This is a genomic window from Halorubrum sodomense (assembly GCF_900111935.1).
Taxonomy (GTDB): domain Archaea; phylum Halobacteriota; class Halobacteria; order Halobacteriales; family Haloferacaceae; genus Halorubrum; species Halorubrum sodomense.
In genome coordinates, this window is the sequence record NZ_FOYN01000001.1 from 443,074 (window position 1) to 496,886 (window position 53,813).

General features: G+C 69.6%; 56 protein-coding genes and 1 pseudogene (2 of these 57 only partly in view). 37 read left to right on the plus strand and 20 right to left on the minus strand.

Translation table 11 applies throughout. The features are described from left to right. The 5 genes from BM286_RS02290 to BM286_RS02305 form a co-directional block, all read left to right on the plus strand. A protein-coding gene (locus tag BM286_RS02290; protein WP_092919974.1) for an ABC transporter ATP-binding protein crosses the window boundary here: on the plus strand, positions 1–216 show its 3' end. It extends 813 nt beyond the left edge of the window; the window shows 216 of its 1,029 coding nt (coding positions 814–1,029); its start codon lies off the left edge, out of view; it ends in the stop codon at positions 214–216. A gap of 543 nt (positions 217–759) precedes the next feature. Beyond that, positions 760–948 carry a hypothetical protein gene (locus BM286_RS02295; protein WP_092919975.1) on the plus strand — a complete coding sequence of 63 codons (189 nt, stop codon included), beginning with the start codon at positions 760–762 and terminating at the stop codon, positions 946–948. A 95-nt stretch (positions 949–1,043) separates the two neighbouring features. Next, a complete protein-coding gene (locus tag BM286_RS15095) occupies positions 1,044–2,375 on the plus strand; it encodes a hypothetical protein (protein WP_143103848.1) in 1,332 nt (443 codons plus the stop codon). Between the two features lie 64 nt (positions 2,376–2,439). Then, complete coding sequence (gene hmgB, locus BM286_RS02300; protein WP_092919976.1) at positions 2,440–3,783, plus strand: hydroxymethylglutaryl-CoA synthase; 1,344 nt, start codon at positions 2,440–2,442, stop codon at positions 3,781–3,783. Positions 3,784–3,939: 156 nt separating this feature from the next. Beyond that, positions 3,940–4,395 carry a 30S ribosomal protein S19e gene (locus BM286_RS02305; RefSeq protein ID WP_092919977.1) on the plus strand — a complete coding sequence of 152 codons (456 nt, stop codon included), beginning with the start codon at positions 3,940–3,942 and terminating at the stop codon, positions 4,393–4,395. A gap of 306 nt (positions 4,396–4,701) precedes the next feature. Here the strand turns inward: BM286_RS02305 and ppc are convergent, their stop codons facing one another. After that, a complete protein-coding gene (gene ppc / locus BM286_RS02310) occupies positions 4,702–7,404 on the minus strand; it encodes a phosphoenolpyruvate carboxylase (RefSeq protein WP_092919978.1) in 2,703 nt (900 codons plus the stop codon). Positions 7,405–7,629: 225 nt separating this feature from the next. On the opposite strand from ppc, the gene BM286_RS02315 reads away from it, so the two are divergent. Together BM286_RS02315 and BM286_RS02320 are read left to right on the plus strand one after the other, a co-directional pair. After that, a complete protein-coding gene (locus BM286_RS02315) occupies positions 7,630–8,469 on the plus strand; it encodes a cytochrome B (protein WP_092919979.1) in 840 nt (279 codons plus the stop codon). Positions 8,470–8,547: 78 nt separating this feature from the next. After that, on the plus strand, positions 8,548–8,895 hold the full coding sequence (locus BM286_RS02320; RefSeq protein WP_092919980.1) for a hypothetical protein: 348 nt from the start codon (positions 8,548–8,550) through the stop codon (positions 8,893–8,895). A 27-nt stretch (positions 8,896–8,922) separates the two neighbouring features. On the opposite strand, the gene BM286_RS02325 is transcribed toward BM286_RS02320, so the two are convergent. From BM286_RS02325 to BM286_RS02340, 4 genes are all read right to left on the minus strand, one after another. Beyond that, positions 8,923–9,477: a hypothetical protein gene (locus BM286_RS02325; protein WP_092919981.1), complete on the minus strand. Its 555-nt coding sequence runs from the start codon at positions 9,475–9,477 to the stop codon at positions 8,923–8,925. Continuing rightward, positions 9,474–10,487, minus strand: coding sequence for a DUF7490 domain-containing protein (locus BM286_RS02330; protein WP_092919982.1), 1,014 nt, complete (start codon positions 10,485–10,487; stop codon positions 9,474–9,476). The genes BM286_RS02325 and BM286_RS02330 overlap by 4 nt, the downstream gene beginning before the upstream one ends. Positions 10,488–10,555: 68 nt before the next feature. Then, positions 10,556–11,086 (minus strand): DUF5817 domain-containing protein, encoded by a 531-nt coding sequence (locus BM286_RS02335; protein ID WP_092919983.1) that lies wholly within the window; start codon positions 11,084–11,086, stop codon positions 10,556–10,558. 398 nt (positions 11,087–11,484) lie between these two features. Then, complete coding sequence (locus tag BM286_RS02340) at positions 11,485–12,333, minus strand: inositol monophosphatase family protein (RefSeq protein ID WP_092919984.1); 849 nt, start codon at positions 12,331–12,333, stop codon at positions 11,485–11,487. 117 nt (positions 12,334–12,450) lie between these two features. On the opposite strand from BM286_RS02340, the gene BM286_RS02345 reads away from it, so the two are divergent. After that, a complete protein-coding gene (locus tag BM286_RS02345) occupies positions 12,451–12,708 on the plus strand; it encodes a hypothetical protein (protein WP_092919985.1) in 258 nt (85 codons plus the stop codon). A 54-nt stretch (positions 12,709–12,762) separates the two neighbouring features. Here BM286_RS02345 and BM286_RS02350 read toward each other — a convergent pair whose 3' ends face one another. Beyond that, positions 12,763–13,251: a DUF1102 domain-containing protein gene (locus BM286_RS02350; RefSeq protein WP_092919986.1), complete on the minus strand. Its 489-nt coding sequence runs from the start codon at positions 13,249–13,251 to the stop codon at positions 12,763–12,765. A gap of 78 nt (positions 13,252–13,329) precedes the next feature. On the opposite strand from BM286_RS02350, the pseudogene BM286_RS15810 reads away from it, so the two are divergent. Continuing rightward, positions 13,330–13,578: pseudogene (locus BM286_RS15810) on the plus strand (DUF7344 domain-containing protein); the annotation flags it as partial. 78 nt (positions 13,579–13,656) lie between these two features. Here BM286_RS15810 and BM286_RS15395 read toward each other — a convergent pair. Continuing rightward, positions 13,657–14,451, minus strand: coding sequence for a hypothetical protein (locus BM286_RS15395; protein WP_167603277.1), 795 nt, complete (start codon positions 14,449–14,451; stop codon positions 13,657–13,659). A 450-nt stretch (positions 14,452–14,901) separates the two neighbouring features. Between BM286_RS15395 and BM286_RS02360 the strand changes: the two genes are divergently transcribed. Next, entirely contained in the window at positions 14,902–15,489 is a 588-nt protein-coding gene (locus tag BM286_RS02360; protein WP_092919987.1) for a DUF7344 domain-containing protein, read from the plus strand. Positions 15,490–15,533: 44 nt separating this feature from the next. After that, on the plus strand, positions 15,534–16,403 hold the full coding sequence (locus BM286_RS02365; protein ID WP_143103849.1) for a hypothetical protein: 870 nt from the start codon (positions 15,534–15,536) through the stop codon (positions 16,401–16,403). A gap of 20 nt (positions 16,404–16,423) precedes the next feature. Here BM286_RS02365 and BM286_RS02370 read toward each other — a convergent pair whose 3' ends face one another. The 4 genes from BM286_RS02370 to priS are packed head-to-tail and all read right to left on the minus strand — an operon-like array spanning position 16,424 to position 20,625. Next, positions 16,424–17,674 (minus strand): MBL fold metallo-hydrolase, encoded by a 1,251-nt coding sequence (locus tag BM286_RS02370; RefSeq protein ID WP_092919989.1) that lies wholly within the window; start codon positions 17,672–17,674, stop codon positions 16,424–16,426. 25 nt (positions 17,675–17,699) lie between these two features. Beyond that, positions 17,700–18,359, minus strand: coding sequence for a DUF998 domain-containing protein (locus BM286_RS02375; RefSeq protein ID WP_092919990.1), 660 nt, complete (start codon positions 18,357–18,359; stop codon positions 17,700–17,702). Positions 18,360–18,368: 9 nt separating this feature from the next. Then, a complete protein-coding gene (locus BM286_RS02380; RefSeq protein ID WP_092919991.1) occupies positions 18,369–19,445 on the minus strand; it encodes a hypothetical protein in 1,077 nt (358 codons plus the stop codon). A 16-nt stretch (positions 19,446–19,461) separates the two neighbouring features. Beyond that, positions 19,462–20,625, minus strand: coding sequence for a DNA primase small subunit PriS (gene priS / locus BM286_RS02385; protein WP_092919992.1), 1,164 nt, complete (start codon positions 20,623–20,625; stop codon positions 19,462–19,464). Positions 20,626–21,141: 516 nt separating this feature from the next. On the opposite strand from priS, the gene BM286_RS15400 reads away from it, so the two are divergent. The 6 genes from BM286_RS15400 to BM286_RS02410 all read left to right on the plus strand — a co-directional run bounded on the left by BM286_RS15400 (position 21,142) and on the right by BM286_RS02410 (position 26,225). After that, positions 21,142–21,288: a hypothetical protein gene (locus BM286_RS15400; protein ID WP_167603289.1), complete on the plus strand. Its 147-nt coding sequence runs from the start codon at positions 21,142–21,144 to the stop codon at positions 21,286–21,288. Between the two features lie 468 nt (positions 21,289–21,756). Further along, entirely contained in the window at positions 21,757–22,032 is a 276-nt protein-coding gene (locus BM286_RS02390) for a helix-turn-helix transcriptional regulator (RefSeq protein WP_092919993.1), read from the plus strand. Positions 22,033–22,162: 130 nt separating this feature from the next. Further along, a complete protein-coding gene (gene gatD / locus BM286_RS02395; RefSeq protein WP_092919994.1) occupies positions 22,163–23,461 on the plus strand; it encodes a Glu-tRNA(Gln) amidotransferase subunit GatD in 1,299 nt (432 codons plus the stop codon). Beyond that, positions 23,458–24,495 carry a GNAT family N-acetyltransferase gene (locus BM286_RS02400; RefSeq protein WP_092919995.1) on the plus strand — a complete coding sequence of 346 codons (1,038 nt, stop codon included), beginning with the start codon at positions 23,458–23,460 and terminating at the stop codon, positions 24,493–24,495. The genes gatD and BM286_RS02400 overlap by 4 nt, the downstream gene beginning before the upstream one ends. A gap of 106 nt (positions 24,496–24,601) precedes the next feature. Continuing rightward, the gene (locus tag BM286_RS02405; RefSeq protein ID WP_092919996.1) at positions 24,602–24,814 is read left to right on the plus strand and encodes a hypothetical protein; all 213 of its coding nucleotides are present in this window, start codon (positions 24,602–24,604) and stop codon (positions 24,812–24,814) included. Between the two features lie 115 nt (positions 24,815–24,929). Further along, positions 24,930–26,225: a DUF6498-containing protein gene (locus tag BM286_RS02410; protein WP_092919997.1), complete on the plus strand. Its 1,296-nt coding sequence runs from the start codon at positions 24,930–24,932 to the stop codon at positions 26,223–26,225. Positions 26,226–26,231: 6 nt separating this feature from the next. On the opposite strand, the gene BM286_RS02415 is transcribed toward BM286_RS02410, so the two are convergent. Further along, complete coding sequence (locus BM286_RS02415) at positions 26,232–26,768, minus strand: HPP family protein (RefSeq protein ID WP_092919998.1); 537 nt, start codon at positions 26,766–26,768, stop codon at positions 26,232–26,234. A 161-nt stretch (positions 26,769–26,929) separates the two neighbouring features. Between BM286_RS02415 and BM286_RS02420 the strand changes: the two genes are divergently transcribed. Continuing rightward, positions 26,930–27,940 (plus strand): A24 family peptidase, encoded by a 1,011-nt coding sequence (locus BM286_RS02420; protein WP_092919999.1) that lies wholly within the window; start codon positions 26,930–26,932, stop codon positions 27,938–27,940. 212 nt (positions 27,941–28,152) lie between these two features. Here BM286_RS02420 and dnaG read toward each other — a convergent pair whose 3' ends face one another. Further along, positions 28,153–29,709: a DNA primase DnaG gene (gene dnaG, locus BM286_RS02425; protein ID WP_092920000.1), complete on the minus strand. Its 1,557-nt coding sequence runs from the start codon at positions 29,707–29,709 to the stop codon at positions 28,153–28,155. A gap of 177 nt (positions 29,710–29,886) precedes the next feature. On the opposite strand from dnaG, the gene BM286_RS02430 reads away from it, so the two are divergent. Both BM286_RS02430 and BM286_RS02435 read left to right on the plus strand, forming a co-directional pair. Continuing rightward, positions 29,887–30,183: a DUF3311 domain-containing protein gene (locus BM286_RS02430; protein ID WP_245779319.1), complete on the plus strand. Its 297-nt coding sequence runs from the start codon at positions 29,887–29,889 to the stop codon at positions 30,181–30,183. Further along, positions 30,180–31,664 (plus strand): sodium:solute symporter family protein, encoded by a 1,485-nt coding sequence (locus tag BM286_RS02435; RefSeq protein ID WP_092920001.1) that lies wholly within the window; start codon positions 30,180–30,182, stop codon positions 31,662–31,664. Before BM286_RS02430 ends, BM286_RS02435 begins: the two co-directional genes overlap by 4 nt. Positions 31,665–31,708: 44 nt before the next feature. Here the strand turns inward: BM286_RS02435 and BM286_RS02440 are convergent, their stop codons facing one another. Continuing rightward, positions 31,709–32,140, minus strand: a complete 432-nt coding sequence (locus tag BM286_RS02440; RefSeq protein ID WP_092920002.1) for a DUF1810 domain-containing protein — start codon at positions 32,138–32,140, stop codon at positions 31,709–31,711. A gap of 142 nt (positions 32,141–32,282) precedes the next feature. On the opposite strand from BM286_RS02440, the gene BM286_RS02445 reads away from it, so the two are divergent. Next, positions 32,283–33,143: a YqcI/YcgG family protein gene (locus BM286_RS02445; protein WP_092920003.1), complete on the plus strand. Its 861-nt coding sequence runs from the start codon at positions 32,283–32,285 to the stop codon at positions 33,141–33,143. Further along, on the plus strand, positions 33,136–33,705 hold the full coding sequence (locus tag BM286_RS02450) for a cysteine hydrolase family protein (RefSeq protein WP_092920004.1): 570 nt from the start codon (positions 33,136–33,138) through the stop codon (positions 33,703–33,705). The genes BM286_RS02445 and BM286_RS02450 overlap by 8 nt, the downstream gene beginning before the upstream one ends. 16 nt (positions 33,706–33,721) lie before the next feature. On the opposite strand, the gene BM286_RS02455 is transcribed toward BM286_RS02450, so the two are convergent. After that, the gene (locus BM286_RS02455) at positions 33,722–35,188 is read right to left on the minus strand and encodes an MATE family efflux transporter (protein WP_092920005.1); all 1,467 of its coding nucleotides are present in this window, start codon (positions 35,186–35,188) and stop codon (positions 33,722–33,724) included. Positions 35,189–35,456: 268 nt separating this feature from the next. On the opposite strand from BM286_RS02455, the gene BM286_RS02460 reads away from it, so the two are divergent. Together BM286_RS02460 and BM286_RS02465 are read left to right on the plus strand one after the other, a co-directional pair. After that, complete coding sequence (locus BM286_RS02460; protein WP_092920006.1) at positions 35,457–36,950, plus strand: HEAT repeat domain-containing protein; 1,494 nt, start codon at positions 35,457–35,459, stop codon at positions 36,948–36,950. Between the two features lie 130 nt (positions 36,951–37,080). Continuing rightward, positions 37,081–38,757: a phospholipase D-like domain-containing protein gene (locus BM286_RS02465; RefSeq protein WP_092920476.1), complete on the plus strand. Its 1,677-nt coding sequence runs from the start codon at positions 37,081–37,083 to the stop codon at positions 38,755–38,757. 36 nt (positions 38,758–38,793) lie between these two features. Here BM286_RS02465 and BM286_RS02470 read toward each other — a convergent pair whose 3' ends face one another. Then, entirely contained in the window at positions 38,794–40,767 is a 1,974-nt protein-coding gene (locus BM286_RS02470) for a DHH family phosphoesterase (protein ID WP_092920007.1), read from the minus strand. Between the two features lie 139 nt (positions 40,768–40,906). Here BM286_RS02470 and BM286_RS02475 point away from each other — a divergent pair, with 139 nt between their 5' ends. The 5 genes from BM286_RS02475 to BM286_RS15815 all read left to right on the plus strand — a co-directional run bounded on the left by BM286_RS02475 (position 40,907) and on the right by BM286_RS15815 (position 44,396). After that, the gene (locus BM286_RS02475) at positions 40,907–41,422 is read left to right on the plus strand and encodes a Mov34/MPN/PAD-1 family protein (RefSeq protein WP_092920008.1); all 516 of its coding nucleotides are present in this window, start codon (positions 40,907–40,909) and stop codon (positions 41,420–41,422) included. Beyond that, the gene (locus BM286_RS02480) at positions 41,419–41,871 is read left to right on the plus strand and encodes an adenylyltransferase/cytidyltransferase family protein (RefSeq protein ID WP_092920009.1); all 453 of its coding nucleotides are present in this window, start codon (positions 41,419–41,421) and stop codon (positions 41,869–41,871) included. Before BM286_RS02475 ends, BM286_RS02480 begins: the two co-directional genes overlap by 4 nt. Before the next feature lie 96 nt (positions 41,872–41,967). After that, the gene (locus BM286_RS02485; RefSeq protein WP_092920010.1) at positions 41,968–43,371 is read left to right on the plus strand and encodes a heme o synthase; all 1,404 of its coding nucleotides are present in this window, start codon (positions 41,968–41,970) and stop codon (positions 43,369–43,371) included. An 80-nt stretch (positions 43,372–43,451) separates the two neighbouring features. Further along, the gene (locus tag BM286_RS02490) at positions 43,452–43,694 is read left to right on the plus strand and encodes a SelT/SelW/SelH family protein (RefSeq protein ID WP_092920011.1); all 243 of its coding nucleotides are present in this window, start codon (positions 43,452–43,454) and stop codon (positions 43,692–43,694) included. A 321-nt stretch (positions 43,695–44,015) separates the two neighbouring features. Continuing rightward, positions 44,016–44,396, plus strand: a complete 381-nt coding sequence (locus tag BM286_RS15815; protein WP_241988304.1) for a hypothetical protein — start codon at positions 44,016–44,018, stop codon at positions 44,394–44,396. A 13-nt stretch (positions 44,397–44,409) separates the two neighbouring features. Here BM286_RS15815 and BM286_RS02500 read toward each other — a convergent pair whose 3' ends face one another. Continuing rightward, on the minus strand, positions 44,410–46,833 hold the full coding sequence (locus tag BM286_RS02500) for a heavy metal translocating P-type ATPase (protein WP_092920012.1): 2,424 nt from the start codon (positions 46,831–46,833) through the stop codon (positions 44,410–44,412). 105 nt (positions 46,834–46,938) lie between these two features. Further along, a complete protein-coding gene (locus BM286_RS02505; protein ID WP_092920013.1) occupies positions 46,939–47,139 on the minus strand; it encodes a hypothetical protein in 201 nt (66 codons plus the stop codon). A 97-nt stretch (positions 47,140–47,236) separates the two neighbouring features. Between BM286_RS02505 and BM286_RS15405 the strand changes: the two genes are divergently transcribed. The 8 genes from BM286_RS15405 to BM286_RS02540 all read left to right on the plus strand — a co-directional run bounded on the left by BM286_RS15405 (position 47,237) and on the right by BM286_RS02540 (position 52,173). Further along, positions 47,237–47,413 (plus strand): hypothetical protein, encoded by a 177-nt coding sequence (locus tag BM286_RS15405; protein ID WP_167603291.1) that lies wholly within the window; start codon positions 47,237–47,239, stop codon positions 47,411–47,413. 6 nt (positions 47,414–47,419) lie between these two features. Further along, positions 47,420–47,929: a cytochrome c oxidase subunit II gene (locus tag BM286_RS02510; RefSeq protein WP_092920014.1), complete on the plus strand. Its 510-nt coding sequence runs from the start codon at positions 47,420–47,422 to the stop codon at positions 47,927–47,929. Then, on the plus strand, positions 47,926–49,716 hold the full coding sequence (locus BM286_RS02515; protein ID WP_092920015.1) for a b(o/a)3-type cytochrome-c oxidase subunit 1: 1,791 nt from the start codon (positions 47,926–47,928) through the stop codon (positions 49,714–49,716). The genes BM286_RS02510 and BM286_RS02515 overlap by 4 nt, the downstream gene beginning before the upstream one ends. Beyond that, complete coding sequence (locus tag BM286_RS02520; protein ID WP_092920016.1) at positions 49,713–49,928, plus strand: CbaC protein; 216 nt, start codon at positions 49,713–49,715, stop codon at positions 49,926–49,928. The genes BM286_RS02515 and BM286_RS02520 overlap by 4 nt, the downstream gene beginning before the upstream one ends. A gap of 82 nt (positions 49,929–50,010) precedes the next feature. Next, the gene (locus BM286_RS02525) at positions 50,011–50,262 is read left to right on the plus strand and encodes a DUF7542 family protein (RefSeq protein ID WP_092920017.1); all 252 of its coding nucleotides are present in this window, start codon (positions 50,011–50,013) and stop codon (positions 50,260–50,262) included. Between the two features lie 134 nt (positions 50,263–50,396). Beyond that, positions 50,397–50,792, plus strand: coding sequence for a thioredoxin family protein (locus tag BM286_RS02530; protein ID WP_092920018.1), 396 nt, complete (start codon positions 50,397–50,399; stop codon positions 50,790–50,792). A 129-nt stretch (positions 50,793–50,921) separates the two neighbouring features. Further along, the gene (gene sufU, locus BM286_RS02535) at positions 50,922–51,344 is read left to right on the plus strand and encodes a Fe-S cluster assembly sulfur transfer protein SufU (protein ID WP_092920019.1); all 423 of its coding nucleotides are present in this window, start codon (positions 50,922–50,924) and stop codon (positions 51,342–51,344) included. 91 nt (positions 51,345–51,435) lie between these two features. Then, the gene (locus BM286_RS02540; protein WP_092920020.1) at positions 51,436–52,173 is read left to right on the plus strand and encodes an Sjogren's syndrome/scleroderma autoantigen 1 family protein; all 738 of its coding nucleotides are present in this window, start codon (positions 51,436–51,438) and stop codon (positions 52,171–52,173) included. Between the two features lie 92 nt (positions 52,174–52,265). Here the strand turns inward: BM286_RS02540 and BM286_RS02545 are convergent, their stop codons facing one another. Both BM286_RS02545 and glmM read right to left on the minus strand, forming a co-directional pair. Beyond that, positions 52,266–52,553 carry a hypothetical protein gene (locus tag BM286_RS02545; RefSeq protein ID WP_092920021.1) on the minus strand — a complete coding sequence of 96 codons (288 nt, stop codon included), beginning with the start codon at positions 52,551–52,553 and terminating at the stop codon, positions 52,266–52,268. A 168-nt stretch (positions 52,554–52,721) separates the two neighbouring features. Further along, a protein-coding gene (glmM, locus tag BM286_RS02550; RefSeq protein ID WP_092920022.1) for a phosphoglucosamine mutase crosses the window boundary here: on the minus strand, positions 52,722–53,813 show its 3' portion. The gene runs 273 nt beyond the window's last position; 1,092 of the gene's 1,365 nt are visible here — the last part of the coding sequence; the start codon falls outside the window, past its right edge; its stop codon occupies positions 52,722–52,724.

The window sequence follows — 53,813 nt, forward strand, 5'->3', positions numbered from 1 at the left end:
GCGCCCCAGGTCGCCATCAGACCGGAGGCAATCACACTCGGTGACGCTGACGGCGACCTGTCTGCGACCGTCGAGCGCGTCGTGCGCGAGGATGCAACGAACCGCGTGACGCTCGCGTTCGACGACGTCACTGTTGAAGCGTTCGCTACCTCGCCACCGGTCGTAGGCACAGAAGTCACCCTGTCGTTCCCGCGCGATCGCCTCCACCCCTGTTAGCGGCGCGCCCATTTGGCACGGTAGCCTGTTCAGCCGTTCGTCTCGACCAGTTTGACCGGGTGATGCCAGCGGCATCCGTGTTCGACGTATTGAGAACAGTAGTGCGAGTCGCAACCACTACCGTCGTGTCGTGGTCATGTGCGCTACCGGCTGAGTCGATGGACTATACGGCACTCACGTCGATATATCGGACCGTCGTTCGGAGGAAGTGTTCGTCTCCCGATTCTGCCGATGTCCCTCGAATTGAGGCTGTGACCTCCGACTGCTTGGTCCCCGGTAGGTATCTCTCGGTCGTGAAAGTATACTCTCTATGTCACTTAGATCGGTTGACTGACGCACCGTCCTCGGGTGTAAATACCGAGGGCGGCGATCCCGAGAGAGGTCAACAAATGAAAGTTCTTGTCTATAAACTGGTTCAGAAACGTGTACATTGAGATGGGTAGTCTCAACTTCTGATCCATTTGCCGTCAACCTCCTCTCGACCAGACGGACGGACTCGGCCCGGACCGGCCGATTTATCGCCCGATAACCCCCAGTTCGCGTATGCCCGACGCTGACGCCTCGCTCGCCTCGACGCTCGGTGCCCTCACAGCCGCGTTTCTCGTCGTCACGCTGGTCGCGGGAACGCTGATCGGCTTCAACTGGACGCAGGCGGTGCTGCTCGGCGGGTTCGCCGGCGTCGTCGCCGTCGCGTCGGCGTGGCTGACGGCGCGGCGGGCGGACGGCGACTGAGCGGGTCCGTCCGGGTTCTGACCGCGCGAACCCGAGTATCGCGACTGAGAGGTCGGACGGAGGATTTTATACCCGTTCGGCGTCGACATCGGATAATGCGATTCAATCGCGACCGTCGGGGCCAGTCGGTCGTGGTCGGGACGGTGGTGCTGTTCGGCTTTCTGATCCTGGCGCTCTCGCTGTATCAGGTACAGATCGTGCCGCAAGAGAACGCGGAGGTCGAGTTTCAGCACTTCGAGGAAGTCAGGAACGACCTCGTCGAGCTCAGGAACGGAATCTTATCGGCCGGGAGCTCCGAGCGTCCGCAGTTCGTCGACGTAAAACTCGGAACGAGGTACCAGACGAGGGTATTCACCGTTAATCCACCCGATCCAGTGGGAACACTGCGGACAAGCGACGCATACAACATCACGATTACCGACGATTCAGGGACCAAAGTGAACATTTCGACGCGGTTCATTGAGTACCGACCGGGGTACAACGAGCTTGAGTCGGGGTCGATGTGGTACGATAACTCCGTTCTCTACCTCGCTGAATCGAACTCAAACCGTCCCGCAGTGGTCATCGAAGATCAGAACATCTTAGTCGACAACGACACGCTCAGGCTGACCGCCGTCCAGAACGAGTTCAGCGCGTCCGGCACCCGGAAAGTCGCCGTGGAACTGTACCCGACGAGTGACGCGACCGATCTCTCGAATCTGAGCGGAACAATCGATGTTCGAATCCCAACGAGATTGGGGAGCGAGGACGGCTATTGGAACGAGTCGATCGAGAACGGCTCGGTCACGTACCAGGGTGTGAATGACAGTGCGTACCCCACGTCGAGTGAGGTCTCGGCCCTGCTGCTTCAGGTTGATAGCCCAGATAACGTCACCGTGAACTCCGTGGGTATACAGTCAGAACCGAGCGGTGAGACGGTGAAAGATAACGTCGGGCCTGTAACCGGGGGCGGTGCCGGTGCTGGTGGTGGTAACGGTGGAGATACTTCTCCCGGAGGCGACCCGGAACTCAAGTATGTCACTGGAACTGGCACCGACACCGATGATAATGGTAGGATAGCTTTTGAACTCGAAAACACCGGGAGCGGCGATGTAACAATTACTGGGATCAGAGTTGACAGTACCACAGATGAGCAAGCGGACAGGGTGAATAACGACGGTAATAGCGAATTTAATGGTGCTGGCGGCGATCTTAATCTTCCATCCGGGCAGGCCTTACTCATTGGTGCAGCAGGGATAACTGATCTTGATACGAACGCGGTAGTAGCTCAGGGATCGACGGAAACGTTCAATCTACAACAGTTTAGCAGATCGCCTGGCAATTCTGGAAAAATTAAATCTAGAGACATGTCCGGCGATAACGTAACAATTACGCTGAGACTCGATGACGGTACTACGACGACAATCACAATTGAAAATATCTCCTAATATTCCACAATCGACGTAAACCACCATCGACACACCCATATGCCGTCCGTATGAACGACCGCGTATGACCGCAGTCGGGATCGACGGCATCGAGATCTGGACCGGGAAGCTCAAGCTCGACCTGCCGGGCACGTTCGCGCCGGAGAAGGGCGACGACCCGGAGAAGTACACGAAGGGGCTCGGGCTCACCAACTCCTCGTTCCCGGACGTGTACGAGGACATCGTCACGATGGGCGCGAACGCCGCGAAGCGACTGATGGACCGCAAGGGGCTCGAACCCTCCGACATCGGCCGTATCGACGTCGCAACCGAGTCGGCGTTCGACCACTCGAAGCCGGTGTCGACGTACATCGCTGGCTGCCTCGAACAGGTGTACGACGGCGACTTCACCCACGCCAACAAGGGCGAGCGCAAGTTCGCCTGCCTCGCCGGCACGCAGGCCATCGACGACGCGTACAACTGGATCCGGGCGGGGCGGAACCGAGACCGTCCCGCGATCGTGATCACGACGGACACCGCCCTCTACGCCCGGGGCGACCCCGGCGAGGCGACGCAGGGCGCCGGCGCCGTCGCGATGCTGATCGACGAGGATCCGTCTATCGTCGAACTCTCGACCGATCAGGGGTACGGGTCGAAAGACGAGACGGACTTCCTCAAGCCGAACCAGCAGTTCCCCAGCGTCGACGGGAAGCGCTCGGTCCAGGTGTACCTCTCTCGGATGCGCGAGGCCCTGGAGGACTACGAGTCCGTCACGGACGACATCGAACTAGAGGACTTCACCTACGCCCCGTTCCACACGCCGTTCCCGGGGATGGTCCGGAAGGCGGCGCTTCTGGCGTACCGCCACGTCATCCGCGACACCGCTCACGAGGACGCGCTGGCCGACGAGATCGGTCGCCAACCCCGCGAGGACGAGTACGACGACCGCGAGGCGTACGAGGAGGCGATCCGCGGGTACATGGACGACCTGAAGACCACCGAGCAGTACCGGACGTGGTACGACACCGCGGTCGAGCCGACGCTCGAACTCTCCCGCGAGGTCGGTAACTGGTACACTAGTTCCGTCCACATCGCCCGCGTGAGCGCCCTGCGAGACGCCCTGACCCGCGACCGCGAGTTCGTCGGGGACACCCTGCTCGTCGCCTCCTACGGCTCCGGCGCGCAGGCCGAGATCCACGCCGAGACGATCCGCGAGGGCTGGCGCGCGGAGATCGAGGGGCTCGACGTCGACGACCAGCTCGACGCTCGCTACGATCTGACCTGGGACGAGTACGAGGACGTTCACGACGTCCACGAGTACGACATGGACGTCGAACGCGAGATAGAGGAGTTCACCCAGCCCGACGGCGAGTTCGTCTTCACCGGCTGGGGCCGGATGAACGAGCGGCAGTACGAGTACGTCGAGTAGGGCGCGCGGCGAGGTACGTCGAGCGCGCGGCGAGAGTCGACGGCGGGATCGAGTCCCGTAGTTCCGTTCTGTGGGTCCGCTTTCCCGTGAAAACGGGTCACACGACGCTTCTCGAATACGATGGGTTTAAACAACGTTAGGCTGAAAATCACCTCAATGGTAACCGTCTACGACGTGCCGGCCGACGACCTCATCGAGGCCGTCGCCGCGCGACTCGAGGACCGGATCGACGAGCCCGATTGGGTCGAGTTCACCAAGAGCGGCGCCGGCAAGGAACTCCCGCCGGAGCAGGACGACTTCTGGTACGTCCGCTCGGCGAGCCTCCTGCGGAAGGTCGCTCAGAACGAGCCGGTCGGCATCGAGCGGCTCGCGACCGAGTACGGCTCGAAGAAGCGCGGATCGAACCGCTACTCCGTCCGCCCCGGCGAACACGAGGGGGGCTCCCGCAAGCTCATCCGCTCGGCGCTTCAGGCGCTCGAAGAGGAGGGGCTCGTCACGACCGCCTCCGGCGAGGGGCGTCGCGTCTCCGACGAGGGCGAGGCGTTCCTCTCGGAGGTCGCGACCGAGGTCTTCGAAGACCTCGACCGGCCGGAACTCGAGCGCTACGCGTAGACCGTTTCTTCTGTTCGTTTTCGTCGAAGTTCGATAGCCTCGGCACCGCCCAGCGCCGCCGAGACGCCCGATTCGTGACGTTTCGTCGTTTTCCCCCGTCGCTCAGTGGTCTCCGCCGATCGTTCAGATTATACCGTTTTCCGCTATATAGAATTGGCCCGGCACCGCACCCTGCCCGTTCGTGCGAACGCCGTGCCGTCGGTTCGCGCGATCGGTGAGCGAGAGGTGAGGCTACCGCGTCGGACGTCGACGAAGCGAAAAGGGGATCGCGGGCGGTGTCCGCTCGGTTCGACCGGCGCGGTCGCGCTATCCGGTGTTCTTCATCCCGGCGGCGATGCCGTTGACGGTGAGCCGCAGGGTGCGTTCCTCCTCGTCGGTGCGGTGAGTGCGCCCGAGCAGGTTCGCTTGGAGCAGGTTCAGCGGGTCGACGTAGGGGTTCCGGCGGTCGAGGCTCTCTTCGAGCCACTCGCGGCGGAGCAGCTGGTCGCGGCCGCTGATATCCAAGACCAGCTCGCGCCCGCGCTCGTACTCGTCGACGAGCTCGGGGAAGAAGCGCTCGCGGAGGTCCTCGTCGGCCAGGTCGGCGTACTCGGCGGCGATCTCCGGCTCGGTGCGCGCGAGCGCCAGCGAGGCGTTGTCGAGGGTGGTCCGGAAGAACGGCCACTCGTCGAACATCTCGCGGAGGGTCTCCATTCCAGCCTCCTCGCCGACCTCGTCGAGGTACGCGTCGATGCCGGAGGCGACCGCGTACCAGCCGGGGAGAATGAGCCGGGTCTGGGTCCACGAGAACACCCACGGGATCGCCCGTAGGTCCTCGACGCTACGCTCGCCCGACCGCGAGGCGGGCCGCGAGCCGAGGTTGAGGTCCTCGACGACGCTGATCGGCGTCGCCTGCTCGAAGTAGGAGACGAACCCGTCGGTGTCCAGGAGACTGCGATACGTCTCCCGCGCGGCGGGCGCCATGATCTCCATCGCCTCCACCCAGCGGTCGGGCACGTCCTCGACCGGCTCCTCGTTCGCCTCCTTCCGGGCGCGGATCTGCGCGTCGAGCATCTGTTCGAGCTCGCGCTCGGCGATGCGGGGGTTGGCGTACTTCTCGGCGATCGCCTCGCCCTGTTCGGTGAACTTCACCTGCCCGGTGACCGTCTCGTTCGGGAGCGCGAGCAGCGCCTCGTTCATCGGGCCGCCGCCGCGCGAGATGGAGCCGCCGCGGCCGTGGAACAGCCGGAGTGTGACCTCCTCCTCGCGGCAGAACCGCGCGATCCGGCGCTGGTTCTCGTAGAGGTCCCAGTTCGCGGCGAGGAACCCGTTCTCCTTGTTGGAGTCGGAGTAGCCGAGCATGACCTCCTGAACCTCGCCGCGGGCCTCGAGCGCGGCCGCGTACGCCTCGTTCTCGAAGAGCGTGCCGAGGATGCGCTCGGCGCCGTTGAGCGCCGACTCGGTCTCGAGCAGGGGGACCACGTCGACCGCGCAGTGATCGGGCAAGGAGACGACGCCGACCTGGTCGGCCAGGAAGAGCACCTCGAGCACGTGGCTGGGCTCTTCGGTCATCGAGATACAGTAGGTGTCTATCGCCTGCTGGCCGTACTCCTCTTGCCACTCCGCGAACGACGCGAACCGCCGGAGGACGCGCTCGGTCGTCTCCGAGACGTCGCCGGGTTCGTCGAGGTCGACGACCGGATCCTCCTGAAGGATCGCCTCGGTGAGGAAGTCGACGCGCTCGGACTCGTCCATCTCGCGGTAGTCGACGCCCTCGACGCCGACCGCCTCCGCGACGGCCTCGGTGTGGTTCTCGCGGTGGTCGCGCAGGTCGAGCGACGCCAGGGTGAGACCGAACGTGTCCACCTGCCGGCGGAACGGCTCGATCGACGACTCCAGCACCGACCCCTGGCCGTCCTCGCGCAGCGACTCGGCGATGACGTCGAGGTCGTCGAGGAAGGCGTCGCCGTCGGGGTACTCGCCCGGCCGCACGTCGTTGACGCGGTCGAGCCGCTCGCGCATCAGGCGGAGCTTCTGGCGGTACGGCTCGTCGGGGTAGCGCTCGCGCGCCTCCTCGACGACCGCCGGGAACCGCTCGGCGTCGGCCGCGAGGGACCGCGCCAGCGCGTCGCCCTTCGCGTACCGGTCGCCGTCCTGGCTCAGGACGGCCGAGAGCCGCTTACACCGCTCCCGGTACTTCTCGACGGCGACCTCGCGCTGGCGTTCGAGCGTCTCGTCTGTCACCTCGGGGGTGACGAACGGGTTGCCGTCGCGGTCGGAGCCCGCCCACGAGCGGAACTCGAAGAGCTTCGGGCAGTCGACGTCGTCGTACTCCTTCGAGATGGTCTCCTCGAACTCCTCGTAGGCGTCTCCGACCACGTCGAACAGCGTGTTCTCGAGGTACCACTGAACGTTTCGCGCCTCGTCTTCCGGCTCGGGCGATCGCTGGCGGACCTGTCGGGTGCCCCACAGGCTGGTCACCTCGGCGGTGACGTCTCGCCAGACGGCGCGCCGCTCCCGGTCGGTGAGGTTGCGCTCGTCGAGCTCCTCCAAGTGGTTCGCGATGGAGCGGAGCTTGGACTTCACCGTCGAGCGACGGGCCTCGGTCGGGTGGGCGGTGAACGTCGGCTCGATGAGTACGTCGGCGAGCAGCTCCTCCAGCTCGGCGGCGTCGACGCCTTCCTCGGCGAACTCGGCGATCGTCGCGTCGAACGAGTCGTGGAGGGCGCTCCCGTCGTCGGCGTTTCGGACCGCGCGGACCCGCTCGCGCTCCTCGGCGAGGTTGATAAGCTCGAAGTAGGTCGTGAACGCCCGCGCGACCACCTCCTCGCGGGTCGTCGACAGGCCGTCGACGACTTCGTGGAGGGCGTCGCGGTTCGACGCGTCTCCCCGTCGGTAGTCGATCGCCGCGTTTCGGAGCGTCTCGACGGTCTCGTACGCCTCGGTCGAGGCCTGCGCGGCGAGGACGTCTCCCACCAGCGCCCCGAGTTCCCGAACGTCCGTCCGCACGTCCCGATTGTGCAACTTCATACCACACATACTGCGGTCGGGATCGGTTAAAACCGCCGTCTGAACGAATGTTTGCCTCGGTTCCGAGTCAATACATACACGAACGTTCCTGTTCGACCGCCGCCGGAACCGATGCGTCCGCGCCGCGGTGAACCACCGACCCGCAGCGAGCCGTCGCGGAGAGCCGATTCTCGCGGCGGTGGAGGGTTCGTCACCCTTTTTACCGGTCCTCCCCGAGAGCGGGGTATGAGCGCGTCCGACAAGTATCCGTCAGAGTCCGGACGGCGACGCTTCGTGAAGGGCGTCGTCGGCGGCGCGGCCCTCGCAGGGGTCGGTGCGATGGGGTCGGCGACCGTGAACACCCTGACGACCGCCGGCGGCGTCGGCGGCGGGTCGACTATCGCGAAGACCATCGAGCACACTGGCGGTCCGGCCCCCCGAGGACTCCCGCAGGTACCGGTCCGCGTCACCGACGACGGGTACATTCAGGGGATCTGGCCCGAGACGAAGACTATCACTCAGGAGGGACAGGAGATCGAGGTCGCCCAACAGCAGCTCGGCGGGGTGACCTACTCCGGCGCGTGGTACCAGTACTGCGGCGTCGAGTCACAGGAGAATATCCAGCCGAACTTCGAGTCGGATAACCTGTTCCGTTCCGCGAGCGCCCCGCCGTACGACTGGCAGTCGGAGACGTACTCCGGCGGCGACCGGATCCACGTCGACGACTTCGCCAACTACACCGAGTGGGGCAACGGGATCGGCAGCGAGGGCGTCGGTAAGCCGGCGGAGGTCACGTGGCGCTCCGAGGACGCCGAGACCAACCTCAACGTGATCGTCATCCGCTCGCCGCAGATCGAGGAGGCGGCCCAGAACAACGAGTGGCTCCAGGCGTCGACCGATCAGGGGTTCATGGCGTACCTCAACGTCTGTACGCACTTCTGTTGCATCCCGGGCTACAAGGTGTTAGAGGAGTCCGCCCGCTACGGCGCCGCCGACGGGACGTACTGCGTCTGCCACCAGTCGACCTACAACCCGTTCACCATCGAAGAGGCGCTGTTCATCGCACGACCCCGGCCCGAAGAGTAACGACTGTTGCCCGGTTTCCCGTCTCGGGGTTCCCCTTCCGCCGCCGCGCTTTTCACGCCGCTCGCCCGAGACGACGGTATGAGCGACGACCCCGCTTCCGACGACTCCGCCGGAGACGACCCCGCCGGAGACGACTTCCAGACGGAACTCTCCCGCGCCCGTGACCTCCTCGACGGCGACGGCGTCGACGCGGTCCACGTCGGCGTCGTCCGCGACGGCGAGGTCGACACCACGTTCGCCCAGCGCACCGACGGCGACGATCCGGACGGTGCCGGGCTTCGCGCGCTCGCGCTGCTCGCCGCGCACGTCAGGCTGGTCGCGAGCGAGGCCGGCGTCGACCCCTCCACCGTCGCCGGCGACGCCGCGACGCTCGCCGGACAGGTGGAACAGATCCCGGCGAACACCGACCAGATACCCGACGAGTAGCGGAGGCGGTTCGCGTCGGCGCGAGCGCTACTTCCGACCGCCGGCTTCCGTCGTGCGGATCCGGCGGAGCTGGTGGGTCACGCCCGCCAGCGCGACGAGCAGGACGGCGAGGTTGAACACCGCCAGCGCGACGGACTGGTAAGCCGGGTCGAACCAGGTGCGGATCGCGTTTCCGGACTGGCTGTAGAACCCCCAGCCGGCGACGACCGCGAGCAGCGACAGCGCGGCCAGTCCGACGCGGTCGAGCAGCCCGCGGAGGTCGTCCGTCGAGAGGCGGTCGAGCCCCGACTCGTCGGCCGGTTCCGTCGCCTCGTTCGTGTCGGTGCGGTCGGAGTCGGTTCCCGTGCGGTCGGAGTCGGTTCCCGTGCGGTCGGAGTCGGTCCCTATGCGGTCGGAGTCGGTCCCTATGCGGTCGGAGTCGGTTCCCGTGCGGTCGGTCGCGTCGGTGTCGTCGGTCATGGACTGTGGTGGGTCGGCGTTCGGATCGCGGTCGCCGGCCGTGCCGGCAGTGCGGTCGTCGGTGGCGCGTTCGTCCGTCTCGAACCGGTCGGTAGTGTCGTCCGCGGGCGGTTCGTCCGTCATCGTCGCCCCCGTGCGGTCAGCGCCGCGACGACGAGCGCGACGAGCGCGACGAGGGGGCCGAAGCCGGGCGTCGAGTCGCCGCTGGTGCCCCTGTCCTGCGGAGCGCCGGCGTCGTCGCCGGCGCCGGCGCCGTCGCTCCCCTGTTCGAAGTCCTCGACGGAGAACTCCACGTCGCGGACGGTCCGGTTCGCGGTGATGGTCTCTCGCGGATTCAGGTTCGCGACGCCCTGCGTCTCGTCGACGAGCACGTCGTCGTCGAACAGCGCGGCGTCGACGTAGTAGTTGTACCCGCTAGGGACCTCGACGGTCGCCGTCACGGTGTCGGTGCGGCCGGGACGAACGGTGCCGACCGTCTCCGTCGCCTCCGCGGCGATCACGTTCGACTCCGCCTGCCGGAGGTAGAGGCGGAGGCCGACGTCGTCAGACGGCTCGTCGCCGCGGTTCGTCACCGAGACGGAGACCGACAGGGTCGCCGTCCGGTTGTCGGCCTCGACGACGCTCACCGCGACCGTCGGCCAGACGGTCCCGTCGGTGAAACCGACCTGCGTGTCCGCGTAGTCGGGAGTGAGCGCCGCGACGCCGGCGATACGGGTTGTCCGCTGCTCGCGGCGCCGCCCGTCCGCGAAGACCACCGTCTCGATGCGGTAGCCCCCCTCGCGCTCGACGGTCACGGTGCCGTTGACGGTGCGTTCGCCCTCGAAGTCGACATCACCCACCTCGACGGTCGTCTCGTCGACGAGGAGGCCGGACTCGGCTCCGATCGCCCGGTGGCGGACGGTGACGTTCTCGACCGTCCCACCGCGGTGGCGGAGGTCGGTGCCGAGCCTGAGTTCGGCGGTCTCGCCGCCAACCTCGCCGGGCGCGACGGTCGTGCCGGCGATGTCTATCTGACCGGGCGGTTCGTCCCGTTCTCGGGGGTCGGTGAGGGCGTCCGGCGCGGCGACGGCGCCGACCGCGCCCGCGACGAGGAGGGCGACCGCGGCCGTCAGGAGGGCCGTGCGGGTGTCCATGTCCGACCCGTCACAACCCCGATATAAGTGCTTTGTCCGGCTCCGGGTCCGAACGGGACAGAACCGGATCAGAGGGCCCGATACCGCCCGTTCGACTCGGTGACTTCCCCTCGGCGCGCGAGGCGAGTCAGAATCTCTCGGGCCGCGTCGGCGGGGACGCCGGCGGCCGCGGCGCGTTCCACCACGGTCGACTCGGTGGGATCGTCGACCGCGTCGACCGCGTCGCGGACGATCTCGGTGCGACTCCGCGAGTCGCCCCCGCCGCCCTCGGCCCGGTCCCCGGCCTCGTCGACCGCGTCGGCGTCGACGCCCGCGGACTCGAGGTACTCCCGGTCGTCGATGCCGGCGTCCTCGACCGCGGCTTCGAGGTCGGCGACGTGGTCGACCTCGGCGAAGGCGGCGCTGTCGCCGCGCTTCTTCGCGAGGAGCGCCGACCGAGCCTCCTGCGCGGCCGCGCGGTCCTCGGACTCGAAGAAGCGCTTGAGCTTCGCCGTCCGGTGGGTCTTGCCGCACCGTGAGCACTGCGCCGTCTCGCTCGTCTCCGGGTCCGTGACCAGCCACATGTTGGCGCACTCGTTGCAGCCGACGACCGCGTACATACGAGGGGATTCGCCGGCCCCGAATGTGAACCCTCGGTCCCAGAATACGACGCCGTCGTCGACCACACCATCACTGCCGTGGCGCGTGCCTCCGAGTGGCCGCCGAAGGCGGCCGCGAGGAGCACGCGCGAGGGAGTCAGTCGCCGGAGCAAGGCGACGGCGACTGACGAGGCTGGGGAGGCGTGAGGTGCGGGGCGGGATTCAAAGGGGCAGCCGCGAGGGCGAAGACGGGCGACGTAAGGACCGCAGGAGCGAGCGAAGCGAGCGACGAGGACCGCAGCGAGCCCATCGAGCCCTCGCGGCTGGGGCTTTGGAGGCAGTTGTCTCCGAGCGATCGTTGGCCTCGTCTCACCGACCGACGACCCAGTGTCGACTGGCGACAGCCACAGGGCCCCGTATCAGTCCGATTCGATCTCGTTCGCGGCTGCCAGCACCTCGTCGTGGAGGGCGCCGTTCGAGGCGACCAGCCCTTTCGAGTCGTGGCGCCACCGGTTCCCCTCCAAGTCCGTCACGCGCCCGCCGGCCCGCCGAACCACGAAGACCCCCGCAACCGTGTCCCAGGGGTTCGCGCGGAGGTTCGTGATCGTCCCCTCCAACCCGCCCGCGGCGACGGTCGGCAGCACCACCTGCGCGGCGCCGAGCCGGCGCATGTCCCCGAAGCGGGCCACGATCGCCTCGCAGGCGCGAGCGTACTCGTCGCGGGCGTCGTACGCCCACCAGATCGTCGGGTCGACGGCCGCGTCGCGGGGCTCGCTCGCGTCGCTCACCGCGATCGGGTCGCCGTTGCGGTACGCGCCCGTGGCGTCGGCGGTGTAGGTGTCGCCGAGCGCGGGCGCGACGATGGCGGCCGCGACCGGCTCGCCGTCGACGACGGCCGCGACCGCGGTGGCCCAGATCCGGACGTCGCGGACGTAGTTGTTCGTCCCGTCGATGGGGTCGATCACCCACGCGGCGCCGTCGTCGGGCACGGTCTTGCGCTCGTCCTCCTCCTCGCCGACGACCGCGTCGTCCGGGTACGACTCGCGGATTTTCTCGATGACGGTGCGCTGGGCGGCGCGGTCGGCCTCCGTCACCACGTCGTCCTCGCCCTTCGTCTCCACGTCGATGTCGCTGCGGAACCCCTCGTTCGCGACCGCGGCGCCGGCCCGCGCCGCGCGCTCCGCGACCGCGGCGCGCTCGGCGACGTCGTCCGCGCGGTCCGCGACGGGGGGCACGTCATCGGCGTCGCGCTCGTCTGCGTCGGTCATGGCGCCAGTCCACCGCCCGGCGGCGTATAAACGTCGATTCGGCGCGGGGAGCGCGTCGAAATTAACTCGATTTCGAATCCGAGTAGTTTTAAGTGGGTCGACCCCGGTGGATCGGGTATGGAACCCGAAGAAGCGGTCCGCCAGCTCGAGTACACCATCGACGTCTCGCTCGACGAAATCGGTCAGCGCGCCGCCGCGGCCTACCGGCCCACCTTCGAGCGCGTGGCCGAGCGCGCGGACGGGACCGCGGTGTACGACCTCGCGGGCGAGCTCTCACAGGAGGTCGTCGACGGCTCCCGTCCCTCCCCGGCGGAGGCGAACGCGGTCGCCGAGCGCGTGCTCGACGACTGGGCGTACACCGACGGCGGGGAGTAAGTGCTTGTATATACTACAAAAATAGAACACCGATCCTAATTATTTTAATTCGGATTACGTCCCGGACTTGACCACGATGGTGTCAATTTCTCCCGTAAGTTCCTGAGTGTCAATATCGTCCACAACCACGTCAAGCCCGATGCTCACTGATTCACCAGAATCAATTTGCGGGTAACCTAGATTCTCGTCGGGGTCTGTCTGTCTCGGCGCAAACTCATTATCTAGGTTCTCAAACCTATTTTCCAGATCCGGGCAAGTAAGTGCGTTTCCGTCGCTGCTGCGGAATAGGTTTATAATCCGGTTGTCCCCACTACTGAGCGGACCGGTCACGCGGGCTGTAATCATAATATCATCCTCAGTCCCGGAGTTACCGATCTCGAAAATGTCGTTCAATAGGGTACTACTATCCTTATTAACTCCCGTTCCTCCATTTCCATTACCGTTGAGATCAATTTTCAGCTTCCCGCCCTCGGTCGTCGCGTACGGTGACGTGGGTTCCAGACGGAGGTACGCATTCTTGTCCGTAACCACGTTAACGCTCACACCGCGTGACGTTTGCGTCTGCGTGAATGCGCCAGTACCCGTTGCGGCTGCCCCGCCGGCAGCGAGCGATCCAAGTCCGACGACGAATTCGAGGTATTACGCGGGCGTGAGATCTCTTGGAGCCTCTACTACCTCGGGCTCGCAGTCCTCGCAGGCCTCGTCCAGCTCGTGGTCGCGGTCGAGGTGCCTCTCTTCGCCGCGCTCGACAGGACCGCAGTCGCCGTCTTCGTCGTGACCGCGTTCGGCGTCTCCGCCGCGCTCCACTATTACTACGGTGAGCGCGCTCGCTTGGAGAACTTGGAGAAGCCGCCCGAACTACGGGAAAAGGGAGTGACCGCAGTGGCTCGCGACCGTCTCGAATCAGATCTATCTCTAAATAGACATTTCTTATCGTTTTATAACTCTCTAGATGCTCGTCGCCTGATCAAGAGTCGTCGGACCCTGCTCGCTGTACGCTTCAACGGCGAGGAACTGTCCGGAGAAGATGTTATTGGCCTTATCAGGTCCGTCAAGCGTGTAGAATTCGCTGTTCACGACAACACGCACGATGACGGCAATGCTCTCCCCCGGACCCAGTTCGATGTGCCCGGTCTTGCTGTCGTCGGCGAGAGTGTTGTAGTTGTTACTGTAGTTGGTAGTGACCCTACTGCGTGCCTGAACGTTGCCGGACGGATCGTCGAAGTTCGAGCCGTTGAAATTAGGCGGAGTGTCCCGATCAATGAGCGCCACGCTGCCACCCGACGACTGCGGGTCGACGAAGTCGGCGGTGGCTGCGATGAACTGTACGTCGATCCCTGCCGGAACTTCGATTGTCCCGTCCGAAGCGAACGTATTGTTCGTAGCGGAGCTGGTGTACACTGGGTTTCGCAGGGGGTTGTTGACCTCGATGTACAGCGTTTCAGTGGTCTGGTTTTTCAGCGTGTAAGCCGGGCGAGCCGCCGTGACACCGTCAGTGTTGACACCTTTTCCGCCGTTGTGATCACTGGCGAAGTCGAGTCTGATCTGCCCGTTGGTATTAGTCGTTTCGACGAACTCAGAGTCTTTGTTCGGGATGATACCGAGGTATGCCGCCCCGTCTCCCGCGACATCGACCGCCATACCACGCTCTGCTTGGATGGTATCCACCGCGCCAGTACCCATTGCGGCTGCCCCGCCGGCAGCGAGCGATCCGAGTCCGACAACGAACTTGCGTCGTTCCATATCGTATCTCACCTGTGTTCGGGCACCCCCGCAGTCCGGACGTCCGGGCCGGGAGTGCTCGAATAACCCATACGAGGGGTGATACTTCGTTATGATATTCTCGACATGTCCGCGTGCTATCCTCGTTGCGTGACGTGCGCGGCTCGTTGCGGAGCAGACACTCCTCGCTAACTGTGTCGGGATGTCCCTGAATGCGCGTTAAACAGCGCCTAATACGCGTTAGAAGGCTACTATAGCTATCAGCAGTATCCTGAACGACACACCGAAAGTCCGTGGGGGCTCCGGCTGGCCGGCGTCGGACCGACGATCACTTCCTGATAATATATGAAAAATTATGTGTTAAGCTAAACAATCCTCCCTATTTATGACATATTACCGCACACGCTACAAGCGAAATCCGCCGGTCCGAGGAAGGGGTTCCGCCGGCGCGAGACGAAGGTGCTCAGATCGATGGGATCTACGACTACGAGGACGAACGAACCGAGTCGAACCGGAGGTGAACTGTCCGAAGACGAGATCTTCGAAGTGCTGTCGAACAGGCGGCGCCGCTTCGTCATTCACGCGCTCAAGCGCGCGGACGAGCCGGTCGATGTCTCCGAGCTCTCCACGCACGTCACCGCGTGGGAACGCGGTATCGACCCGGTGGACGTTCAGTACGAGGACCGCCGGAACGTGTACAGCACGCTCCAACGCACGCACCTGCCGAAGCTGGAAGAGAAGAACGTGGTGACGGTCCACGAGGAGGAGAACCTCGTCGAACCGACGCCCGAACTCGAGGAGCTCGACATCTACGTCGAGGTCCTCCGGAGCAAGGAGATCCCGTGGAGCCTCTACTACGTCGGGCTCGCGGGCCTCACCGCCTCGCTCCTGCTCGCCGTCGCCGCGGGAACGCCGGGGTTCGCCGGCTTCGAGGCGATCGACGTGGGAGTGTTCACGGCTACCGTCTTCGGGATCTCCTCGGTCGCGCACCACGTCGTCGGCCGGCGAACGCGCTTGGGAAACACGGCGAAACCGCCCGAGCTCCGGCGCCGAGAATGAATACCGCGACCCGAACGCCGCCGGCTCGGGCGCCGTCGGCCCGCGTGAGACCCCTCCGCGCGCTGAGCATCGTACTCGCGTTCACGGCGGCGCTCGGGCTGATCTTCGGCACCGCCGGATTCACCGCGATGGAGGCCCAACGCGGGCTCGCCGTCAACGTGACGAACGACGCGAGCGCGTACCTGGGCTACGTACCGCTCACCGACGAAGTCCACGACGGGGAACCGACGGCCGTCGTCGAGTACCGCAACCAGTTCGGCACCGCTCTCGACGAGTTCGACGTCGCCGTCTCGATAGCGGACCCCGGGTCGACCGAAGTCGCGATCGAGTCCGTCGACTCGCCCTCGTCGCTCGACGAGGGAACCGCCGCCGCGGTCAACGTCACGCTGCGCTGCCCGGAGAGAGAGCCCGTTTCCCTCCTGTTCGAGGCCGACGGGAGCGGCGGCGGCGTCAGCGTCTCGCTTGACCGCGTCCACACCGTGACCTGCGTGCCGAAGGGCCCGACTGTGACGGGGATCAGATTCGACGACGCGGCGAACGGCCGAGCGCTGGTCGACGGTCGACACGGCGAGGTCACCGCGAACGTGTGGGTCGCTGAGACCCCGCCGGTCGAGGAGGCGGAGGACCTCACGGAGGTGAGTTTCGACGGAGCGACCCCGTTCGATACGTCGACCAAGATCCGCCGTCAAGTCAACACCGTCCCCTCGTCGACGGTCGGCGGTAACTGGAAGATCGTCGCCGTCGAGTTCCCCGATCGGAACCTCACCTACCTCCATCCCGAGTGGAACGAAGGAGCGTACGACACCCCCAAGGCGGGCGGCGGCGTCGCGTACGACGGGACGGTCGACGAGGCGTTCCTGCTGAACGCCTCCGTCGATGGCGGCGAGGTCGTCGAGGCCGGGGAGGAGGACTGACCCGTCGAGGCCCGACTCGCTTACAGCTTCACCTGCTCGCCCGTCCCGGGCGCGCTCGCGTCGAACCCGTCCGCGCGCAGATCTTCCGCGAACGCCTCGCAGCGGTCGCCGTGGTTCACCAGCACGCGCGCTCCGCGATACGACTCCAGGAACGACTCCAACCCCTCGCGGTCGGCGTGCGCGGAGAAGTCGTACGAGTCGACCCGCGCGCTCACCGGCCGAACGCGTCCGTTCAGCTCCAACTGCCCGCGCTCCTGAAGCTCGCGGCCCGGCGTTCCCTCCACCTGGTACCCCGTGAGCGTCACGAGGTTCGTCGGGTTCGTCCGGATCTCCGGGAGGTAGGTGTGGACCGGACCGCCGGCGAGCATCCCGGAAGTCGTGACGATCAGGGCGTTCTCGCCCGCGATCCGCTCGCGCCGTCCGTCGCGGCCCGTGACGACCCGGGCCCGGCCGACCGCCTCGTCGAACGCGTCCGCGTCGCGCAGGAACGAGGGATACTGCCGGAGCATCTCGGTCACCTCGACGCCCATCCCGTCGACGTACGGCGTGAGGTCGTTCGCGGCCGCGACGAGGAGCATTTCCTGCGTCCGACCGATGGCGAACGCGGGCGCGACGACGGTGCCGCCCTCCCAGATCGTCCGCTCGACGCGCTCGGCCCACGCCGACTCCACCGCGGCGCGGTCCTCGTGGGTCACGTCCGCGTAGGTGGACTCGCAGACGACGACGTCGGCGTCGGGGCGCGCGGTCGTCCCCGCAACCAACCGCTGGTCGTCGGTGTGGAAGTCGCCGGTGTACAGCAGGCGCGTCTCGCCGTCGTCGACGAGGACGTGCGCGGAGCCCGGGATGTGGCCGGCCGAGAACAGCGTCACCTCGTACCCCCCGTCGTCGATCCCGCCGGCGACCGCGAAGGGTTCCTCGTAACCGTGCCGCCGCTCCACCTCGCCCAGCCGAGCGACGTGTTCCGCGCCGAACGGACACAGCGGGCTGTTGCCGTGGAGCTTCAGCGTGTCCTCGGCGAGCGTCCGCGCGAGCTCGCCCGTCGGCGGCGTCCAGTGGACCGGCGGTCGCCGGTCGCCCTTCAGCAGCGCGGGGACGGCGCCGACGTGGTCGAGGTGCCCGTGCGAGACCACGACCGCGTCTGGCTCCGGGTCCCGAACCGGGTACTGCGGCGGGTCGGCGGTCTTGAGTCCGTAGTCTAGGAGGAGGGTCTCGTCGACGAGGAGGGCGCTCCGACCGACCTCGCGGGCGCCGCCGAGGAGCTCCAGTTCCATCGGAGATCCGTAGCCGCCCGCGGGGTTAGTGTCCGTCGGTCGGGTCGCCGGCGGGAGACCGAACCGCTTCGGTGACCGGCGCCGGCCCGACGACCCAGACCCACGCGGCGAGCATCAGCGCGCCGGGGAGCTCCGGCAGCGCGAGCCCGGTCACGGGCCACCACCCGGCGACGAACGTCGCCCAGACGGCGACGTGGACCGGGGCGAACGCGAGCGCGACGCGGCCGGTCGCCTCGCCTCGCCTGAGCCACCCGTCGACGGCGAAGACCGCCGTGATAAGTCCGTAGAACCCGACTGCCGCAGGGCCGTGAAGCGGCTCGGTGAGATCGAAGGTGCCGATCCCGGCCATCGCGACCATCGCGAGCGCGAGCAGGAGCGCCCGGAGCGGTCGACCGGCTCGTCCGAGGCCCGCGGCGTAGCAGACGCCCGCCGCCCCGCCGACGATCAGTCCCCAGTTGAACGCGACGGCGCTTCCGTCGCGGACGCCCAGGTCGGAGAGGGCGTCGGCCGTCCACGAGAAGGTCGGATCGAGGAGCACCGCGAGCGCGATGCCGCCGAGCGCCGAGAGCGTCGCGACGGCGCCGAACGCGGCCGCGACACGCCCGAATTCGTCGACTTCGGGAGAACGGGAGTCCGCGTCGGTGCCGGCCCGACCGTCGGCTGAGGAGGGCACGGAGGGCGCCATCGACCGCGGTCAGTCGAGCCGCTCGGCCGCGTCGCGCTGGACCAACGGGTCGGCGTTCTCGACCGGGAGGGAGACGACGTCCTCGCTCGCGAGCTCGTACTCCCGCTCGTCGACGCCGAAGATGGCCCCGACGTCGCGGGTGATCCGGACGGTCGCTCGCTCGGTTCCTGCGGCCGGGTCGGCGTCGGCGGTCGTCGGCGAGTCGGCCGCCGGCTCGCCGGCTGGCGCTCCCTCGGGCACCGCTCCGCCGTCCGTCGTCGCGTCAGCGGTCGATTCCTCGTCGGCGTCGCCCGCGGGAGTCCCGTCGCGCTCCTCGTCGACGCCGACCGCTCCCGGAGGCGCCGGATCGGGCGGCACCGGCGTCGGCTCGTCGCCGTTCGCCCCGGTTCCTTCGGCCGGCTCCGATTCGGAGGGATCCGGGCCGCTCTCGGTCGGCTCGGGCGGCGTGGGCGGAGCGTCGGCGGACGGATCGGACTCCCCGCCGCCCATCGCACCGGCGAGCGCGTCCGAGGCGGCGGGGCCGTCGGCGGCGTCCGCCACCTCGGTACTCGGATCCGTCGGCTCCGCGCCCGTCGGGGACGCATCGGTTTCGGATGTCGGGTCGCTCGGCGTCGGGTCGCGCGACCCCGCGGCGTCGGGTGCGGCAGCGGTCTCGTCGGCGATCTCGTCGGTGGTCTGGGAATCGTCCGGGACCGGTGACTCGCCCGCGAGCACGTCGAGCACCTCCGACTTGTTCGCGGTGATGCGCTCGACGAGGTCGTCGAACAGCCGGCGCTCCTCGGTCGTCATCCCCTCCTCGTCGACGGACATGTCGGCGGCGGCGAAGGAGGCGAGCTTGACGACCTTGCCGACCCGGCGCTCGTAGAGGGCCTCCGCGACCTCTTCGGCGGTCTCGACCTCGTCGGAGAGCCGACGGATGTCGTCGTCCTCGAAGGGGTTGTCGACCTGCTCGGCGCGGCGGTCGCGCGCGGCCCGGAGGTCCGCGACGTACGCGCCCACGTCGTCGTAAAACGAGTCCCGCAGGTGCTGGAGGCTGTCCTTCCGGCGCTCTTTCGCCTGCGCGGATCGGAGTTCGTCGAGGTTCATTCGTCGGTGTACTCCGTCATCGTTCGGGGGCTTTCCGCGCCTCGCCGCGGGCCATCAGGAAGACCCCCGCGAACTCCGGCACGGTGTCTCTACCGGATTCAACTCTGACGCGCTCGCCGTTTAATTCTACCGTCCGATCCGCGTCGGTCTCGATCCGTATCTCGCGGCCGACGAACCGGTCGGGAACCGCGTCTCGGAGCGGGTCGAAGTCGGCCAGTTCGCCGCGGTCGAGCGGCGTGACGACGAGCCCGGACCCGCCGTGGAGCGTCCCCGGCAGCCGGATGAGCCGACGGGTGTCGGTGGTCACCGGCTCGTCGATCGGCGCCGCGTCCTCGGCGGCGACGCGCGTCGCGAGCGCCGAGACGAGTCGCCTGACGCCCGGACCGCCCGCCTCCACGTTCCCCTCGCGGACCGCGGTCGGGTTCCGGTCGAACGCGCCGAGGATCGTCTCCGCGCGGCCCTCCCCGATCCCGTCGAGCTCCATCAGCCGCTCGCGGGCGGCCTCCTCGTCCATCTCGCGGAGGTCGTCGGCGTACTCGACCAGGGCGTCGTGGACGCGCGCGCCCCACCCGCCCTCGGTCCGGAGGACGCGCTTCGTCGTCCCGCGCTCCGAGACGGTCCGGATCAGGGCGTCGGTGTCGAGGTCGATCGCGCGCACGTAGTCGACGATCTCACGGCGCGCGTCGCTGTCTAACTCCCGGACGCTCTGATCGCGGACGTGGACGTGGTAGCCGCGCCCCCCGGAGAAGACGACGGTCACGTCCTCGAACGCGAAGTCGTCGTCGAGGAAGTCCAAGAGCCGAAAGAGGGCGTCCTTACACGCCGCCAGCATCTCGGGGTACGAGGTGGTCTCGGGGTCGATGCCGGGGAGGTGGTCGGCGTCTAAGTCGAAGACGAGGTCGGCGTTCCGCCACCCCTTCTGTCCCATCGTCGCAGCCCCCGGCTCGTCGTAGCGCGCGGCCGAGAAGTAGGCGTGTCGCGGCGCGTTGTCCGCGAAGAACGTGTCGACGTGGCCGAGTTCGGTCAGCGCTTGGTGGCGGACCATCGTCGTCCCCGACCCCGGGGTCCACGGGATGTGGCCCCACTCGCGGAGGTTCGCGTCGGGCGGCAGCGACAGCGACACCGACCGGTAGTAGTCGCCGAACCGCCCCCGGAGGTACTCGCGGGTCCGGTCGTCCATCGTCTCCTCTCGTACCCGCGGTCGACGTATCAACGTTACCGTTCGCGGGCGACCGCGGAAGAAGCGAGATGAGCGGGGGGGAAGAAGCGAGATGAGCGCGGGGGGACGACGGATCACGACCCGAGACGCGGTGGCGCGTGCCTGCGAGCGGCCGGAGCGAAGCGGAGGCCGCGAGGAGCACGCGCGAGGGAGTCGGTCGCCCGAGCGGAGCGACGGGCGACCGACGAGGCTGGGGAGGTGTGAGGCTGCGGTGCCGTGTGGGGGGTGGGGCTCAAAGGGGCAGCCGCGAGGGCGAAGCACGACGACGCAAGCACTGGAACGAGGGAGTGAACGGAGTGAGCGACCGAGTGAAGCGCGCAGCGAGTCGCGCGAGTCCTCGCGGCTGGGGCTTTGGAAGTGTTTGCCGCGGCGACGTTACCGACGTACCGGTGAGCATCTGAGACTTCGACGTCGACAGTCGGGTTCACCACCACCTTCGGCCAAACACTATCCGGGACGGCTCCCTATCCCTCTCGTATGCGATCCGAAGAGGAGGTCAGAGAGCAGTACGAGTTCCTCCGCGAGCAGCTGGACGACGAGGAGATGAGCCACCGCGGCGTCGAGGAGCTGTTCACCCACTACAAGCGCGCGATCGGCTGGGTGTTAGAAGAAGAACATATGTGAGCGCCGTACGACACGTTTATCACTCTCTACGCTGTACAGTCTAGTGACGCTTCGTCTGGAGGGCCGAAGCGTCAGCGGGGACCAATCGGCAGGCCTGACGCGGCTTTTTTCCGCGTCGGGCGTGCCTTCTTCGGAAACTCGACCCCTTAGCGTTCCGCTCGTCGCCTCGCGCCCGAGCGGAGTCGCGCGCAGTTCCACGTTCCACGCCGAGCGGCGCCGCCGAGACGCGGCGAGGTTCCGTTTCCGCCTTGCCACGGCAGGTGGTACCGTTCGACTCTCGAACGGATGCGTATCAGTAGATCGAAACGAGTTCCGGCCGTGAGCACGCGGTCCGGACTCGCGTGACAGTTACGGAATTGACAGAACGGAGGTCGGTGTTCCGGGGACGTAAGCCCCGCTGTTCGGTCGTACGTGGACTGATATAACGGTATATTTATTTATTTTCGACAGGTATGTATAGTCAGTTGTATGTACGACCTCACAGGTTTTCAGCGCGACCTGCTCTACGTGATCGCGGGGCTCGACGAGCCGCACGGGCTGGCCATCAAAGAGGAGCTCGAAGGGTACTACGAGAAGGAGATCCACCACGGCCGCCTCTACCCGAACCTCGACACGCTCGTCGAGAAGGGGCTCGTCGAGAAGGGCCAGCGCGACCGCCGCACGAACTACTACACGCTGACCCGCCGGGGCCGCCGCGAAATCGAGGCCCGCACCGATTGGGAAGCCGAGTACATCGAGCACTGACGCGGCCGCCCGTTACCCCCGCGACCGGCCGATAGCCGCCGGCCTCCGTCTCCTCTCCTGTTTCCCGCCGGCCTCCCGCCCCGCGCCGCGAACGGTTGGATTCAAGTCGACCCCGAGGGAACTCCGTCGTATGCAACCGGGAGATCGCGTCCGCGTCGACCGCGGGGGCGTCACCAACGAGGGCGTACTGCTCCCCTCCACGACGCGCGACCACCTCGTCGTCAAGCTCGACGGCGGGTACAACGTCGGCATCGACCGCGAGGAAGCCGACGTCGAGGTGCTCGAATCCGGCGTCCGCGAGGTCGACCCCGCCGCCGAGACCGACGACGCGGGCGAGGCGACCTCCGAGATCACCTTCGACGACGGCCTGCCCACGATTTCGCTCATCTCGACCGGCGGGACCATCGCCTCCACCGTCGACTACCGGACGGGGGCCGTCACGGCCCAGTTCGACGCCGAGGACGTCCTCCGGGCCGTGCCCGAGCTCGCCGGGCGCGCGAACTACCGCGGCCGAGTCGTCGCGAACATCCTCTCGGAGAACATGGAGCCGTCGATCTGGCGCGAGCTTGCCGAAGCCGTCGCCGAGGAGATCGAGGCCGGCGCCGACGGCGTCGTCGTGATGCACGGCACCGACACGATGCAGTACTCCGCGTCCGCGCTCTCGTTCATGCTCGACTCGCCGGTCCCGGTCGTGTTCACCGGGAGTCAGCGATCCGCCGATCGCCCCTCCTCCGACAACGTGATGAACGCGGTCTGCGCCGTCGAGGCCGCGAAGGCCGACCACGCCGAGACGCTCGTCTGTATGCACGCGGGCCCCTCCGACGACGCCTGCGCGCTCCACCGCGGCACGCGCGTCCGCAAGAACCACACCTCCCGCCGGGACGCCTTCGAGACCGTCGGCGCCGCGCCCCTCGGCCTGATCGACTACGAGGCCGCCGCGGAGGCGGGCGCCGAGGGCGACGCGGCCGACGCCGCCATCGAGTGGCGCCGCGAGCCGCTCGCACGCGGGAGCGCGGCGCAATCGGTCGACCTCGCGCCCGACCTCGCTCCCGACGTCGAGCTCGTCAAGTTCACGCCCGGGATGGATCCGGCGGCGTGGACGTACTTAGACGGGAAGGACGGCGTCGTGATCGAGGGCACCGGGCTCGGCCACGTCCACACCGACCTCATCCCGCGGATCGAGGACCTCGTCGAGGGCGGCGCCGTCGTCGCGATGACGAGCCAGTGCCTCGACGGGCGGGTCTGCGACCGCGTGTACGACACCGGCCGCGACCTGCTGGACGCGGGGGTCGTCGAGGCCGGCGACACCCTCCCCGGCACCGCGAAGGTGAAGCTGATGTGGGCGCTCGCGAACGCCGCCGACCCGGCCGACGCGATGACCCGGGACCTCGCGGGCGAACTGACCGAGGAGTCGCAGCCCTGGCGATGACGGGGGCGGGAGGCGAGTCCGATGTCGTCGTCCGCGAGGCCCGCCCCGCCGACGCCGACGCGGTCGCGGCGTTCACGCGCGACACCTGGGGCGAGCGCCACGACGACTACATCCCGCGGGTGTTCCCCGACTGGGCCGGGTCCGACGACCCCGACTGCGGCACCTTCGTCGCGACGCTTCCCCCGGACGCCGTCGACATCTCCGGCCTCGACGGCCGAGAGCCGGGCGACACGCACGTCGCGGGCGACGGCGCCGGCGCCGCCGACGCGGAGCCCGAGGCGGTCGTCGGCTGTATTCAGGCCGTCTCGCTCTCGGAGTGGGAGGCGTGGGGACAGGGGATCCGCGTCGACCCCGCCGCGCGCGGCCACGGCGTCGGCACCGCGCTCTCGGCTGCCGCGCTCGACTGGGCCCGCGACCGCGGCGCCGCAGTCTGCCGAAACATGGTCTTTTCGTGGAACGTCATGGGACTCGGCCAGTCGCGCGCGGTCGGCTTCGAGCCCGAGACCGAGTTCCGGTTCGCGGAGCCGGAGCCCGATCCGGACGCGATCGACGATTCGGGGGTCGATCTCGAACCCCTCGTCGACCCCGACCCGAACGCCGCGTGGGCGTTCTGGAGCGACAGCGACGCCCGCGACCGCCTGCGCGGCCTCGCGCTCGACCCCGACGAGCCGTGGGCCTGCTCCCAACTCACCCGAGAGCGACTCGCGACCGCGGCCGCCGAGGACCGACTGATCGCGGTCGCCGGTCCGAGGTCGGTCGCCGGCTTCGCGGTCCGGACCCGCGTGACGGAGCGCGAAGCCGATGGGGAGACCACGCGGACCGCGACGTACGGCGTCGCCGCGTGGCGCGACCTCGACGCCGCGGGGGCGCTGTACGACGCCGTCGCTGCCGACGCCGCGGCCGCCGACGCCGACGCCGCCCGCGTGCTGATACCCGAGACGGTCGAACACGTGAGCGACACCGGCGCGAACCGCGTCCCGGTCGCGGCCGAGCCCGACTTCGTGATGTCCGCGGATCTCACCGGCGGGTCGTGAGCGGTCGCCGACGGCGAACCGACCGCCGGGTCGTGAGCGGTCGGTTTCTCACGACCGGATCCCCCCGATCGAAGGGCTCAATCCGTTCGACCTCCACTAGCGGGGTATGACCCTCTTCGGCGTCGCCCTCCCGTGGTCGCTCCCGCTCACGCTCGTGATCTACGGCGTCGTCGTCGCCGCCGCGGCGTGGATCTTCCGCGACGCGAGGGCGCGCGGGAGCCGCTACGCGGTCGTCTGGGGGCTCTCGACGCTCCTCTTCACGATCGTTCCGGTGCTCGCGTACCTGTACCTTCACCGCCGCGCCGGTCCGGCGCGCTGAGACGGCCGCCTCGCGCGGGAGGGAGGTCGGTCCGGTGTCGCGCCGACCCGGTCCGCCATCGCGACGCGCGACCGCTCCGGACCGCTTATGTGCGGCGCCGCGGAACGACCGGCGGATGCCCTCCCTCCGCTCTACCGACCGACTGCGCGCGCTCGGTCGCGGTCGCCGGCCGCGCGCGCTCTCCGTCGCGCTCGCCACCCTGCTCCCGCTCGTCGGCGTGGTCGCGCTCGGCTGGAACGCGGCCGCGCTGATGACGCTGTACTGGTTCGAACTCGGCATCACGTCGCTCTGGGCGCTCGTCCGCGCGCTGTTCGCCGGGCGCCCCTCGGAGATCGAACGCGACGGACTGATCGTCGGCCCGCTCGCGCAGCGACGCGCCGGGCTGTCGATCCCGTGGACCGGGGTCGAGATCCGGGTCTCGTCGCTGCTCGTCCTCCCGATCGCCGCGCCGATCCTCGCGGCCGTCTGGGCCGTCGTCGGCGCGCTCACGGTCGGCGTCGTCGCGGACGGCGGGCTGTCGGCCGACGCGCTCGACACCGTGACGCTCGCGGTCATCGCCGTCTTCGTCGGCGAGGCGGCGACGACGCTCGTCGAGTACTTCGGTCGCGGCGAGTACCGCGACCACAGCGCCCAGACCGCGATCCAAGGGGTGTTCGCCCGCGGCGCGGCGATCTTTCTCGGCGCGCTGTTCACCGTCACGATCGTCGCCGCGAGCACGCTGGAGGGCGACACGCCGATCTCCGCGCTCGACCCCGACGCGATCGGGCTCCCGCTCCTGCTCGGCATCGTCGCGGTGAAGTTCGCCTTCGACCTCGCGGGGCTGTACGGCGACCGACTGGCGGCGTTCGACGAGTCGTCGGCGCTCGACCTGGGATTCTCGTACGACCCGCCCGCGGCGGAGTCTGTCGACGGCTCGACCGCGGAGCCGGTCGAAGCGGTCCGACAGCCCGGCCGCGCGCGACTCGCCGGGGCGTCGGCGACGCTCGTTCGCCACCCGGGGCTGTGGTACCTCGCGGCGCTCCCCGCGCTCGTCGGCGTCCTGTTCGCGATCGGTGGCGACCGGGGGACCGCCGCCGCCCTCGCCGCGGTCGCGGTCGCGCTCCCGCTGGGGCTCGCCGCGCTCGACCGCGAACTCCGGTACGGGCTCGTCGAGTACCGCGCCGCCGACGGCGCGCTCGTCGCCCGCGACCGCCTGTTCGGCGTCGTGCTGTGGCGCGTCGAGCCGTGGGACGAGACCGACCTGCGGGTGGAACGCGGGCGGCTCGACCGACGGCTCGGAACCGAGACCGTCGTGATCGAACTCCGCGACGACGAACACCGGATTCCGGGACTCGCCGATCCCGAGCCGGTCCTCGACGTGTTCGACAGGCGACCGGACCGCCCCGACGGACCGGACCGACCGGACGAGTGAGTCGCGTCAGCCGTTCGCATCGCCCGCGTCGTCGCGCCCGTAGAGGGGGTGTGCGTCCCCGGCGAGGCGCTCGAACAGCAGGACGACGGCCCCGTGGAAGGCGACGAGGACGGTCACGCTCGCGACGATGATCGCCACCTCGGCCGGCGTCGAGAGCAGGCCGAGCGAGACGATGAGCGTCGTCGCGCACGCCGGCGGGTGGGCCGTCTCGGTCGCGATCATCGCCCAGCTGGTCGTCACGAGGGAGACGACCGCGCTCGCGGTCAGCCGGAACCCCTCGGGGGAGAAGGCGGGGGGCGTCGCCGTCAGCGCGGCGCCGTCAGCGATACCCGCCCACGCCGCGAGCCCCGCGAGCCCGCCGATCAGGTGGCTCCCCACGACGCGGACGGCGCGCTCGCGCTCGCTCCGGCGGTCGAACGCGAGGACGAACGCGGACGGGCCGAGGCTCGGAAAGACGAACGGCTGGCCGGTCGCCCACGCGACCAGACCGAGGACGGTGAAGAGCAGGCCGGCGTAGAGGCTCGTCCCGAGGCGGCGACGCATTGCGCCCCGGTCGACCGGCGACCCACAAATGCCCGGCGGATCGGCCTCGGCACCCCGCGAATCGGCCGCGACACCCCGCGGATCGGCCGTCGGGAACCGGCGCTATCGCTCGCGATAGCCGAACCCGAACGCCTAATTGGTCCCGTCTCGCCCGTGGAGACATGTTCGCGACGCTGCCGGACCTCCTCCGACTGCTCGTCGTCCCCGTGTTCGGGTGGGCGGCCCTTCGGGACGTCCGGACCCGCCGCCTCCCGAACCGGATCTGGCCGCCGCTGTACCTGTTCGGCGCGCTGCTCCTGATCTGGGAGGCCGCCTCGCTGTGGCCGTTCGCCGGGTACGACGGGCGGATCTTCCTCCTGCGGGCCGCGATCAGCCTGCTGTTCGTCGCGCCGCTCGGCTACGCGTTCTGGTACCTCGGCGCGTTCGGCGGCGCCGACGCCAAGGCGATGATCGCGCTCGCGGTGATATTCCCGACGTTCCCGGCCTACGAGATCGGGGCCTTCGCCCTCCCGCTCGTCGACACCGAGGTCGGCGTGTTCTCGCTGACGATCCTCACGAACACCGTCCTGCTCGGCCTCGCGTACCCGGTCGGTCTCGCCGCTCTCAACCTCGTCCGCGGCGAGGCCTCGCCGAGCATGTTCTTCGCGCGACCGGTCCCGACCGACTCGCTGCCCGACCGGCACGGGCGACTGTTCGAGGCCCCGGACGGGCCGACTCGGAACGGTCTCGACCTCGACGCGCTCCGGATGTACCTCCGCTGGCGCGGCCTCGCGCTCGCGGACCTGCGGGCCGACCCGGAGGGGCTCCGCGATCCGGCCTCGGTCGACGAGACGTTCGACCCGACCGACGGCGGGACCCACGTCGGCCCTCGGACGGACGGCGGGACCGCGGTCGACGCCGAGGCCGGCGGCGACGCGGAGCGAGGCGCTCCGTCCCGCTCCGACTTCGACGACCCGTGGGCCGCCGAGCGCTTCCTCGACGAGATCGACCACGGCGCCTACGGCACCGACGCCGCCACGCTTCGCGACGGCCTCGACGTCGTCGCCCGCGAGGGCCGCGTGCTGGTCTCGCCCGGGATGCCGTTCGTCGTCCCGATGGCCGTCGGGCTCGTCGTCTCGCTGACGTACGGCGACGCGCTGTTCGCGGTGCTCGGCGCGGTCGGGCTGGTGTGAGCCGACGGGACGAGCGTATTTATAAATAGAACCGCGGTGGCGCGCGAGCGACCGAGTGAGGACCACAGCGAGTGTGCGCCCGCCTCGCGACTGGGGCTTTGAAAACAATCACCCTACCAAGAGCGATTTATAAACGACTGAGTGGGGAACTCGGGGATTCTCTGTCCGGCTTCGCGAGTCGCTATTTATATATGACCGACGACGGCCTCGTCTTAATTCCCGGCCCAGACGTCGTCCGCGGCGAGGACGCGCGTGCCGACCGGGCGCTTCACGAACTCGCCGAGGTCGCGGCCGACCAGGTCGCCGACGCCGCGCTGGGCGGCCACGTCGAGCAGCCGCTGGTCGACGATCCCGTCGACGACCACGGCGTGCGGCGCGGGCTCGGCGCCCTCGACCGCGTCGAACGCCTCCGCGGCGTCGACCTCGCTGAGAACCTCGAATCCGTCGTCGAGGAGCCGCGCACGGCCGGTCTCCCCGTCGACGACCTCGTCGACATGCGCCGCCATCGATCCCGGTTCGTCGGACTCGCCGTCGCGCTCTGTCCCGGCGGCTTCGTCGCGGTCGGCTTCGGCGCACTCGTCGGATTCTGATTCCAGATCGGCGTCCGTGTCGGGTTCGACGGTTGAGGCCGCGTCGGTGTCGGGCGTCGAGTCGAGCTCGTCCTCGTCGGTCGGCGTCGACTCCGGCTCCGGCGCTTCGCTCGTTCCGTCGGCCGGGGGCGGATCGCCGGTCTCGGTCGCCGCGTCGCGCGCTTCGGACCCTTCGGACTCTGACGGTTCGGACTCGTCCGATTCGGTCTCCGGCTCGATATCGGGCGAGGCGGCCGACCGGGTCGACGGTCCGGCCGAGTCGTCGTCCGAGGAGTCGTCCGGGACCGCCCCGCCGTCGCCGACGCGGGCGACCGACCCGGGGTCGTCGCCGTCGGCGATCTCCTCGTCGCTCGCTGCGGCTCGGAGGTCGGCGGCGTCCGCGAGGCTGGCGTACGGCACCTTCCCGCGGAGCGCCTCGAAGACGGCGTCGCGGTCGAGGTCCTCGACGGACTCGCCGGGCGGCGCGAACGCGACGTAGTCGACCTCGCCCACCTGGGCGAGCTCGCGGAGGATGAGCTCGCCGCCGCGGTCGCCGTCGAGGAACGCGGTGACGGTCCGGTCGGCGGTCAGGTCGGCGACCGACTCCGGGACGTTCGTCCCCTCGACCGCGACGGCGTTCTTGATCCCGCAGTCGAGCAGCGTGAGCACGTCCGCGCGCCCCTCGACGACGATGACGGCGTCGGAGTCGCCGACGCGGGGGCCCGCCGGGAGCCCCTCGTAGTCGACGATCCCCTCGACGCGGGCGGCGTCGCGGACCTCGTCTAAGACGTCGCTGCTGGCGAGGCTCGTCTCCTCGAAGCCGCCGGCGATCAGCTCCTTCGCGCGCTCGACGACCTCGCGGCGCTTGGCCGCCCGCACGTCCTCGATGCTCGTCACCTCCACGGAGGCGTGACAGGGTCCGATGCGGTCGATGGTCTCCAGCGCGGCCGCGAGGATGGCGGTCTCGACTTTGTCCAGGCTCGACGCGACGGTGACCTCGCCGAACGACTGACCGTTCTCCGACTCGACGGAGACGTCGATTCGGCCGACGCGCGAGGACTCTTGGAGGTCTCGGAGGTCCAACTCGTCTCCGAGGAGCCCCTCGGTCTGCCCGAACACCGCCCCGACGACGTCGCTCCGCTCGACGACGCCGTCGGCCGCGATGGTGGCGTGTATCAGGTATTTTTCTGTGTCTTTCATGAGTGGTGAATGGTGATGTCGGGCGGTAGCGCCCGTCCGTGTGTGGTTGCGCTCCTCGCGGAAAGTAGTTATCGCCACGCCCCTCCGGCCGCGATTGTTGAAGAATAATTTTTTTCGATACGCATATCCGAACCCGTCCAACAGTTCTTAGTGTTTATAGACACATTATTATCTCACATGACGCGCTCACGGAGCGATCTCGTGTGGATACCGACGTTCGCGATACTCGTGGCGTTCGCCGTGCCGTGGCCGCTGTGGGGCGTCGACCGCGTCGTCGCGGGGCTCCCGGTCTGGATCTGGTGGCACGTGGCGTGGCTCGGGCTGTGCGCGGCCCTGTTCGCGCTGTTCGTCCGGAGCGGCGCGTGGGAGCGCGGGATGGGGCAGCGCCCGACCGCTGGCGCCGCCGGAACCGCGGAGGAGATCACGGACCAGGCCGCCGCCGAGGCCGCCGACCGGGAGGTGGAGCGCCGATGACGCTCGGCCTCTCGCTCGGCGTCGTCGTCGGGTACCTCGTCGTCGCGCTCGCGCTCGGGCTGGTCGCGTACCGCGTCTCGGAGACGACCGCCGAGGACTACTACCTCGCGAGCCGGTCGATCGGGACGCTCGTGCTGCTCTTCACGACGTTCGCGACGCTGCTGTCGGCGTTCACCTTCTTCGGCGGCCCGAACCTCGCGTACCGCGCGGGCCCCGAGTGGCTGATCGTGATGGGGACGTTAGACGGCGTCCTGTTCGCCGTGCTGTGGTACGTGATCGGCTACAAGCAGTGGCTGATCGGCGCCCGCAACGGCTACGTGACGCTCGGCGAGATGCTCGGCGACCGGTTCGGCTCGACCGGGCTGCGCGCGCTCGTCGCGGGCGTGAGCCTCCTGTGGCTGTTCCCGTACGTGATGCTCCAGCAGATGGGCGCCGGCGAGGCGCTCGTGGGGCTCACGAACGGCGCGGTTCCCTACTGGGGCGGCGCGGCGCTCATCACGGCGTTCATGATCCTCTACGTCGCCGTCGCGGGGCTCCGCGGCGTGGCGTGGACCGACACGCTTCAGGGGCTGTTCATGCTCTCCGTCGTCTGGCTCGCGGCCGCGTGGGTCGTCTCGGCGCTCGGCGGCGTCGGCGCCGCGACCGAGGGGATGCTGGCGGCCCGGCCCGAGTTCGGGGGCTTCGGCGGCGGGACGTACACGCCCGGGTTCATCATCTCGACCGCGATCACCATCGCGTTCGGGGTGACGATGTTCCCGCAGATCAACCAGCGGTTCTTCGTCGCGAAGTCGGCGGCGACGCTGAAGCGGTCGTTCGCGTTATGGCCCGTGCTGGTGCTGCTCCTCTTCGTCCCCGCGTTCATGCTCGGCGCGTGGGCGGCGGGCACCCCGCTGACCGTCCCGGAGAACGCGAACGTGCTCCCGGTCGTGTTGAACGAGTACGCGCCGACGTGGCTCGCCGCGGTCGTCGTCGCCGGCGCGATGGCCGCGATGATGTCCTCCTCTGATTCGATGCTGCTCTCGGGGTCGTCGTACTTCACTCGGGACCTCTACCGCCCGCTGATCGACGCGGAGGCCTCCGAGCGCCGCGAGGCGTGGATCGCGCGGATCGGCGTCGGGGCGTTCGCGGCGCTGGCGTTCGTCGCGAGCCTCTTCCGGCCGGGAACGCTGATCGAGGTCGGTGGCACCGCATTCTCCGGGTTCGCGCTGCTCGCGCTCCCCGTGATCTGCGCGCTCTACTGGCCCCGGACGACGCGCACCGGGATGATCGCGGGCGTCGCGGTCCCGCAGGCGATCTACCTCGCGGTGGTGCTGTCGGCGGTCGTCGGCGCCGTTCCGACGCTGCCCCGTACCGTCGCCGGCGGCTGGGACGTGGCGCTCGGGCTGATGGTCCTGTCCGGGGCGCTCACGGTGGGCGTGTCGCTCGTGACCGCGCCGAGCGAGGAGAGCGACGCCTCGCGGTTCGCGGTGGCCGGGGACTGAGTCCGGGCTCACACGGCTGCCACCGTCGGGGATCGGCTCCGACCTCAGTTGTCGCGCAGGAACCGGAGCGTCTTCGGGTCGGGCTCGTCGTAGTACCGCTCCAGCGCCGTCCCGAACGGTTCGGACTCGTCCGCGACAGAGTCGAACAGCGTCATCGACGACCGGAACTTCAGGTCGTCCGGCGACCCAAACACTTCGTGCGCTGTCCGTCCCTCCAGGGCGTTGACGATCTCCGTACACTCCCGTAGCCGCGGCCCCAGCGTCGAGTGTGCGAGGTACGCGCTCGCCTCCTCGCGGGACCCGATCGCGTAGCGCCGGGAGGTCCGGCTGCTCCCCAACCCCTCGACCTGCGGGAACACGTACCACATCCAGTGGCCGCGCTTCCGTCCCGATCGCAGCTCCTCTTTGGCCGACTCGATCACGCCGGCCTGCGCTTCGACGAAGCGGTCGAGGCCGTGGGGGTCGCCGTCGGACATCTCGTCGGACGACGTTCCCGCCGAGCCGAAATAAATCCGGGTACCGGACCGCCGGGTCTCCGTGTCTCGAACTCGACCGCGCCGGTTCCCACCGCGCCGAACCCGGCGAAAGCCAAAAGACCGTCTCGCCCCGATAACGCGCATGAACGAGCCCGGAACCGAGGGCGTGCTGCTGGACCAGGAGACGCTCCGCGGTCGGCTCGACGACGCGCCGCCGTGGCTCCGCGAGCACTACCGAACCTTCCGGGAGTCGATGCTCGGCGAGCGCGACGGGTCGCCGTTCCCCTGCTACTTCGGCATCGAGGCCGAGCGCGAGGGCGACCTCCTCTACGCGGCCTGCGAGTCGACGACGGACCCAGCCGCGCTGTTGCGGCTGCGCGACGTCCTCTTGGAGTACCTCGACACCTACGCGGACCACGCCGACCGCGCGCCGCTCGCGGTGTTCTTCAGGCCGCCGGCCGGGGACCGGGGCGAGGCGCACTACCACGAGCGGCTCTGGCACGTGCTGGAGTTCCTCCACGTCCACGACCCGGAGCCGTGGCCCGACGACATCCCGACCGACCCGGACACGCCGCGCTGGGAGTTCTGCTTCGGCGGCGAACCGCTGTTCCCCACGTCGCGGGCGCCCTTCTACGACGAGCGGAAGAGCCGGTACTCGCCGGTCGGGCTGGAGGTCACCTTCCAGCCCCGCGCCGTCTTCGAGGGGATCACGGCCGACACCGAGGCCGGCGAGCGCGCCCGCGAGGCGATCCGCGACCGGATGGGCGAGTACGACGGGGTCTGTCCCCACGCCGACCTCGGAGACTGGGGCGCCGAGGGCGACCGCGAGTGGACGCAGTACCTCTTCCGCGAGGACGACGAGGCGAGCCCCGACGCCTGCCCGCTCGACCCCGCGCGAGATCACCCGCGGGCGCGCGAGTCCCTGCTGGAACCCGGCGCGTGGCGTCGGTTCGCGGGCGGAGACCGGAGCGACCCGCCGGTCGCGGAGAGCGCGGATGACTGAGCCGATCGCGCTCCCCGACGACGCCGTCCTCCTCCTCGTCGACTTCCAGACCGGCTTCGACGAGCCGGGCTGGGGCGAGCGCAACAACCCCGACGCCGAGGCGGTCGCGGCCGCCCTCCTCGACCGCTGGCGCGCCACCGGCCGCCCCGTCGCGCACGTGCGACACGCATCGACGGAGCCGGACTCGCCGCTCCGCCCCGACGCCCCCGGCTTCGCGTGGAAGCCCGAGACGGCCCCCGCCGACGGGGAACCGACGTTCGAGAAGTCGGTCAACGGCGCCTTCCTCGACTCAGGGCTCGACGAGTGGCTCCGCGAGGCGGGCCACGAGTCGCTCGTCGTCTGCGGGCTCACCACGGACCACTGCGTCTCGACAACGACGCGCGAGGCCGAGAACCGCGGCTACGACGTCCGCGTGGTCGCCGACGCGACCGCGACTCACGCCCGCGAGGCGCCGGACGGCGATCGGATCGACCCCGAGACCTCTCACCGCGTCGCGCTCGCGCACCTGCGCGGCGAGTTCGCGACGGTCGTCGAGAGCGCGGAGCTGCTGGCGGAGGCCTGAGCCGAGGCGCCCGCGGTTAGTCGTCGTCGGTCGTCCCGGCGACCGCTTCGCCGCCGCTCGCGCGCTCGGCGGCGTTCGCGAACATCCCGCGCCGCGTCGCGTACAGGAAGTACGCGCCGAGGCCGAGGAAGCCGAGGACGTTCGAGGCCGCGACCGCCCAGAAGACGGCCGCGACGCCCCAGCCCAGCCCCGGCGTCACCGTGACGCCGAAGGCGCCGAACGTCGTCGCGGCGGGAACGGCCGCGAGCGCGATCGGGAACCGGACCGCCCAGTACTTGATCAGGTCGGCGGCGAACGAGGTGCGGGTGCGGGAGGCGCCGTTGAACGCGGCTAACAGGGTGTAGGTCCCGCCGAGCGCCCAGTACGAGGCGCCGAGGATCCGGAGGTACGTGACCGCGAGGTCGCGTCCCGCCGCGGTGAGGTCCGGGGCGAGCAGGTCCGCGATTCCCCCGGCGAACAGGAACTGGACGGCGCCGAGCGCGAGGAACCCCGCGACGACCATCGCGGTGCCGACGGTGGTCGTCCGGCGGGCGCGCGCGGGAGCGTCCGCGCCGACGTTCTGCCCGATCATCGACTGGGCGGCCTGCTGTATCCCGAGCGCCGGGACGATCGCCAGCGTCGCGACCCGCGCGCCGACCGTGTACGCCGCGACGCCCGCCGTCCCGCCGGCGATCGCGACGAGGCCGACGACGAGGACCCTGACCAGCTCGCTCACGCCGCGCTGGCCGCCGAGCGGGAGGCCGACGGAGACGACCTCGCGGACGGTCGCGGGATCGAACGCGAACGCCCGGCGGGTGAGCCGGAACGTGTCGCGGCCGATCCCTGCGGCGTACCCGAGGATCCACAGGAGTCCGGCGACGCCGGCGAGCGCGGTGCCGATCGCGGCGCCGGCGACGCCGAGTTCCGGGGCCGGCCCGACCCCGAAGATGAGCACCGGCGCGGCCACGAGGTTGACGAGGACGCCCACGAGGCTCACGTGGAACACCGCGCGGGTGTCGCCGTACGCCGTGAAGCAGTTCTCGACGGTGTCGCCGACGGCGCCGACGGGGAGGACGGCGACCACGATCGCGAGGTACGTCGCCGTCGTCCCGGCGAGCGCCGGGTCCGCCCCGAGCAGCGTTACCACCTCCTCGGCGTAGACGACAACCGGAACCGCGACCGCAGCGGTGACCGCGAGCGCGACGAGCGCGCCGTTGACCGCGACGCGGCGCGCGCCCGCCTCGTCGTCGTCGCCGGCGCGCTGCGCGACGAGGATCTGGGTGCCGACCGCGCCGATCACGACCGTCGCGCCGAGCAGCGACTGGATCGGGAGGCTGAGGCCGACGGCGGCGACCGCGTCCTCGCCGACCCGCCCGAGCCAGAACGTGTCGATCAGCGCGTTGGCGACGTACACGACGTTCTGCGCGACGAGCGGCGCGGCGAGGACGAGCAACACGCGCCCGACCGGCCCGTCGGTGACCGCCTCTCGGTCGACGTCCCACATCGAATCGTTTCGGTATTAGAAGGAGATAATAAAAGAGTGCTGGTCGTGAACACGACTCTCGAACCGGAGGGTCCGCCGTCGGTTCGTCCCGGCTCACCGGCGGTCCGGCCGTCCCGCGGCGGCGGTCGGTCTCCGGTCGCAGGCGGTCTGTCCGCCGCGCACACCGTCCCGGTTCCGCGCGCTCGGCGCCGGCCCGGTTCCGCGCACAGGCCGCTTGCCGCCCGCGAAGGGAAACCTCTTAATGGACTACACACGGACTCTGTGATATATGAGCAACGGCGACGACGACCCGGCCGACGCCTCCGAGGAGGCCGACGCCGCGGACGACGGCGGGGACGCCGGCGAGTCGGCGGAGACGGCCGCCCCGACGCTCCCCGATGACGCGACCGAGGAGTCCCTGACCGAGTACCTCGACGAGATCGCCGACCGCCTCGAGGCCGCCGAGACGGAGGCCGACCTCGACGATGTCGAGGCGCTCTTAGACGACGCGGAGACCGGGATCGAGGAGGCGGACCTCCCCGAGCCGGACGAGGACGACGAGGACGCCGACGACCCCCGCGGCGACCTCGAAGCCCGCGTCGCGGAGCTCCGCGAGGGGGTCGAAGACGCCCGCGGCCCCTACGGAGAAGACGTCGTCGACGCGGTCGAGGCGGCCGCCGGGACGGTCGAGGACACGGAGTGGACCGACGCCGGGCACGACGACGTCGCGGCCGCCGTCGCGTCGTTCGTCGCCGAGGCCGCCGACGCGATCGACGACGCGGCCCCTGACGCGATCGACGACGCGGCCCCTGACGCGATCGACGTGGCGCCCGACGCGATCGACGGGGCCGAGGAGGACCCCGAGGCGCTCTTAGACGAGGTCGCGGACGGCGAGGAGACCGACGACGCCCCCGGGCCGATACCCGTCGATCGGCTCACCGCGGCGCTCGACGCCGTCGCCGCGGCGGTCGCAGACGCCGGCTTCGACGCGGACGACGACGCGGACGTGATCGCCGCGCTGCTGGAGGCGACCGGCGACCTGGAGGCCGCCCTCGACGACGCCGAGGAGTGGGACGACCTCGAGACCCACGAGCAGCTCCGGGCGCAGGAGTACTACGATGTGCTCGGCCACTACAAGGACTTCCCGGTGGAGTGGGCCGCGCTGAAGGAGCACGAGTCGCGCGGGAACGTCGACATGATCCTGCTCGCGCTCGACTCGCTCCAGTCCGAGTTCATGGAGCGCCACTGCCTGGAGGCGTTCGAGCGGATGGGCAAGCGCGGCAAGACGGACGACTCCGTCGAGGAGGTCCTCGGCCGCGCCGAGAAGCGCGACCGGCCCGCGATCCGGATACTCGGGAAGATGGCGGCCGCGGAGGCGACCGACACCCTGATCGAGTACGTCGGCGAGGACTCGAACCCGCAGCTCCAGAAGGCGACGTTCAAAGCCCTCGGCGAGATCGGCGCGCCCGAGGCGGTCCAGCCGCTCGCGGACCGGCTCGACCCCGACGGCGACACCGACGAGCTGGTCCGTCCCCACGCCGCCCGCGCGCTCGGGCTGATCGGCGACACCCGCGCCGTCAAGCCGCTCGCCGACGCGCTCGAAGCGCACCCGTCCGACGACGTCCGCGCGGCCGCCGGCTGGGCGCTGCGGCAGATCGGCACCCGCGAGGCGCTCGAAGCGGTCGCCGAGTACGCCGACGAGCGCTCGTTCGTCGTCTCGACCGAGGGCGAGAAGGCGCTGGACGCGCTCGACGACGAGACCGAGCCCGCGGCGACGGCCTGAATCGCCCGCGACTGTCCGTCTCGGGTCCAAGTAATCGTCCCGGTCGCGAACCCTTTTATCAGATACCGGTGACAGGTCCCCCGTGTCGCTCCGTCCTCCGAAACGCCCGTCTCGCGTCGCGACGCTCGTCCTGCTCGTCGCGGTGACGAGCGTCGCCTGCTGTTCCACGGCGGCTGCCGCCCCTCTCGACGGGGGTGAACCGACGCCGACGAACGCGTCCGACGCCGCCCGTGAGCCGCGGATCGTCGAGCTGTACCCGAACCCGGCGACGGAGGAGGACCGCGGCGAGTACCTCGTCGTCTCCCTCCCGGAGCGCGGGAACTGGTCGCTCTCCGACGGCTACTACGACGCCGACATCCCGGCGAACGCGAGCGGAACCGTGACGCTGTCGATGGCGCCGAACCGGACCGCGTCGATCCTCGGCGGCTCCGCGGGGGATACCGAGGCGACGGGTCCCGACACCCCGGAGATCCGTCGCCTGAACGACTATTTTCCCCTCTCGGCCTCGGGCGAACGGATCGAACTCCGTCGTGACGGAGCCGCGGTCGACGTCGCCGCCTACGACCGCGCCAGCGAGGGGGACCGCTGGCGGGCCGCGTGGGGGGAGTGGCGGCCGCGAGGGTACGAGCCCCGGTCGCCGCGTCGAACGCCGGGCGCCGCCGTCACGCCGTTCGTCCTCCCGGACAGTCCCGGGATGCCCGTCGAACCGTTCCGAACCGCCGACGACCGCCTGTTCGTCGCCGGCTACACGCTGGCGTCGGAGCGGGTCGTCGAGGCGCTCGCCGCCGCGGCCGACCGCGGGGTGCGCGTTCGGGTGCTGCTGGAGGGCTCGCCGGTCGGCGGATTCTCGTCGCGGAGCGCGAAACTGATCGACCGGCTGACGGCCGCCGGCGTCGAGGTCCGGATCCTCGACGGCGAGGTCGAACGGTTCCGGTTCCACCACCCCAAGTACGCGGTCGCGGACGACGACGCCGTCGTCCTCACGGAGAACTGGAAGCCGTCCGGCACGGGCGGGCGGAGCAACCGCGGGTGGGGAGCGCTCGTCGAAGGCGACACCGGTATCGAGGGGAGCACCGGGACCGAGGGGGGCACCGCCTCCGAGCGCAACGCGACCGTCGCGGACGACCTCGCCGCGCTGTTCCTCGCCGACTTTCGGGCGCACGACGCGCGGCGGTGGCGCGATTTTCGCGCCGATACCGAGTTCTACGACGGCGGGCGGGCGAACGGCTCGTTCCCGACCCGGTTCGAGGCTCCGAGGGAGCCGGCGGCGGCGAACGTGACCGTCCTGACCGCGCCCGGCAACGCGGCCGACCGGATCGTCGCGCGGATCGACGCGGCCGACGAGCGGGTGCTCGCGGTCGTGCCGCGCGTCGGCGGTCCCGACGGTCGGATCGTGCGCGCGCTCCGACGTGCGGCCGACCGCGGCGTCGACGTTCACCTGCTCCTCTCGAACGCGTGGTACGACCGCGAGGAGAACCGGAACCTCTCGGCGGCGCTCGCGAACGAACCGATCGCGGTCGACCTCGCGGCGCCGCGCGGTCGGTACGGGAAGGTCCACGCGAAGGGACTCGTCGTCGACGACACGGCGATCGTCGGCAGCCTCAACTGGAACCCGAGCGCGACGACGAACAACCGGGAGGTCCTGATCGCGATGGAGAACGAGTCCGTCGCGGACTTCTACGCCCGCGCGTACGCCGCCGACTGGCGCGGCGGCGGCGTTCACCTCCCGATCACGCTCGTCGCCGGGTTCGGCGTCGCCCTCGCGGGGGCCGGTGCCGTCGCTCGGCGCGGAGTCGAGTTCGGCTGAAAACGACGTCGACTGTCGGCGGTCGCGGCCGCCGGCTCAGTCGTCGAGCGCGATGGTCGACGAGAGCGCCTCGTCGATCTCGGCGCCGGCCATCTTCTCGACGAGCGCCTCGATGACCTCGCTCCGGCGGCCCTTCACGAACTTGATCGAGCCGACGACGAGGTGGCCGCCGCCGGAGACGCCGGCCTCGGGCAGCTCCTCGTTCAGCTCGGTCACCATGTTCGGGATATCGAGCCGGACCCCGTCGGAGCGGAGCACGCAGAAGTCGGGCCCGTAGCCGATGGTGATGACCGGGTCGCCCGTCTCCTTCACCCGCGCGTCGTGGAGTTCGCCGGTCGTCTTCCCCGGCGCGGGGTAGGTGAACCGGTGGGCGTACTCGTCTAGGTCGATCCGGTAGAGGTGCGCGCCGGAGGCGAGCCGCTCGTATTCGACGTGGTCGTCGACGGCGTCGAGCTGGCGATCCACGTCGCGTTCGGCGCGCTCCGAGAGGAACTCCACGAGCTCCTCGTGACGCTGTTCGTCGTCGCAGCCCACGTTCAGGGCGTCGTTGACCAGCGTCTTCCCCTCGGAGTAGCGGAGCCAGTGGGCGGCGTAGTCGAGCGCCTCGCCGATGTCGAGGAGGTCGGACTCGTCGTACCCCGCGCCCGCGGCGAGCGCGACGTAGTCGTCCATCGCCTCCGCCTTCGAGCGGTCGGAGAGGCCGGCGACCGCCGGCACGTGTTCGAGCTCCTCGGTGAGCGATGGGTCGATCAGGCGGGCGAGCTCGACGCACATCATCCCCGTCGTGACCCGGTAGTCCTCGCCGTGGAGGTAGGGATTGACGTGGGCGTCGAGCAGCGGCTCGACCGCCTCGGGGTCGGGGTGGTGGTGGTCGACGGCCGCGATGGGGATGTCGTAGTGCGCGAGGTTCTCGTAGGCCGGCACGTCCTCCTCGGTCGACCCGTTGTCGAGCATCAGCAGGAAGGGGAGCTTCTGCCCGTGGCGGGCCCGGCCTTCGAGCGCGAAGTTGAGGTCGCGGGTGACGTCCTCCATCTCGTAGTAGGGCGCCTTGCTCGGGAGCCGCTTGAACAGGTGGCGCGCCGCGTCCGGGTCCCCGTGGACCTCCTCGATCAGGTTCTCGACGGCGAGCTGGACCGGGATCGCGGCGCACATCCCGTCGCCGTCGGCGTGGTGCCGGACGCGGATCGGGCGGCCGGCGAGGACGGTCCGGCGGAGGAGTCGCGCGAGCTCGCGGAGGTCCTCGTGGATCGGCTCGAACGCCTCCCACTCGACGAGCGGGTCGACGTCGGCGGGCTCGGCGCGCTCGTCGAGGGCCGTCTCGTAGCGCTCGCGGGCGTCGCCGGCGCGCTCGTCGGAGAGCCGCTTCAGCGAGTCGACCTCGAGCTGGAGCGCCTCCTCGCGGCTCTCGATCGTCCCCGAGGCGTGGACCATGTCGCCGACCTCGACCTCGGGGTACGCCCGGACGCCGGCGGACTCGAAGGCGGCACAGGAGAGGACGCCGGAGGCGTCCGCGACGGCGAACACCGTCGGGCCGCCCGTCTGTTTCGCCTGGACGACCTCCCCCTCGACCGTGACCTCGTCGCCCGGGGTGAGCCCCCGGACCCGCGAGACGGTCGGTTCGTGGGCGACGGCTTCGGTGCGGTAGTCGTCGGGGTCGACGTCGTCGAACGCCACGTCGCCGTTCTCCTTCACCTCGGTGAGCCGGACGATCAGCCGGTCGCCGACCGCGTACTCGCCGTCGAGGTTCGACTCGTGGACCAGGCCGCTCACGGCGTCGGAGAGGTCGACGAACACGCCGTAGTCGACGACGCCGTTGACCTCCGCGTGGTACAGGGCGTCGACTTCTGCGTCTTCGAGGGTGCAGTCCGGCGCCAGGTCGTAGACGGTCGGGCGGTCGCCGGTCGCGCTCTCCGCTCGCTCGTCCTCGGCCGTCCCCTCCGCCGCGTCGGCGTCGAGTTCGGGGCTCGAATCGCCCCGCGTGCCGGAATCTCCGGCGGTGTTTTCGCTCATGGACACGTCTCGGGAACGGCCGGTGTTAAGCCTGTTCTCTCGGGGCTCACGGCACCGGACTCGATCGTCGACGGCCGAGAGACCCATCCGCGTCCCGCGGTCCGGAACCCCTATGAGGCGACGGCGACTTGTCTCGTTCATGCGACTGTTCCGCTCGGACAAGCTCCTCGGCATCGCCCGAGAGACCCTGGAGTTCGTGCTCGAGGCGAGCGAGGAGACGCACCCCAACGAGTACATGGGGTTCCTCCGCGCGGACGACGCCCGGAAGCTGGACCTCGACCGGGACGGCCAGGTGATCACCGACGTGCTCGTCATCCCGGGCACGGAGTCGAGCCCGACGAGCGCCAGCGTCCGCTCGCACATGAAGCCGAACGACATGCGCGCGGTCGGGTCGGTCCACTCGCACCCGAACGGCGCGCTGCGCCCGAGCGACGCCGACCTCGCCACCTTCGGACAGGGGAAGGTGCACATCATCGTGGGCGCTCCCTACGGGTGGGGCGACTGGAAGGCGTTCGACAACGAGGGGGCCCAGACCACCCTCGACGTGCTCGACGTGGCGGTGCCCGACGAGCACTTCTTCGATTTCACCCAGGCGGACATCGACCGCGAGCTGGACGACCGCGACTCCGGCGGCTTCCTCTCGTGGTTCAGATGACGCGGGTCGTCGCGCAGGGGACCTTCGACCTGCTTCACCCCGGCCACGTCCACTACCTGGAGGACGCGGCGACGTACGGCGACGAGCTCCACGCGATCGTCGCCCGCCGCCCCAACGTCACGCACAAGCCCGCGCCGGTGCTGTGCGCCCGCCAGCGGCGCGACATGGTCGACGCCCTCGACGCGGTCGACGAGGCGCACCTCGGGGACCCCGAGGACGTGTTCGTCCCCATCGAGCGGCTCGACCCCGACGTGATCGTGTTGGGGTTCGACCAGCACCACGACGAGGCCGACATCGCGGCCGCCCTCGACGCCCGCGAGATCGACTGCCGCGTCGAGCGCGCCTCGGGCCGGGAGCCGAACTACGAGGACGAACTGCTCTCCAGCGGCGACATCGTCGACCGGATCCTCCGCGAGCGCGGCGACGAATCGGACGCGACGCCCTCGTGACTCGCCGCCGGAGGACCCGGTCGACCGCCACGCGCCCGGACTCGCCCGGGGGCGGAAGCGCGGCATCTAAATGGGCTGACTCCCAAATCGAGGTGAGTGAATATCCCCGATAAGTTCCCCGCGGTGTTGGCCGCGGCCGCGATGGGCGTGTACCTCCTCGTCGTCGTCGGTGCGACCACCTCCCTCACGGAGGCGGCGACCGCCTGTGGCGGCTGGCCCGCCTGCGGGGACGGCGCCGCGCTCCCGACGGCGACCGAGGGCTGGATCGCCCTCGGCCACCGCGCGCTCGCGGTCGCCGTCGGGCACCTCGTCGCCCTCTCCGCCGCGCTCGCGTGGCGGAACGGTGCCGACCGTCGGGTTCGCGCCGCGCTCGCGCTCGCGCTCGTCGTCTACCCGGCCCAAGCGGGCGTCGGGGCTCTCGTCGCGGTCGACGGGCTGCCGGCCGCGCTCGAGTCGGTTCACCTCCTCCTCGGCGTCGGCATCTTCGGCGCCGTCCTCGCGGCGCTCGCCTGGTGGCTGGAGAGCGAGACCGGCGTGCCGGACGACGCGCCCGACGATTTCGAACCCGGTACCGACGACCTTCCGCCGATCGAGGACGCGCCGGAGCCGGAGATCCCTTCCGCGACGCTCCCCCGGCTGAAGGCGACCGCGGCGGCGTACTTCCGACTGATGAAGCCGCGGCTGATGTGGCTGCTCTGCCTCGTCGCCGCGGCCGCGATGGCGCTCGCGGGCGGGTCCGGGTTCACGCCCCGGGTCGTGGCCGCGACGCTCGCCGGCGGCGCGCTCTCCATCGGCGCCTCCGGGACGTTCAACCACGTCCTCGAACGCGACGTCGACAAGCGGATGCAACGCACCAGTGACCGCCCGCTGGCGACGGACCTGGTCCCGGTCACGAACGCCCTCGCGTTCGGCGGCCTGCTCGCGGTCGCCTCCCTCGCGCTGTTCTGGACGGTGAACCCCCTGACGGCCGCGCTCGGGCTGGTCGCCATCGCGTTCTACAGCGTCGTGTACACCCTTGTGTTGAAGCCCAACACGGTCCAGAACACCGTCATCGGCGGCGCGGCCGGCGCGCTCCCGGCGCTCATCGGTTGGGCCGCGGTCACGGGCGAGGTCGGCGGCGGCGGGCTGCTGCTCGCCGCGGTGATCTTCCTGTGGACGCCGGCGCACTTCTACAACCTCGCGTTGGCGTACAAGGATGACTACGAGCGCGGCGGCTTCCCGATGATGCCCGTCGTCCGCGGCGAGACCGCGACGCGCCGTCACATCCTCTGGTACCTCGGCGCGACGCTCGTCGCCGCGGTCGCGCTCGCCGCGGCCGCCGACCCGCTCGGCGCGCTGTACGCCGTCGTCGGGGTGGCCGTCGGAGGGGTCTTCCTCTGGACGGTCGTCCGGCTCCACTACGAGCAGACCGAGGGGGCGGCGTTCCGCGCGTTCCACGCCTCGAACGCCTACCTCGGCCTGCTGCTGTTCGCGGTCGTCTTCGACGCGCTGGTGGTCTGAGGCGGTCGGCGGCTCGCTCGGACGATCCGGGGCCGACCGCGACCCTCCCCTTTAATCCGGTTGGCGTACTACCGTCGAGTATGACACGCGTCGAAATCGAGTACTGCGTCCCGTGTGGCATGTTGAACCGCGCTCAGGACGTCTCAGAGGCGATCCTCAAACAGTTCGGCGAGAGCGTCGACGAGGTCGCCCTGGTGACCGGCGACGCGGGCGTGTTCATCGTCCGCGCCGACGGCGAGGTCGTCTTCGACAAGGAGGAAGACGAGTACGACGTCGACGCCATCGTCCGCGCGGTCAAGCCGCACGTCGGCGCGACCGCGTAACATCCGACCGCGGTCTCGGCGTCGCTCTTCTCGTCGACGCAGCGCCTCGAAATTCCTTGCGGATAGTTCACGAGGCGCAAGCTAACTGTCGCTCGGCCGCGAACCGCCCCGGCGATGTCGGACGCATCGGAGTGGGCCCGCGACGAACCTCCCGCCGAGCACCCGACCTCCGGGACCGACGATCCGACGCTGGCGGGTGACCCCGCGTCCGGCGCGGACGACCGACCGTAGCTCGCGCGGACTCGGTATCGGTCCCGGCTCGGAACCGCCGTCGTCGCCGTCGCCGTCCTCCTCACCGCCGCGCTCACGGCCGCGGCGTCCGTGGCCGTCGACGCGCCGTACGCGGGGGTCGAGGGCCTCGGTCCCGGGATCGTCCCCCCCGTTCGTCGCCCTGTTCACCTGCTCGGCGGGCTGGGATTCGTCTCCACCGCCCTGATCGAGCGGTTCGACGCCTCGGTCGGCAGGCTCCTCCGGTACAACCTCCGGCTGCCCGCCGCGCTGCCGCTCGGCGTCGAGATCTACCTGCTCTCGGACCTCGTCCTCGGTCAGGGCGTCGACGACGTGCCGCTCGTCGTCGGGACCGTCTTCCTCTCGGGGCTGTACGTGAACTTCGCGTACAAGCGCCTCGCCGCGCTGGCGCGCCGGCTCCTCCCCCCGGAGAGCGGTCGGAGCGAGGGCGGCACCGGACAGGGCGGGAACTGACCGGCCCGGGGCCTCAGTCCGGGTCGAACACCGCCCGCGCGGAGTTCGTCACCACGAGGAGGCTGCTCGACGCCATCGCGAGCGCGGCCAGCAGGGGATTGAGGACGCCCGAGAGCGCCAACGGGATCGCGACGGCGTTGTAGACGAACGCCCAGCCGAGGTTCTGTTTCAGCCGCCGGTTCGTCCCGCGCGTGACGGCGAACAGCTCCGGGACCGCGGAGAGGCGGTCTTCCAGTAGGACCGCGTCCGCGGCGTCCGCCGCGAGGTCCGTCCCGGAGGCGATCGAGACGCCGAGGTCGGCCGCGGCGAGCGCGGGCGCGTCGTTGCTCCCGTCGCCCACCATCGCGACCGAGCCGTCGGCGCGGAGGCGTCTGACGGTTTCGGCCTTCGCCTCCGGCGGCACCTCCGCGAACACCTCGTCGATCGCGGGGTGGTCCGCGAACCGCGTCGCGGCCGCTGGCGCGTCGCCGGTGAGGACGACCACGCGCCGCCCGTCCGCGTCGAGTTCGGCGACGACCGCCTCCCACCCCTCGCGCACCTCGTCACCGACGGCGAGGACCCCTCGCACGCGACCGTCCCAGCCGACGTAGACGGGGACGTTCCCGCGGTCGCGGGCGGCCGTCCCCGCCTCGCGGAGCCGATCCGCGGCCGGCCAGCCGCGCTCGTCGAAGCAGTCGGGGTGGCCGACGAGGACCTCATCGCCGTCGACGACGCCGGAGACCCCGCGGTCGAGGACGTCGACGTCGGTCGCGGCGGGGCCGTCGAGGGCGTCGGTCACGTCGGCGGTCGGATCCCCGGCGGTCGCGGCCCCGCCGTCGGCCGCGGCCCGTTCCTCGTTTCGGCCCGTCTCGTCTCCCAGCACGCCGGAGACGATCGCCTCGGCGACCGGATGGATCGAGGCGCGCTCGACGGCGGCCGCGCGACTCCGGACCCGGTCGACCGGGGTCCCCGCCTCGGCGGTCGCGTCGAGCAGCCGCATCTCGCCGTCGGTGAGCGTCCCGGTCTTGTCGAGGACGACGGTGTCGACGTCGGCGGCCGCCTCGAAGACGGCGTCGGAGACGACGACGATGCCCCGCTCCGCCGCGTCGCGGATCCCGGCGGCGACCGCGAGCGGGGTCGCCAGCCCGAGCGCGCACGGACACGAGACGATGAGCACCGTCAGCCCGACCAAGGCGGCGTCGATCGGCGCCGAGCCGAGGGCGAGGGTGGCGGCGGCGCCGACGGTCGCGACTGCCACGACGAGCGGGACGAACACCGTCGCCAGCCGGTCGACGAGCCGCTGGATTCCGGACCGCGAGCTCTGGATCTCCCACAGCAGGCGCACGAGGGTGTCGAGGGTGTTCGCCGCGTCCTCGCCGACCTCGATCACGACGGGCGAGTCGGTGACGACGGTGCCGCCGCGGACCGGGTCGCCCTCGCGCTTCGTCGCCGGGAGCGACTCGCCCGTGACCAGGGCCTCGTCGACCGCGGCGGTCCCCTCGGCGACGGTCCCGTCGAACGGCACGCGCTCGCCGGGGCGCACGAGCAGGCGGTCGCCCGGGTCGACCGCGTCGGCGTCGAGTGGCTCGCCCGCCTCGGTGCGCACGGTGCGGTCATCGGTCGTCGTCAGGTCGGCGAGCATGCCCGTCGCCCGGCGCTTAATTATCGACTCGTAGTGGTTGCCGGCGGTGACGACCAGGATCACGGCGATGGTTACGTCGAAGTAGAGGTCGGTCCGGCCGACGAGCAGCGCGAGCGTGCTGTACGCGTACGAGCTCGTCGCCGCGAGCGACACGAGGAGGTCCATGTTGGGCTGTCGCGCCCGGAGGCTCACGTACGCGCCACGCAGGATCGGGTAGCCGGTGTAAAACAGCACGATGGAGGCGAACAGCCAGATCTGCGCGAAGAGGTAGGTGCCGGAGACGCCCCCGAGGTCGACGATCGGATCGTACCCGAAGTAGGTCGGGTACAGGAAGACGACGTACCACAGCATCGCCATCATCCCGAAGAAGCCGCCGCCGATCAGGAACCGGGCCACGGCGTCGTCGCCGTCGTCGGCCGGGTCCGCGCGGTCGCTCGCCGAGTAGCCAGCGACCGAGAGCCGGTCCGGGAGCTCGTCGGCGCTCACGGCGTCGGGGTCGTAGTCGACCCGGATCGTGTCGGTGGCGTAGCTCGCCTCGGCGGCCGCGACCCCGTCCTGCTCGCCGGCCGTCATCTCCAGGAAGGACTCGCAGGTCGCGCAGTGCATCCCGTCGACGTGGAGGAACGTCGTCTCGCCGTCGAACTCCTCGTCCGGCGTCGCGTCCGGGCCCCGCTCGTCGAGGTCGTCGAGGTCCTCGACGTCGTCGAGCGAGCGCGCGACCGTCAGGCAGCCGCGGCAGCAGAACTCGCCGTCGACGTCCGGAGCCGTGTGCGGGTCGTCCCCGGTCGGGAGGTCACAGAGTGTACAGCCTGGCATGCGTGATGGTGTCCGTCGTTCCGCCGAGCGGCGCGTTCCCGGACCGTCGGCCGCTGGGCGGCGTGCCCTCGGCCCGTCCGTCGCCTCGCGGTGCGTCCCGACCGGTTACGCCTGATCCGGTTCGGTCGTGTCGCCCCCGAACCCCGGTAGGCTTCCGCCGGTCGCGATCCGGAGGCTCGCCCAGATGAGCAGGACGTTCACCAGCGTGACCGCGACGACGAACTCCGCGCGGTCGGCGATGAACACCGCCGCGGGAACGAGCCCGCCAAGGACCAAGAGGACGGCCTGTTGTAACGAGAATCGCATAGAGTCGCTACGCTTCTGGTAGTCATAGATAACGGCAAAGTTCTCACGAGCTGGGAACGAGTCGATCGTATATATTACGAGGGTCGTAATCCGGGGTATGGCTCGAAGCGAGACCGCACGCGCCGACACGGACGACGTGGGCGGCGACGGGGAGGAGTTCGACCCGATCGGTACGCTCACGCTCATCGGGATCTACTTCGTGATTCTAGTGCTCGCATGGGTGTACATCTACTTCGTAGAGTTCCTGGGACGAGATCTCGTCGTGGTGGGGTGATCAGAGGTGCACATCCACGCGTACGAGAAGCTCTGGCTCGCGCTCTCGATCGTGTTGATCCTCGCCCTTATCGGGACCGTGACGTACGGCGCCGTCGGCCCGGGCGTGGCGATGGTCGCCGACTCGCAGTCAACGATCGACCCGGCGGCGCTCGACGAGGACGAACGGTTCTCTGAGCCTCGAGTCGAGCAGGTCGGCGAGAACGAGTACGAGGCGTACGTCGTCGCCCGACAGTTCGGGTTCCAACCCGACCCGATCGTCGTGCCGGCGAACAGCACGGTGACGTTCTACGTCACCTCCGCCGACGTGATCCACGGCTTCGAGGTGGTCGGCACGAGCGCGAACACGATGGTCGTCCCCGGCGAAGTCTCGGAGATCACGGTCGAGACCGACGAGCCCACCGAGTACGGGATCGTCTGTAACGAGTACTGCGGCGCGGGTCACCACGTCATGCAGGGGAAGCTCCACGTCGTCAGTCAGTCGCAGTTCGAGAACCGAGGAGGTGACTCGGCGTGAGCACGGCCCTCGAGTCCGAGCGGACGTTCGTCGACAAGTTCCCCGACGAGGCGCGCGTCGTCCGCGCGGCCTTCCTGAGTTCGTTCTTCGCCCTGTTCCTCGGCGCGGTGTTCGGGATCATCCAGACGCTCCACCGGACCGATGTCGCGCGGATCATCCCCTCGACGGATTACTACACCGTTCTCACCGCGCACGGCGTCTTCATGGTTATCAGCTTCACGATCTTCTTCCTCGTCGGGTTGTTCACTTGGGCGATAACTCGGAGCCTTGACCGGCCGCTGTTGAACATCAAGATCACGTGGACGTGGTACGGACTGATGGCGACCGGCATGACGCTCACCGGCGTCTCGATCCTCGCCGGGTTCGTCGACTCCATCGACATGAGCGCGGACGTGCTATACACCTTCTACGCGCCGCTTCAGGCCCACCCGCTGTTCTACGCCGGGCTCGTTGTGTTCATCGTCGGCACGTGGATCGCGGGGGCGGACTGGTTCCGGACGTTCCTCGCGTGGCGGCGCGACCACCCGGACGAGCGGATCCCGCTCCAGACGTTCATGGTGTTGACCACGATGACGATGTGGTACATCGCCTCGTCCGCCGTCGCCGCCTCCGTGCTGCTGTTCCTCCTGCCGTGGTCGCTCGGCTTCATCGACCAGGTGAACCCGACGCTGACCCGGACGCTGTTCTGGTTCTTCGGCCACCCGGTCGTCTACTTCTGGCTGATGCCGGCGTACATGCTCTGGTACACCGTCCTGCCGAAGATCGCCGGCGGGCGGCTGTTCAGCGACCCGCTGGCCCGGGTCGTGTTCGTGCTGTTCGTCCTCCTCTCGACGCCGGTCGGGATCCACCACCAGTACCTCGACCCCGGCATCGCGGAGGGGTTCAAGTTCATCTCGATGACGAACACGATGTTCCTGCTGTTGCCCAGCCTGCTCACCGCGTTCACCGTCGTCGCGAGCGTCGAGTACGGGGCTCGCAAAAACGGCGGCACCGGACTGCTCGGCTGGCTCACGCACCTCCCGTGGCGGAAGCCGGAGTTCACCGGCATGATGCTCGCCGGGCTCATGTTCGCGGCCGGCGGCTTCTCCGGGATGGTGAACGCCGGGATGAACATCAACTACCTCATCCACAACACGCTGTGGGTGCCGGGCCACTTCCACCTCACCGTCGGGACCGCGGTCGCGCTGACCATGATGGCCGGGACCTACTGGCTCTGGCCGCAGATCAGCAACAAGCCGATCTACAGCAGTCAGATCGGGCTGTTCCAGGTCGTGCTCTGGTTCATCGGCATGGCGCTGATGTCGAACGCGATGCACGCGCAGGGGCTGCTCGGTGTGCCGCGTCGGACCGCCGAACCGGAGTACTCCGGCTTCGACTACCCGACGATGTTCGGCGGCTTCGAGGAGCTGAACATCCAGATAGCGATCGGCGGGACGCTGCTTTTCGTCTCGACGATCCTCTTCCTCGGGAATCTCGTGTTGACGATGGGGAACCCGACGGCCTCCGGCCTCGCGGAGACGCTGCCGACGCCGGTCTCCGGGCCGGAGGACGCCCCGCAGGTGCTCGATAACCTCCGCCTGTGGGTGAGTATCGCGCTCACGCTCGTCGTCCTCGCGTACGCGCTCCCGCTCGCCGCGATCATCAACCGCGGCGGCCTGCTCGGCCCCGGCGTCGGCACGTACCCGGTGTGGCTCGCGCCGCTGTTCGACGCCCTCGCGGACGCCGCCGCGCCGCTGCTCGGCGCGGTCACCGACGCGTCGGCCGCGCTCGTCGAGGTGGGCCGATGACCGTCGACGTGAGCCGCGGCGGACTGCTCGTGACGCTCGCGATCTTCGGGGTGATCGTCTACGAGTTCCGGACGGTGCTCGACTTCGTGGGGGTCGAACTGCCGCTGATCCCGTACATGGCGGGCGTCTTCCTCCTCGCCGCCGGCACGGTCTGGTACGTCACGCTGAGGGGCGGATGGCGAACCGAACCCGACGGCGACGAGGCGGCGTAGCGGCTCCCGTTCAATTCCTTCCTGCGTGACCGGTCTCGCCTCGGACCGCGACGGTTATGTCTGCTCGGCACAAGACGCCGCCATGGACGAAACGCGCGTGACGGTCCGGTGTCGCGACTGCCCGCTCGCGGCGACCCATGACGCCCTTCGCGACGCCCGAGTCGCCCTGAACGACCACGAGTCGACGACCGGTCACGCGGTCGACTGGACCATCGAATCGCTCGATTCCGGTGTCTCGCAAGCCGGCGCCGACGCCGGCGTTTGCGGTCGCCCCGAGCGCGCGAACGAGGACTCGCCGCTCGTCCGTCCGCCGGCGTCGGAGACGGACTCGTAGCGTCCGTCGGCGTCGGAGCGATGTCCGCCCGTCTGCCCCGTGCGCGTCGGCGCCGTCACAACCCTCCTCTCCGCGTCCGAGACCGGATCCCCGACGACGCGAGCGTTTATCCGTCTCCGGCGACAATAGTGTGTATGAAAACCAATACTACGGCGAGCGACGCCGGAGATCCCGGAGCGGCCGGCGAGGGTGCGTCGGGCGCCGACCGGCCGGTCTCGCTGGCCAACGAGAACGCTCTCGACGGGTTCGTCGACGATGCGGGCGTCGCGCTCGTGGAGTTCTACACCGACGGCTGCGGCATCTGCGCAAGCATGGAACCGGTCCTGGGCAACGTGGCACGCGGCGTCGAGACGGACCTCGCGGTCGGGCTGATCAACCCTCGCGACGACGCGCCGCTGATCGAGCGGTTCGACGTGCGGAGCGTCCCGCTTTTCGTCCTCTTCGTCGACGGCGAGCCCGTCGCGCGGCGCGCCGAGGGGTTCGTCCCGGGCGACGACCTGACGGCGTGGATCGACGACCACGCGGCGTGAGGCGAACGGTTGCGAGCGGGCGTGCGGGCCCGCGACCGAGGCGGCTCCCGCGATGAACCGTCACCGATTACGGCCGAGGTTCGGCCCGACGGAACCCTTTTGAGCCGGACCGGCGTACTCGGAGCCAGTATGGGACTGGGCTCGGACATGTACCGGCAGCAGATCCTCGACCACTACAAGAACCCCCGTAACTACGGGGAACTCGAGGATCCGGACTTCACGCACGTCGGCGAGAACCCCTCCTGCGGCGACACGATCCGGATGGACGTCCAGCTCGACGACGCCGAAGAGACCGTGGAGACGGTCCGGTTCACCGGCGACGGCTGCGCAATCTCGATGGCCTCCGCGAGCATGCTCTCGGAACGGCTCCACGGGATGTCGGTCGACGAGTTAGACGCCCTCGACACCGACGACATCACCGAGATGCTCGGCGTCGACATCTCCCCGATGCGCGTGAAGTGCGCGGTGCTCGGCCGACAGGTCGCACAGGACGGCTCGAAGATCCACCGCGGCGAGCTCGACCCGGACGACCGCACGATCACGGAGGAGTAGCCTCGACGCTCCGAGGAGGGCGTCGACCGCTCTCGCGGTTCGCCGTCTCGAGCCCACCGGACTTTTGCCCGCGAAAGACGTTCGTCCGCCCATGAGCGACGGCTTCGACAAGGAGGCGGAACGCGAGAAGCTCCGCGAGAAGTTCGCGGAGGACGAGAAGAAGCGCGAGCACACCCAGCGGATGTCGGAGCTCCTCCTGAAGGGCGCGACGATGACGAACCGGCACTGCGAGGAGTGCGGCGATCCCATCTTCCGACACGACGGCCGCGAGTTCTGCCCCACCTGCGGGAACGAGATCGGCGGCGCGGCCGGCGCGGGCGACGCGGTCGACGCTCCGGACGACGCGACCGAGGCCCGGGACGCTCCGGACGACGCGACCGAGGCCCGGGACGCTCCGGGCGACGCGACCGAGGCCCCGGACGGGGCGACCTCGACGTCGGCCGACGAGAGCGCGGAGGGCGCCGTCGACGCCGCGGCCGAGAACGGCGCGGTCGGCTCCGACGCGGTCGACTCCGACGCGGTCGACTCCAACTCGGTCGGTTCCCGCGCGAACGGGCCCGCCCGGCCGCAGTCGCCTCCGTCGGCGGCCGGGTCGTCGGGAGGGTCGGCGTCGCCACGGGAACGGTCGCCGCGGGGGTCCGAGCCACAGCGGTCGCCCCCGTCGCAGTCGGCCGACGACGAAGGGATCGGAGCCGCTCGCGCGTCGCTGACGCGCACGCTGACTCGGTTCGCTCGCGCCGCCGAGGAGACGGACGACCCGCGGCGCGCCCGCGACCACCTCGAAGCGGCCCGCGAGGCGGCCGAGGCGCTCGCGGCGCTGAACCGGTAATCGGCGGTGAGACACCGCTTCGGGGGAACAGTTGGAGGGACCGAAGAATCGGAGAGCCGGCGGATCGGGGATCCGGCTCGGTAGCGCTGACGTTAGGCCCGAACCGGCGAGCCGGCCGGCTCCGCCTCGGCCCAGCTCGGCTCGTCGCGGAGCAGCGCGTGGACGATCCGGACGACCGCGTCGAGGTCCGCCTCGCCGTCGATCTCGCCGCGCTCCGCGCGCCGGACGAACCGATCGACTTCCTCCAGCGTCACCGATCCCGCGGCGACGGCGCCGGTGATCGTCTCCGTGTCGCTTTCGAGCGCGTTCAACAGTTCGGGCGACGGGTCCGGGTCGGACGAGGCGGGGCGCGACGAGCGGTCTGCCTTTGCGGCTGTCATTCTCGATAGTTACTACATAGCGAGTTAATATATTATTACCGGTACTAGTCGGTTTTCTGTCAGTTCTGTGCCGGTCGTCGAGCGAGGCGAACCGACGCTTCGGCGCTCGAACCGGACACGCCGAGAGAATTCCCACACCCCCGGTCGATCCGTGTAATCAGATGGCCGCTACCGTCCGCTCTCGACGGCGACTCGCATGTCCTTCGCCAGCCGCTCGGCGCGGTCGGCGTCGGCGGACTCGGCGTAGATCCGGATCTTCGGTTCGGTGCCGGAGGGACGGACGAGCACCCACGCGTCGCCGTAGTCGAGCCGGTAGCCGTCGGTCGTGTTCGGCTCCGCGTCGGCGGTCTCGACGTAGGCCCGGGCGGCCGAGAGCATCTCGTCGCGCTCGTCGTCGTCCGCGTACTCGACGTTCGCCCGCACGAAGTGGTAGTCGGCGTACGGCGCGATCACCTCGCTGACGGGGGCGCCGTCCGCGGCCGCGAGCAGTTCGAGGAACCGCGCGCCGATGTACGCCCCGTCGCGTGAGAGCCGATACGGCGGGAAGAAGACGCCCCCGTTCCCCTCGCCGGCGACCGGGACGTTCGTCCCCTCCTCGTGGAGCTCGCGCGTCCGGGTGACGATGTTCGTGGCGCCGATGGGCGTCAGCTCGAGGTCCGCGTCGTTGTCGGCGCAGACGTCGACGAGCCGCTGCGAGACGTTGACCGCGCTGACGACCGCGTCGCCCGGTTCGAGACAGGCGTCGGCCATCGCCGCGAAGGAGGTGTCGCCGTCGACGAACTCCCCCGCCTCGTCGACGAAGACCGCCCGGTCCGCGTCGCCGTCGTGCGCGATCCCGACGTCGGCGTCGGAGGTCGCGACCAGCCGGGAGAGCGCCCCGAGGTTCTCCGGGACCGGCTCGGAGTCGCGACCGGGGAAGTGGCCGTCCGGCGTCGCGTTCACCGTCAGCACCTCGCAGCCGAGTTCGCGGTAGATCTGCGGTGACGCCACGGAGGCCGCCCCGTGACCGGGGTCGACCGCGACCGTGAGGTCGGCGTCGGCGATCGCGCCGCGGTCGACCGCGGCGATAAGCTGGTCGACGTAGTCGTCGACCGCCCCTTCGATCGGCGTCGTCGCGCCGGCGGACCGCCAGTCGGCGTGATCGTACTCGTCGTCGAGGACGCGCCGTTCGATCCGTTCTAACACGTCGACGGAGAGCTCCACGCCGTCGTCGCCGACGAGCTTGATCCCGTTGAACTCCGGGGGGTTGTGCGAGGCGGT

What these genes read in the sequence shown, in the direction of transcription:
- BM286_RS15095 (WP_143103848.1), top strand. Translation starts at nt 1,044, where the DNA reads ATGCGATTCAATCGCGACCGTCGGGGCCAGTCGGTCGTGGTCGGGACG.
- BM286_RS15400 (WP_167603289.1), top strand. Translation starts at nt 21,142, where the DNA reads ATGCGATCCGAAGAGGAGGTCAGAGAGCAGTACGAGTTCCTCCGCGAG.
- BM286_RS02295 (WP_092919975.1), top strand. Translation starts at nt 760, where the DNA reads ATGCCCGACGCTGACGCCTCGCTCGCCTCGACGCTCGGTGCCCTCACA.
- BM286_RS02345 (WP_092919985.1), top strand. Translation starts at nt 12,451, where the DNA reads ATGGAACCCGAAGAAGCGGTCCGCCAGCTCGAGTACACCATCGACGTC.
- BM286_RS02405 (WP_092919996.1), top strand. Translation starts at nt 24,602, where the DNA reads ATGACCCTCTTCGGCGTCGCCCTCCCGTGGTCGCTCCCGCTCACGCTC.
- BM286_RS02390 (WP_092919993.1), top strand. Translation starts at nt 21,757, where the DNA reads ATGTACGACCTCACAGGTTTTCAGCGCGACCTGCTCTACGTGATCGCG.
- BM286_RS02380 (WP_092919991.1), bottom strand. Translation starts at nt 19,445, where the DNA reads ATGAACCTCGACGAACTCCGATCCGCGCAGGCGAAAGAGCGCCGGAAG.
- BM286_RS02415 (WP_092919998.1), bottom strand. Translation starts at nt 26,768, where the DNA reads ATGCGTCGCCGCCTCGGGACGAGCCTCTACGCCGGCCTGCTCTTCACC.
- BM286_RS02335 (WP_092919983.1), bottom strand. Translation starts at nt 11,086, where the DNA reads ATGTACGCGGTCGTCGGCTGCAACGAGTGCGCCAACATGTGGCTGGTC.
- BM286_RS02330 (WP_092919982.1), bottom strand. Translation starts at nt 10,487, where the DNA reads ATGGACACCCGCACGGCCCTCCTGACGGCCGCGGTCGCCCTCCTCGTC.
- BM286_RS02540 (WP_092920020.1), top strand. Translation starts at nt 51,436, where the DNA reads ATGAGCGACGGCTTCGACAAGGAGGCGGAACGCGAGAAGCTCCGCGAG.
- hmgB (WP_092919976.1), top strand. Translation starts at nt 2,440, where the DNA reads ATGACCGCAGTCGGGATCGACGGCATCGAGATCTGGACCGGGAAGCTC.
- BM286_RS02500 (WP_092920012.1), bottom strand. Translation starts at nt 46,833, where the DNA reads ATGCCAGGCTGTACACTCTGTGACCTCCCGACCGGGGACGACCCGCAC.
- BM286_RS02420 (WP_092919999.1), top strand. Translation starts at nt 26,930, where the DNA reads ATGTTCGCGACGCTGCCGGACCTCCTCCGACTGCTCGTCGTCCCCGTG.
- BM286_RS02520 (WP_092920016.1), top strand. Translation starts at nt 49,713, where the DNA reads ATGACCGTCGACGTGAGCCGCGGCGGACTGCTCGTGACGCTCGCGATC.
- BM286_RS02440 (WP_092920002.1), bottom strand. Translation starts at nt 32,140, where the DNA reads ATGTCCGACGGCGACCCCCACGGCCTCGACCGCTTCGTCGAAGCGCAG.
- BM286_RS02340 (WP_092919984.1), bottom strand. Translation starts at nt 12,333, where the DNA reads ATGACCGACGCAGACGAGCGCGACGCCGATGACGTGCCCCCCGTCGCG.
- BM286_RS15395 (WP_167603277.1), bottom strand. Translation starts at nt 14,451, where the DNA reads ATGGAACGACGCAAGTTCGTTGTCGGACTCGGATCGCTCGCTGCCGGC.
- priS (WP_092919992.1), bottom strand. Translation starts at nt 20,625, where the DNA reads ATGGACGACCGGACCCGCGAGTACCTCCGGGGGCGGTTCGGCGACTAC.
- BM286_RS02430 (WP_245779319.1), top strand. Translation starts at nt 29,887, where the DNA reads ATGACGCGCTCACGGAGCGATCTCGTGTGGATACCGACGTTCGCGATA.
- BM286_RS02530 (WP_092920018.1), top strand. Translation starts at nt 50,397, where the DNA reads ATGAAAACCAATACTACGGCGAGCGACGCCGGAGATCCCGGAGCGGCC.
- BM286_RS02445 (WP_092920003.1), top strand. Translation starts at nt 32,283, where the DNA reads ATGAACGAGCCCGGAACCGAGGGCGTGCTGCTGGACCAGGAGACGCTC.
- BM286_RS15405 (WP_167603291.1), top strand. Translation starts at nt 47,237, where the DNA reads ATGGCTCGAAGCGAGACCGCACGCGCCGACACGGACGACGTGGGCGGC.
- BM286_RS02435 (WP_092920001.1), top strand. Translation starts at nt 30,180, where the DNA reads ATGACGCTCGGCCTCTCGCTCGGCGTCGTCGTCGGGTACCTCGTCGTC.
- sufU (WP_092920019.1), top strand. Translation starts at nt 50,922, where the DNA reads ATGGGACTGGGCTCGGACATGTACCGGCAGCAGATCCTCGACCACTAC.
- BM286_RS02525 (WP_092920017.1), top strand. Translation starts at nt 50,011, where the DNA reads ATGGACGAAACGCGCGTGACGGTCCGGTGTCGCGACTGCCCGCTCGCG.
- BM286_RS02455 (WP_092920005.1), bottom strand. Translation starts at nt 35,188, where the DNA reads ATGTGGGACGTCGACCGAGAGGCGGTCACCGACGGGCCGGTCGGGCGC.
- BM286_RS02315 (WP_092919979.1), top strand. Translation starts at nt 7,630, where the DNA reads ATGAGCGCGTCCGACAAGTATCCGTCAGAGTCCGGACGGCGACGCTTC.
- gatD (WP_092919994.1), top strand. Translation starts at nt 22,163, where the DNA reads ATGCAACCGGGAGATCGCGTCCGCGTCGACCGCGGGGGCGTCACCAAC.
- BM286_RS02480 (WP_092920009.1), top strand. Translation starts at nt 41,419, where the DNA reads ATGACGCGGGTCGTCGCGCAGGGGACCTTCGACCTGCTTCACCCCGGC.
- ppc (WP_092919978.1), bottom strand. Translation starts at nt 7,404, where the DNA reads ATGAAGTTGCACAATCGGGACGTGCGGACGGACGTTCGGGAACTCGGG.
- BM286_RS02320 (WP_092919980.1), top strand. Translation starts at nt 8,548, where the DNA reads ATGAGCGACGACCCCGCTTCCGACGACTCCGCCGGAGACGACCCCGCC.
- BM286_RS02305 (WP_092919977.1), top strand. Translation starts at nt 3,940, where the DNA reads ATGGTAACCGTCTACGACGTGCCGGCCGACGACCTCATCGAGGCCGTC.
- BM286_RS02475 (WP_092920008.1), top strand. Translation starts at nt 40,907, where the DNA reads ATGCGACTGTTCCGCTCGGACAAGCTCCTCGGCATCGCCCGAGAGACC.
- dnaG (WP_092920000.1), bottom strand. Translation starts at nt 29,709, where the DNA reads ATGAAAGACACAGAAAAATACCTGATACACGCCACCATCGCGGCCGAC.
- BM286_RS02375 (WP_092919990.1), bottom strand. Translation starts at nt 18,359, where the DNA reads ATGGCGCCCTCCGTGCCCTCCTCAGCCGACGGTCGGGCCGGCACCGAC.
- BM286_RS02325 (WP_092919981.1), bottom strand. Translation starts at nt 9,477, where the DNA reads ATGACGGACGAACCGCCCGCGGACGACACTACCGACCGGTTCGAGACG.
- BM286_RS02505 (WP_092920013.1), bottom strand. Translation starts at nt 47,139, where the DNA reads ATGCGATTCTCGTTACAACAGGCCGTCCTCTTGGTCCTTGGCGGGCTC.
- BM286_RS02410 (WP_092919997.1), top strand. Translation starts at nt 24,930, where the DNA reads ATGCCCTCCCTCCGCTCTACCGACCGACTGCGCGCGCTCGGTCGCGGT.
- BM286_RS02400 (WP_092919995.1), top strand. Translation starts at nt 23,458, where the DNA reads ATGACGGGGGCGGGAGGCGAGTCCGATGTCGTCGTCCGCGAGGCCCGC.
- BM286_RS02545 (WP_092920021.1), bottom strand. Translation starts at nt 52,553, where the DNA reads ATGACAGCCGCAAAGGCAGACCGCTCGTCGCGCCCCGCCTCGTCCGAC.
- BM286_RS02490 (WP_092920011.1), top strand. Translation starts at nt 43,452, where the DNA reads ATGACACGCGTCGAAATCGAGTACTGCGTCCCGTGTGGCATGTTGAAC.
- BM286_RS02470 (WP_092920007.1), bottom strand. Translation starts at nt 40,767, where the DNA reads ATGAGCGAAAACACCGCCGGAGATTCCGGCACGCGGGGCGATTCGAGC.
- BM286_RS02370 (WP_092919989.1), bottom strand. Translation starts at nt 17,674, where the DNA reads ATGGAACTGGAGCTCCTCGGCGGCGCCCGCGAGGTCGGTCGGAGCGCC.
- BM286_RS02450 (WP_092920004.1), top strand. Translation starts at nt 33,136, where the DNA reads ATGACTGAGCCGATCGCGCTCCCCGACGACGCCGTCCTCCTCCTCGTC.
- BM286_RS02460 (WP_092920006.1), top strand. Translation starts at nt 35,457, where the DNA reads ATGAGCAACGGCGACGACGACCCGGCCGACGCCTCCGAGGAGGCCGAC.
- BM286_RS02360 (WP_092919987.1), top strand. Translation starts at nt 14,902, where the DNA reads ATGGGATCTACGACTACGAGGACGAACGAACCGAGTCGAACCGGAGGT.